At 63.0% G+C, this 56,764-nt stretch carries 52 protein-coding genes, 2 tRNA genes and 2 pseudogenes (1 of these 56 only partly in view); 41 read left to right on the top strand and 15 right to left on the bottom strand.

Annotation, left to right across the window (positions count from 1 at the left end):
- Positions 1-461, top strand: the 3' portion of a protein-coding gene (locus tag AB688_RS25340) for a trimeric intracellular cation channel family protein (RefSeq protein WP_063546411.1). The gene continues 151 nt to the left of window position 1, outside the view; the window shows 461 of its 612 coding nt (coding positions 152-612); the start codon falls outside the window, past its left edge; its stop codon occupies positions 459-461.
- A gap of 66 nt (positions 462-527) precedes the next feature.
- On the opposite strand, the gene queG is transcribed toward AB688_RS25340, so the two are convergent.
- Positions 528-1,595 (bottom strand): tRNA epoxyqueuosine(34) reductase QueG, encoded by a 1,068-nt coding sequence (gene queG, locus AB688_RS25335; RefSeq protein WP_063546409.1) that lies wholly within the window; start codon positions 1,593-1,595, stop codon positions 528-530.
- A gap of 65 nt (positions 1,596-1,660) precedes the next feature.
- Here queG and AB688_RS25330 point away from each other — a divergent pair, with 65 nt between their 5' ends.
- The 22 genes and pseudogenes from AB688_RS25330 to AB688_RS25230 all read left to right on the top strand — a co-directional run bounded on the left by AB688_RS25330 (position 1,661) and on the right by AB688_RS25230 (position 23,296).
- Positions 1,661-2,521, top strand: coding sequence for an NAD(P)H-hydrate dehydratase (locus AB688_RS25330; RefSeq protein ID WP_063546900.1), 861 nt, complete (start codon positions 1,661-1,663; stop codon positions 2,519-2,521).
- Positions 2,518-2,982: a tRNA (adenosine(37)-N6)-threonylcarbamoyltransferase complex ATPase subunit type 1 TsaE gene (gene tsaE / locus AB688_RS25325; RefSeq protein ID WP_371105594.1), complete on the top strand. Its 465-nt coding sequence runs from the start codon at positions 2,518-2,520 to the stop codon at positions 2,980-2,982. The genes AB688_RS25330 and tsaE overlap by 4 nt, the downstream gene beginning before the upstream one ends.
- Complete coding sequence (locus AB688_RS25320; protein WP_196759876.1) at positions 2,983-4,428, top strand: N-acetylmuramoyl-L-alanine amidase; 1,446 nt, start codon at positions 2,983-2,985, stop codon at positions 4,426-4,428.
- Positions 4,425-6,326, top strand: coding sequence for a DNA mismatch repair endonuclease MutL (mutL, locus tag AB688_RS25315; RefSeq protein ID WP_063546407.1), 1,902 nt, complete (start codon positions 4,425-4,427; stop codon positions 6,324-6,326). The genes AB688_RS25320 and mutL overlap by 4 nt, the downstream gene beginning before the upstream one ends.
- Before the next feature lies 1 nt (position 6,327).
- Entirely contained in the window at positions 6,328-7,299 is a 972-nt protein-coding gene (gene miaA / locus AB688_RS25310) for a tRNA (adenosine(37)-N6)-dimethylallyltransferase MiaA (RefSeq protein ID WP_054893183.1), read from the top strand.
- Between the two features lie 93 nt (positions 7,300-7,392).
- On the top strand, positions 7,393-7,653 hold the full coding sequence (gene hfq, locus AB688_RS25305; protein WP_029612777.1) for an RNA chaperone Hfq: 261 nt from the start codon (positions 7,393-7,395) through the stop codon (positions 7,651-7,653).
- 12 nt (positions 7,654-7,665) lie between these two features.
- Entirely contained in the window at positions 7,666-8,967 is a 1,302-nt protein-coding gene (hflX, locus tag AB688_RS25300) for a ribosome rescue GTPase HflX (protein ID WP_054893184.1), read from the top strand.
- A 96-nt stretch (positions 8,968-9,063) separates the two neighbouring features.
- Entirely contained in the window at positions 9,064-10,245 is a 1,182-nt protein-coding gene (gene hflK / locus AB688_RS25295; protein WP_063546405.1) for an FtsH protease activity modulator HflK, read from the top strand.
- Complete coding sequence (gene hflC / locus AB688_RS25290; RefSeq protein ID WP_054893186.1) at positions 10,245-11,114, top strand: protease modulator HflC; 870 nt, start codon at positions 10,245-10,247, stop codon at positions 11,112-11,114. The genes hflK and hflC overlap by 1 nt, the downstream gene beginning before the upstream one ends.
- 280 nt (positions 11,115-11,394) lie before the next feature.
- A complete protein-coding gene (locus tag AB688_RS25285; protein ID WP_063546403.1) occupies positions 11,395-12,582 on the top strand; it encodes an ATP phosphoribosyltransferase regulatory subunit in 1,188 nt (395 codons plus the stop codon).
- A 55-nt stretch (positions 12,583-12,637) separates the two neighbouring features.
- On the top strand, positions 12,638-13,930 hold the full coding sequence (locus AB688_RS25280) for an adenylosuccinate synthase (RefSeq protein WP_054893188.1): 1,293 nt from the start codon (positions 12,638-12,640) through the stop codon (positions 13,928-13,930).
- 552 nt (positions 13,931-14,482) lie between these two features.
- A pseudogene (locus AB688_RS27645) lies at positions 14,483-15,175 on the top strand (methyl-accepting chemotaxis protein); the annotation flags it as partial.
- 390 nt (positions 15,176-15,565) lie between these two features.
- A pseudogene (locus AB688_RS27640) lies at positions 15,566-16,081 on the top strand (methyl-accepting chemotaxis protein); the annotation flags it as partial.
- 256 nt (positions 16,082-16,337) lie between these two features.
- Entirely contained in the window at positions 16,338-17,048 is a 711-nt protein-coding gene (locus AB688_RS25270) for an autoinducer binding domain-containing protein (RefSeq protein ID WP_063546400.1), read from the top strand.
- Between the two features lie 112 nt (positions 17,049-17,160).
- Positions 17,161-17,781 (top strand): acyl-homoserine-lactone synthase, encoded by a 621-nt coding sequence (locus tag AB688_RS25265; RefSeq protein ID WP_063546399.1) that lies wholly within the window; start codon positions 17,161-17,163, stop codon positions 17,779-17,781.
- A 47-nt stretch (positions 17,782-17,828) separates the two neighbouring features.
- On the top strand, positions 17,829-18,425 hold the full coding sequence (locus tag AB688_RS25260) for an NAD(P)H-dependent oxidoreductase (protein WP_054893190.1): 597 nt from the start codon (positions 17,829-17,831) through the stop codon (positions 18,423-18,425).
- Positions 18,426-18,441: 16 nt separating this feature from the next.
- On the top strand, positions 18,442-18,960 hold the full coding sequence (locus tag AB688_RS25255; RefSeq protein ID WP_063546898.1) for a DUF2867 domain-containing protein: 519 nt from the start codon (positions 18,442-18,444) through the stop codon (positions 18,958-18,960).
- A gap of 12 nt (positions 18,961-18,972) precedes the next feature.
- Positions 18,973-20,187 (top strand): AfsA-related hotdog domain-containing protein, encoded by a 1,215-nt coding sequence (locus AB688_RS25250; RefSeq protein WP_063546397.1) that lies wholly within the window; start codon positions 18,973-18,975, stop codon positions 20,185-20,187.
- A gap of 5 nt (positions 20,188-20,192) precedes the next feature.
- Positions 20,193-21,332, top strand: coding sequence for an NADH:flavin oxidoreductase (locus tag AB688_RS25245; protein WP_063546395.1), 1,140 nt, complete (start codon positions 20,193-20,195; stop codon positions 21,330-21,332).
- Between the two features lie 11 nt (positions 21,333-21,343).
- On the top strand, positions 21,344-22,117 hold the full coding sequence (locus AB688_RS25240; protein WP_063546393.1) for an SDR family NAD(P)-dependent oxidoreductase: 774 nt from the start codon (positions 21,344-21,346) through the stop codon (positions 22,115-22,117).
- Between the two features lie 7 nt (positions 22,118-22,124).
- The gene (locus tag AB688_RS25235) at positions 22,125-22,868 is read left to right on the top strand and encodes an SDR family NAD(P)-dependent oxidoreductase (protein WP_172964809.1); all 744 of its coding nucleotides are present in this window, start codon (positions 22,125-22,127) and stop codon (positions 22,866-22,868) included.
- Entirely contained in the window at positions 22,865-23,296 is a 432-nt protein-coding gene (locus AB688_RS25230) for a hypothetical protein (protein ID WP_063546390.1), read from the top strand. Before AB688_RS25235 ends, AB688_RS25230 begins: the two co-directional genes overlap by 4 nt.
- Positions 23,297-23,334: 38 nt before the next feature.
- Here the strand turns inward: AB688_RS25230 and AB688_RS25225 are convergent, their stop codons facing one another.
- The 4 genes from AB688_RS25225 to AB688_RS25210 all read right to left on the bottom strand — a co-directional run bounded on the left by AB688_RS25225 (position 23,335) and on the right by AB688_RS25210 (position 26,337).
- Positions 23,335-24,900, bottom strand: coding sequence for an ABC transporter permease (locus AB688_RS25225; RefSeq protein ID WP_054893196.1), 1,566 nt, complete (start codon positions 24,898-24,900; stop codon positions 23,335-23,337).
- Positions 24,900-25,913: an extracellular solute-binding protein gene (locus AB688_RS25220; RefSeq protein WP_063546388.1), complete on the bottom strand. Its 1,014-nt coding sequence runs from the start codon at positions 25,911-25,913 to the stop codon at positions 24,900-24,902. Before AB688_RS25220 ends, AB688_RS25225 begins: the two co-directional genes overlap by 1 nt.
- A gap of 169 nt (positions 25,914-26,082) precedes the next feature.
- Positions 26,083-26,169: transfer RNA gene (locus tag AB688_RS25215), tRNA-Leu, on the bottom strand.
- An 81-nt stretch (positions 26,170-26,250) separates the two neighbouring features.
- Positions 26,251-26,337: transfer RNA gene (locus AB688_RS25210), tRNA-Leu, on the bottom strand.
- Between the two features lie 273 nt (positions 26,338-26,610).
- Here AB688_RS25210 and rnr point away from each other — a divergent pair.
- From rnr to AB688_RS25170, 8 genes are all read left to right on the top strand, one after another.
- Positions 26,611-29,211, top strand: a complete 2,601-nt coding sequence (gene rnr, locus AB688_RS25205; protein ID WP_063546386.1) for a ribonuclease R — start codon at positions 26,611-26,613, stop codon at positions 29,209-29,211.
- Positions 29,208-29,954 (top strand): 23S rRNA (guanosine(2251)-2'-O)-methyltransferase RlmB, encoded by a 747-nt coding sequence (gene rlmB, locus AB688_RS25200; RefSeq protein ID WP_063546384.1) that lies wholly within the window; start codon positions 29,208-29,210, stop codon positions 29,952-29,954. The genes rnr and rlmB overlap by 4 nt, the downstream gene beginning before the upstream one ends.
- Before the next feature lie 258 nt (positions 29,955-30,212).
- Positions 30,213-30,638, top strand: coding sequence for a 30S ribosomal protein S6 (gene rpsF, locus AB688_RS25195; protein WP_029612766.1), 426 nt, complete (start codon positions 30,213-30,215; stop codon positions 30,636-30,638).
- Between the two features lie 28 nt (positions 30,639-30,666).
- Positions 30,667-30,897, top strand: coding sequence for a 30S ribosomal protein S18 (gene rpsR / locus AB688_RS25190; RefSeq protein ID WP_003249563.1), 231 nt, complete (start codon positions 30,667-30,669; stop codon positions 30,895-30,897).
- A 33-nt stretch (positions 30,898-30,930) separates the two neighbouring features.
- The gene (locus AB688_RS25185; RefSeq protein WP_054894539.1) at positions 30,931-31,821 is read left to right on the top strand and encodes a hypothetical protein; all 891 of its coding nucleotides are present in this window, start codon (positions 30,931-30,933) and stop codon (positions 31,819-31,821) included.
- 20 nt (positions 31,822-31,841) lie between these two features.
- Positions 31,842-32,288 (top strand): 50S ribosomal protein L9, encoded by a 447-nt coding sequence (rplI, locus tag AB688_RS25180; protein WP_003249568.1) that lies wholly within the window; start codon positions 31,842-31,844, stop codon positions 32,286-32,288.
- 112 nt (positions 32,289-32,400) lie between these two features.
- Complete coding sequence (dnaB, locus tag AB688_RS25175; RefSeq protein ID WP_054894540.1) at positions 32,401-33,798, top strand: replicative DNA helicase; 1,398 nt, start codon at positions 32,401-32,403, stop codon at positions 33,796-33,798.
- A 216-nt stretch (positions 33,799-34,014) separates the two neighbouring features.
- Complete coding sequence (locus AB688_RS25170; protein WP_063546380.1) at positions 34,015-36,315, top strand: YgiQ family radical SAM protein; 2,301 nt, start codon at positions 34,015-34,017, stop codon at positions 36,313-36,315.
- A gap of 63 nt (positions 36,316-36,378) precedes the next feature.
- Here AB688_RS25170 and AB688_RS25165 read toward each other — a convergent pair whose 3' ends face one another.
- The gene (locus tag AB688_RS25165) at positions 36,379-36,966 is read right to left on the bottom strand and encodes a TIGR00730 family Rossman fold protein (RefSeq protein ID WP_054894542.1); all 588 of its coding nucleotides are present in this window, start codon (positions 36,964-36,966) and stop codon (positions 36,379-36,381) included.
- Between the two features lie 372 nt (positions 36,967-37,338).
- Here AB688_RS25165 and azu point away from each other — a divergent pair, with 372 nt between their 5' ends.
- On the top strand, positions 37,339-37,785 hold the full coding sequence (azu, locus tag AB688_RS25160; RefSeq protein WP_054894543.1) for an azurin: 447 nt from the start codon (positions 37,339-37,341) through the stop codon (positions 37,783-37,785).
- Between the two features lie 116 nt (positions 37,786-37,901).
- On the opposite strand, the gene nadE is transcribed toward azu, so the two are convergent.
- Together nadE and pncB are read right to left on the bottom strand one after the other, a co-directional pair.
- On the bottom strand, positions 37,902-38,729 hold the full coding sequence (gene nadE, locus AB688_RS25155; protein WP_063546378.1) for an ammonia-dependent NAD(+) synthetase: 828 nt from the start codon (positions 38,727-38,729) through the stop codon (positions 37,902-37,904).
- A gap of 3 nt (positions 38,730-38,732) precedes the next feature.
- The gene (gene pncB, locus AB688_RS25150; protein ID WP_063546375.1) at positions 38,733-39,938 is read right to left on the bottom strand and encodes a nicotinate phosphoribosyltransferase; all 1,206 of its coding nucleotides are present in this window, start codon (positions 39,936-39,938) and stop codon (positions 38,733-38,735) included.
- Positions 39,939-40,408: 470 nt separating this feature from the next.
- Here pncB and AB688_RS25145 point away from each other — a divergent pair, with 470 nt between their 5' ends.
- The 6 genes from AB688_RS25145 to AB688_RS25115 all read left to right on the top strand — a co-directional run bounded on the left by AB688_RS25145 (position 40,409) and on the right by AB688_RS25115 (position 46,870).
- The gene (locus AB688_RS25145; RefSeq protein WP_054894546.1) at positions 40,409-41,545 is read left to right on the top strand and encodes a branched-chain amino acid ABC transporter substrate-binding protein; all 1,137 of its coding nucleotides are present in this window, start codon (positions 40,409-40,411) and stop codon (positions 41,543-41,545) included.
- Positions 41,546-41,704: 159 nt separating this feature from the next.
- Positions 41,705-42,619, top strand: a complete 915-nt coding sequence (locus AB688_RS25140) for an ABC transporter permease subunit (RefSeq protein WP_054894547.1) — start codon at positions 41,705-41,707, stop codon at positions 42,617-42,619.
- 2 nt (positions 42,620-42,621) lie between these two features.
- Positions 42,622-43,923, top strand: coding sequence for a high-affinity branched-chain amino acid ABC transporter permease LivM (gene livM, locus AB688_RS25135; RefSeq protein WP_054894548.1), 1,302 nt, complete (start codon positions 42,622-42,624; stop codon positions 43,921-43,923).
- Positions 43,920-44,795, top strand: coding sequence for an ATP-binding cassette domain-containing protein (locus AB688_RS25130; protein WP_063546373.1), 876 nt, complete (start codon positions 43,920-43,922; stop codon positions 44,793-44,795). The genes livM and AB688_RS25130 overlap by 4 nt, the downstream gene beginning before the upstream one ends.
- Complete coding sequence (locus AB688_RS25125; RefSeq protein WP_054894550.1) at positions 44,792-45,508, top strand: ABC transporter ATP-binding protein; 717 nt, start codon at positions 44,792-44,794, stop codon at positions 45,506-45,508. The genes AB688_RS25130 and AB688_RS25125 overlap by 4 nt, the downstream gene beginning before the upstream one ends.
- A gap of 594 nt (positions 45,509-46,102) precedes the next feature.
- Positions 46,103-46,870, top strand: coding sequence for an SDR family oxidoreductase (locus tag AB688_RS25115; RefSeq protein ID WP_054894551.1), 768 nt, complete (start codon positions 46,103-46,105; stop codon positions 46,868-46,870).
- Positions 46,871-47,028: 158 nt separating this feature from the next.
- On the opposite strand, the gene AB688_RS25110 is transcribed toward AB688_RS25115, so the two are convergent.
- From AB688_RS25110 to AB688_RS25100, 3 genes are all read right to left on the bottom strand, one after another.
- Positions 47,029-48,138 (bottom strand): AGE family epimerase/isomerase, encoded by a 1,110-nt coding sequence (locus AB688_RS25110; protein ID WP_063546369.1) that lies wholly within the window; start codon positions 48,136-48,138, stop codon positions 47,029-47,031.
- An 82-nt stretch (positions 48,139-48,220) separates the two neighbouring features.
- Positions 48,221-48,853, bottom strand: coding sequence for a TetR family transcriptional regulator (locus tag AB688_RS25105; protein WP_054894553.1), 633 nt, complete (start codon positions 48,851-48,853; stop codon positions 48,221-48,223).
- Positions 48,854-48,978: 125 nt separating this feature from the next.
- On the bottom strand, positions 48,979-49,434 hold the full coding sequence (locus AB688_RS25100) for a hypothetical protein (protein ID WP_063546367.1): 456 nt from the start codon (positions 49,432-49,434) through the stop codon (positions 48,979-48,981).
- A 341-nt stretch (positions 49,435-49,775) separates the two neighbouring features.
- Here AB688_RS25100 and AB688_RS25090 point away from each other — a divergent pair, with 341 nt between their 5' ends.
- Positions 49,776-51,839 carry an AsmA family protein gene (locus AB688_RS25090; protein WP_063546363.1) on the top strand — a complete coding sequence of 688 codons (2,064 nt, stop codon included), beginning with the start codon at positions 49,776-49,778 and terminating at the stop codon, positions 51,837-51,839.
- 68 nt (positions 51,840-51,907) lie between these two features.
- Here AB688_RS25090 and AB688_RS25085 read toward each other — a convergent pair whose 3' ends face one another.
- On the bottom strand, positions 51,908-52,495 hold the full coding sequence (locus AB688_RS25085) for a TetR/AcrR family transcriptional regulator (protein WP_063546361.1): 588 nt from the start codon (positions 52,493-52,495) through the stop codon (positions 51,908-51,910).
- Between the two features lie 116 nt (positions 52,496-52,611).
- Here AB688_RS25085 and AB688_RS25080 point away from each other — a divergent pair, with 116 nt between their 5' ends.
- On the top strand, positions 52,612-53,793 hold the full coding sequence (locus AB688_RS25080; protein ID WP_063546359.1) for an epoxide hydrolase family protein: 1,182 nt from the start codon (positions 52,612-52,614) through the stop codon (positions 53,791-53,793).
- Positions 53,794-53,858: 65 nt separating this feature from the next.
- On the opposite strand, the gene AB688_RS25075 is transcribed toward AB688_RS25080, so the two are convergent.
- Positions 53,859-54,389: a ferritin-like domain-containing protein gene (locus AB688_RS25075; protein WP_063546357.1), complete on the bottom strand. Its 531-nt coding sequence runs from the start codon at positions 54,387-54,389 to the stop codon at positions 53,859-53,861.
- Positions 54,390-54,431: 42 nt separating this feature from the next.
- The gene (osmE, locus tag AB688_RS25070; protein ID WP_054925771.1) at positions 54,432-54,773 is read right to left on the bottom strand and encodes an osmotically-inducible lipoprotein OsmE; all 342 of its coding nucleotides are present in this window, start codon (positions 54,771-54,773) and stop codon (positions 54,432-54,434) included.
- Positions 54,774-54,908: 135 nt separating this feature from the next.
- Here osmE and AB688_RS25065 point away from each other — a divergent pair, with 135 nt between their 5' ends.
- Complete coding sequence (locus AB688_RS25065) at positions 54,909-55,799, top strand: esterase/lipase family protein (protein ID WP_063546355.1); 891 nt, start codon at positions 54,909-54,911, stop codon at positions 55,797-55,799.
- On the opposite strand, the gene AB688_RS25060 is transcribed toward AB688_RS25065, so the two are convergent.
- Complete coding sequence (locus AB688_RS25060) at positions 55,780-56,673, bottom strand: DMT family transporter (protein ID WP_063546353.1); 894 nt, start codon at positions 56,671-56,673, stop codon at positions 55,780-55,782. The genes AB688_RS25065 and AB688_RS25060 overlap by 20 nt on opposite strands.
- Between the last annotated feature and the right edge of the window lie 91 nt (positions 56,674-56,764).

Raw genomic sequence — 56,764 nt, 5'->3', positions numbered from 1 at the left:
GGCACTACCCGCTGACCTGGGTGAAGCACCCCGAATACCTGGTGCTGACCACTTTCGCCGCATTGCTGACGATCTTCATCGCGCCGCTGATGCGTCACCTGCGCTCGCTGTTCCTGGTCCTCGACGCCCTCGGATTGGTGGCCTTCACCTTGATTGGCTGCATGACTGCACTGGAAATGGGCCAGGGGATGCTGGTGGCGTCGATCAGCGGGGTGATCACCGGTGTGTTCGGCGGGATCTTGCGCGATATCTTCTGCAACGACATTCCGCTGGTGTTTCGTCGGGAGCTGTATGCCAGCGTGTCGTTCGCTGCGGCCTGGTTCTATCTGGGTTGCGTGTACTTCAAGGTGCCGGCCGAGCAGGCGATGCTGCTGACGCTGTTTGGCGGCTTCCTCTTGCGTTTGCTGGCCATCCGCTTTCACTGGGAAATGCCCAAGTTCCACTACAACGACGAGCATTGAGTCTTCGGGATCGAATGCGGCCTTTTCGCGGGCAAGTCGGAGCGCGAAAAGGTCGTACTGTTCCTGTCAGCCCGCCGCCTCGTGCCGCGCCAACGCCCACTCCACGTGGTCCCTGACCAATGCCGAAGGATGCTCGCGCCGCGCTTTCAGGGCCTCGAGCACGGCGATCGTCGAAGGTGCATTGCCCAGCCCGACCGCCAGGTTGCGCAGCCAGCGCTCGTAACCGGCGCGACGTAGCGGCGAGCCTTCGGTGCGGCTGAGAAAGGTCTTTTCGTCCCACAGGAACAGTGCCGCCAGCTCGGCGTTGTCCAGCCCGTGGCGCGGCTTGAAGTCGTCCTCGCCGGTCGATTTGGCGAAGCGGTTCCAGGGGCAGACGATCTGGCAGTCGTCGCAACCGAACACCCGGTTGCCGATCAGAGGTCGCAGCTCCAGCGGGATCGCGCCCTTGAGCTCGATGGTGAGGTACGAGATGCAGCGCCGCGCATCGAGCTGGTAGGGCCCGACGAAGGCCGCGGTGGGGCAGATGTCCAGGCACGCCTGGCAGCGCCCGCAATGCTCGCTGGTCTGGGCTTCGTCGGCGGGCAGTGGCAGATCGACAAACAGCTCGGCGAGGAAGAAGTAGCTGCCCGCCTTACGGTTGAGCAGCAGGGTGTTCTTGCCGATCCAGCCGAGCCCGGCCTGTTGGGCGATGGCCTTTTCCAGTACCGGAGCGCTGTCGACGAAAGCGCGGTAGCCGAAGGGGCCGATGGTTTCCTGGATGCGGTCGGCCAGGTGCTGCACGCGCTTGCGCACCAGCTTGTGGTAGTCGCGGCCCAGTGCGTAGCGAGAGATATAGGCTTTTTCCGGTTGAGCCAGGCGCTGGGCCATCTGCGTATCGCCGGGCAGATAGTCCATGCGCAGCGAAACCACCCGCAAGGTGCCGGGGATCAGTTCGGCAGGGCGCGAACGTTTCGTGCCGTGCGCTGCCATATAGTCCATCTCGCCGTGATGGCCGGCTTCAAGCCAGCGCTGCAAGTGCTGTTCATGCTCGCCAAGCTCGACATCGGCGATGCCCACGTGGGCAAAACCGAGTTCGCGGCCCCAATCCTTGATCGATTGGGCCAGTACTGGAAGGTCTAGAGAGGAGGCGGACATGGATGGACAAGGCATTGCAGGCTCAGGTGCGTATAATTCTGCCAGACATCGGAGCCTTTGACCCCATGCCTCAGACCAAACACCACGCCAATACCCCGCAAACGCTCAGCAGCGTGACCGTCGCGCACCTGCCTGCGCGGCCAGCAACTGCCCACAAGGGCGATTTTGGCCATGTGCTGGTGGTTGGCGGCGACTTGGGTACCGGCGGCGCCGTGCTGCTCAGTGCCGAGGCTGCGCTGCGCTGTGGTGCCGGGCTGGTCAGCGTGGCGACACGCCCCGAGCATGTGGGCGCGAGCCTCAGCCGTCTGCCGGAAACCATGTGCCTGGGGGTCAGTTCGGCCAACCAGTTGATGGCCGTGCTGGAGCGCGCTTCGGTGCTGGTGGTCGGGCCTGGTCTTGGCCAGGCGGCCTGGGGCCGCAGCCTGCTGTCGGCAGTCGCCAATGCGCACCTGCCGCAGGTCTGGGACGCCGATGCGCTCAACTTGCTGGCGCGTACGCCCCTGGCCTTGCCGGGCGGCAGCATCCTGACCCCGCATCCTGGGGAGGCCGCGCGCTTGCTGGGCGTTTCCACCGAGGCCGTGCAGGCCGACCGGCCCGGGGCTGCACGTAAACTGGCGCGTCGCTACGACAGTGTCTGCGTGCTCAAGGGCGCCGGAACCCTGGTCGCCGACCCGAGCGGCCAGTTGCGGCTGTGCGAACGAGGCCACCCGGCCATGGCCGGTGCCGGCCTGGGTGATGTGCTGACCGGCGTGCTGGCCGCGTTGCTCGCCCAGGGCCTGGACGCCTGGCAGGCGGCGGGCCTGGGCGTCTGGTTACACGCCTGCGCTGGCGAACGCCTGGGCGCGCAGGGCAGAGGTCTGGCGGCCAGCGATCTGGCTCCGGTCATTCGAGAATTGTTGGAGGAGCATTCAGCGTGTCAGGCATAACCCTGTTTCTGGCCGACGAGCCGGCTACCGTTGCGTTCGGCGCAGCGCTCGCCAAGGTCACCGGCGGCCATGGCGTGATCTTTCTGGAAGGCGATCTGGGCGCCGGCAAGACCACCTTGTCGCGAGGCCTGATCCGTGGATTGGGTCACACTGGCGCAGTAAAAAGCCCGACCTTCACCGTGGTCGAACCTTATGAAATAGGCGATATCCGCGCCTTCCATTTCGACCTTTACCGCCTGGTCGATCCAGAAGAGCTAGAGTTCATGGGAATTCGCGATTATTTCGAAGGCGATCCGCTGTGTCTTTTCGAATGGCCGCAGAAGGGCGCGGGCGTTTTGCCAAAGCCCGACCTGACCATTACCATAAGCCCCCAGGCGGGCGGCCGCTCGCTGAACCTGTCGCCGCAGGGGGCTCGCGGCGAAGCCTGGTGTGCCGCTCTGGCTGCCGAAAACAAATCGTAAGTGGGGAAAGGTATGCTGCGCATTCGCGCACTGGTCGCCGTCGTTGGACTGCTGCTGACAGCGGTGACCGTTGACGCTCTGGCCGTCACACAAGTCAAGAGCATGCGCCTGTGGCGCGCGCCGGACAATACTCGCCTGGTCTTCGATCTGTCGGGCCCGGTGCAGCACAGCGTCTTCACGCTCAGCGCGCCTGATCGCCTGGTCATCGACATCAATGGTGCGACGCTCGCCTCGCCATTGAACGTCTCCACCTCGAACACGCCTATCACCAGCGTGCGCTCGGCCCAGCGTACCGCGACCGACCTGCGCGTGGTGGTCGATCTGAAAAAGGCTGTCACGCCCAAAAGCTTCACCCTTGCACCCAACGCCCAGTACGGTAATCGCCTGGTGGTCGACCTGTACGACCAGGAAGCCGATGCGGTTGCCGCCAGCAACCCCACGCCGCCGCCGGTCACCCAGGCGCCAGCCACCACGCCCGCAGTACCGGTGACACCGGCGCAACCGGCGATCAAGCTGCCGCCGGTGCCCAACGGCAAGCGTGACATCGTGGTCGCCATCGACGCCGGCCATGGCGGGGAAGACCCTGGCGCCTCCGGCTCGCGTGGCCAGCACGAGAAAGACATCGTGCTCGATATCGCGCGCGAGCTTCAGCGCCAGATCAACACCGAGAAAGGTTATCGCGCCGAACTGACCCGGACCGGCGACTACTTCATTCCGTTGCGCAAGCGCACCGAGATTGCCCGCAAGAAGGGCGCTGACCTGTTTATCTCCATCCACGCCGACGCCGCGCCGTCGAAAGCGGCCTTCGGCGCCTCGGTATTTGCCCTGTCCGACCGTGGCGCTACCTCCGAGACCGCGCGCTGGCTGGCCGACAGCGAGAACCGCTCCGACCTCATCGGCGGTGCCGGTAACGTCAGCCTCGATGACAAGGACCGCATGCTTGCCGGTGTGCTGCTCGACCTCTCGATGACGGCCACGCTCAGTTCCAGCCTCAACGTGGGCCAGAAAGTGCTGGGCAACATGGGCCGCATCACGCCGCTGCACAAGCAGCGCGTGGAACAGGCGGGATTCATGGTGCTGAAGTCGCCGGACATTCCGTCGATCCTGGTCGAGACCGGTTTCATCTCCAACGCCAACGAAGCCAACAAGCTGGCAACCAAGAGTCACCAGCAGGCGCTGGCCCGCTCGATTCATAGCGGTGTGCGCCAGTTCTTCCAGCAGAACCCGCCGCCAGGCACCTACATCGCCTGGTTGCGCGATTCCGGCAAGATCGCCCAGGGCCCACGTGAACACAGCGTGCGTCCGGGCGAGACGCTGGCGATGATCGCCGTGCGTTATCAGGTCAGCGTTGCCAGCCTGCGTAGCACCAACAACCTCAAGAGCGATGAGCTCAAGGTCGGTCAGCACCTCGATATCCCGGCCACCACCCTGGCGTCCCAGCAATGAGTGGTGGTTCGCGAATCCAGCTGCTCAGCCCGCGGCTGGCCAACCAGATCGCCGCCGGTGAGGTGGTTGAACGCCCTGCGTCGGTGGCCAAGGAGCTGCTGGAGAACAGCCTGGATTCCGGTGCCCGGCGCATCGACGTTGATGTCGAACAGGGCGGCGTGAAGCTGCTGCGCGTGCGTGACGATGGCAGTGGCATCGCCCCGGACGACCTGCCTCTGGCGCTGGCGCGCCACGCGACCAGCAAGATCCGCGAGCTGGAAGACCTTGAGGGCGTGCTCAGCCTGGGCTTTCGTGGCGAGGCACTTGCGTCGATCAGTTCGGTAGCGCGCCTGACCCTGACCTCGCGTACCGCCAATGCCAGCGAAGCCTGGCAGGTCGAGACCGAGGGCCGAGACATGCTCCCGCGGGTTCAGCCGGCGGCGCACCCCATCGGTACGTCGGTCGAAGTACGCGACCTGTTCTTCAACACCCCGGCCCGGCGCAAGTTCCTCAAGGCCGAGAAAACCGAATTCGATCATCTGCAGGAAGTGATCCGGCGCCTGGCGCTGGCGCGCTTTGATGTGGGCTTTCACCTGCGCCACAACGGCAAGAGCATCCTCAGCCTGCATGAGGCGCCCGACGAGCTGTCGCGCGCGCGGCGGGTCGGGGCGATCTGCGGGCCTGGCTTCCTCGAGCAGGCGCTGCCGATCGAGGTCGAGCGCAATGGCCTGCGCCTGTGGGGCTGGGTCGGCTTGCCGACCTTCTCGCGCAGCCAGGCAGACCTGCAGTACTTCTTCGTCAATGGCCGCGCGGTGCGCGACAAACTGGTCGCCCACGCGGTGCGCCAGGCCTACCGCGACGTGCTGTTCAACGGCCGACATCCGACATTCGTGCTGTTCCTGGAGCTCGATCCCACCGGTGTCGATGTCAACGTGCACCCGACCAAGCACGAAGTGCGCTTTCGTGAAGGGCGGATGGTCCACGACTTCCTGTACGGCACCTTGCACCGTGCGCTGGCCGATGTGCGCCCCGAGGATCAGCTCGCGGCGCCGGCGGCAACCACTGAGATCGTGCGCCCCAGCGGCCTGCAGGCCGGTGAGTTCGGCCCCCAGGGCGAGATGCGCCTGGCCGCCTCGGTGCTCGAACAGCCCCAGGCGCAGCAGCAGCCGTCGTTCTCCAATGGTGGCGCGGGCGCAGGCTACCAGTACCAGTACACGCCGCGCCCGTCGCAGCCGGTGCCGGCAGCAGAGGCGCAAGCAGTCTACCGCGAGTACTTCGCCCCGCTGGAGACCAGCGCCCAGCCTCCCGTGGCGCTGCCGGAAAGCCAGGGTGACATTCCACCGCTGGGCTATGCCCTGGCTCAGCTCAAGGGCATCTACATCCTGGCCGAGAACGCCGTGGGCCTGGTGCTGGTAGACATGCACGCCGCCCACGAGCGGATCATGTACGAGCGCCTGAAGCTGGCGATGGCCAGCGAAGGCTTGAGTGGCCAGCCGCTGCTGGTGCCTGAATCACTGGCGGTGAGCCAGCGTGAGGCCGACTGCGCCGAGGAACATGCCCAGACCTTCCAGCGCCTGGGCTTCGAGCTGCAGCGCCTGGGCCCGGAAACCCTGGCGATCCGCCAGATCCCCGCGTTGCTCAAGCAGGCCGAGGCCAACCGCCTGGTGCAGGATGTACTCGCCGATCTCATGGAGTACGGCACCAGCGACCGCATTCAGGCGCACATCAACGAGCTGCTCGGCACCATGGCCTGCCACGGTGCGGTGCGTGCCAACCGACGCCTGGCGATCCCGGAGATGAACGCCTTGCTGCGTGACATGGAGAACACCGAGCGCAGCGGCCAGTGCAACCACGGCCGACCGACCTGGACCCAGATGGGCCTGGATGATCTGGACAAACTTTTCCTGCGCGGTCGATGACATGAGTGGCAAGCCCCCAGCGATTTTTCTCATGGGCCCGACGGCTGCCGGCAAGACCGACCTGGCCATTGCCCTTACACAGTCCCTGCCTTGCGAGCTGATCAGCGTCGACTCGGCCATGGTCTACCGCGGTATGGACATCGGCACCGCCAAGCCTTCGCCCGAGGTGTTGGCTGCCCATCCGCACCGGCTGGTAGACATCCGCGACCCGGCCGAGAGCTATTCGGCGGCGCAATTCTGTGGCGATGCGCTGCAGGCCATGGCCGAGATCACTGCGCGTGGCAAGATCCCGCTGCTGGTCGGCGGCACCATGCTGTACTACAAGGCGCTGGTGGACGGCCTGGCCGACATGCCGCCCGCTGATGCCGAGGTTCGCGCCGAACTCGAGGCCCAGGCCCGCGAGCTGGGCCTGGGGGAGCTGCACCGGCAGTTGGCCGAGATCGACCCGGTATCGGCGGCGCGCATTCATCCGAACGATCCGCAGCGGTTGATCCGTGCGCTGGAGGTATACCGGGTGAGCGGCGAGAGCATGACTGCCCACCGCGAGCGTCAATCAGCCGAAACCCGCGGTTCAGACGCAGGCGCGGGCGGACATTTGCCCTATACTGTCGCCAGTCTGGCGATTGCGCCTACAGATCGTCACATTTTGCATGAGCGAATTGCGCTACGATTTTCGCAGATGCTGGAACAGGGCTTCGTCGACGAGGTCCGAGAGCTGCGGGCCAGAAGTGACTTGCATGTCGGGCTGCCGTCTATACGGGCAGTGGGGTACAGGCAGGTATGGGACTATCTGGACAGCAAACTGACAGCCGAGCAGATGCGCGAACGCGGTATCATCGCCACCCGCCAGCTGGCCAAGCGGCAGTTCACCTGGTTGCGTAGCTGGTCCGACGTACACTGGCTGGACAGCCTGGCCTGCGACAATCTGTCCCGCACCTTGAAATACCTGGAATCGGTCTCCATATTGAGCTGAGTCCCTGCAATTGCCGTCTATTCTTGCGACTGACGGCCTTAATGAACGAATTTTTTCAGTTTTTTACTATTGATCCTTACAGGAGTGCGGCATATGTCAAAAGGGCATTCGCTACAAGACCCTTACTTGAACACCTTGAGAAAAGAAAAGGTCCCGGTCTCGATCTACCTGGTCAACGGCATCAAGCTGCAAGGCCAGATCGAATCTTTCGACCAGTTCGTCGTGCTGCTGAAGAACACCGTCAGCCAGATGGTCTACAAGCACGCGATTTCCACTGTCGTACCTGCCCGTCCGGTTCGTCTGCCAAGCCCGTCCGATTCCGAGCACGGCGACAGCGAGCCAGGCAACGCCTGATAGGAGCCTGCATTGTTCTTTGAGCGCCACGGTGGTGGTGAGCGGGCGTTGCTCGTTCACTTGGAAGGTCAGAACCCTGAGGCGCGCGAAGACCCGCAGGAGTTTCAGGAGCTGGCACTGTCGGCCGGAGCGGACATCGTCCACCTGGCCACGGTTGCCCGGCACCAGCCCACAGCCAAGTTTCTGATCGGCAGCGGCAAGGTCGAGGAACTGCGCGACCTGGTCAAGGCCGAAGAAGCCGACCTGGTGATTTTCAATCACACCCTCACCCCCAGTCAGGAGCGCAACCTCGAGCGCGTCTTCGAGTGCCGTGTGCTTGACCGTACCGGTTTGATTCTCGATATCTTCGCCCAACGGGCGCGGACTCACGAAGGCAAGCTGCAGGTCGAACTGGCCCAGCTCGAGCACATGAGCACGCGGCTGGTGCGCGGCTGGACCCACCTTGAGCGACAGAAAGGTGGTATCGGTCTGCGCGGCCCGGGTGAAACCCAGCTTGAAACCGACCGCCGCCTGCTGCGGGTGCGCCTGCGTCAGATCAAGGCGCGTCTGGAGAAGGTGCGCAGCCAACGCGAGCAGGCCCGGCGCGGACGCAAGCGCGCGGACATCCCCTCAGTGTCGCTGGTGGGCTATACCAACGCCGGCAAGTCCACGCTGTTCAACGCCCTGACGCAATCGGAGGTGTACGCGGCCGACCAGTTGTTCGCCACACTCGACCCGACATTGCGCAGGCTCGAGCTGGACGACCTGGGGCCGATCGTGCTGGCCGACACCGTGGGCTTCATTCGCCACCTGCCACACAAGCTGGTCGAGGCTTTTCGGGCTACGCTCGAAGAGTCGAGCAACTCCGACCTGCTGCTGCATGTGATCGATGCGCACGAGCCCGAGCGCATGGAGCAGATCGAACAGGTGCTCGCGGTGCTGGGCGAGATCGGTGCCGAAGGCTTGCCGATCCTCGAGGTCTATAACAAACTCGACCTGCTCGAAGATGTCGAGCCGCAGATCCAGCGCGATGCCGACGGCAAGCCGGAGCGGGTCTGGGTTTCGGCCCGCGACGGGCGCGGTCTTGAGCTTGTGGGGCAGGCGATAGCCGAATTGCTGGGGGATGATCTGTTTGTCGGAACCCTGCGCCTGGAACAGCGACTTGCACGCTTGCGCGCGCAATTCTTCGAACTGGGGGCAGTGCAAGGCGAAGAACACGATGAACAGGGCAGCAGCTTGCTGAGCGTGCGTCTGCCCCGGGTCGAGCTCAATCGCCTGATCAGCCGCGCAGGCCTTGAGCCTGAAGTGTTCATCGAGCAACACACTTTGCAATAAATGCCCGTCGAGGTCGCCGGGCAGCCGTGACAGGCATTCTGTAGCATTGGACGGCGCGCCGTGGGCGCGTCTTTGCTTTATCAGATGGAGAGCGCTATGGCTTGGAACGAGCCGGGTGGCAACTCGAACAATCAGGATCCCTGGGGCGGCCGCCGTGGTGGCGGTGGTGGTGGCGACAAGAAGGGACCACCGGATCTCGACGAGGCCTTCCGCAAGCTGCAGGACAGCCTGAACGGCATGTTCGGCGGCAGCAAGAAACGCGGTGGCGGTGGTGACCGCAACATCGGCAAGGGTGGCGGCTACGGCTTGCTGGGCATTGGCCTGGCAGTTCTGGCGGCAATCTGGCTGTACAGCGCCGTCTACGTGGTCGACGAGCAGGAGCAGGCCGTGGTGCTGCGCTTCGGCAAGTACTACGAGACCGTGGGGCCGGGCCTGAACATCTACTTCCCGCCGATCGACCGCAAGTACATGGAAAACGTCACGCGTGAGCGTGCGTACACCAAGCAGGGCCAGATGCTCACCGAGGACGAGAACATCGTCGAGGTGCCGCTGACCGTGCAGTACAAGATCAGCAACCTGCAGGACTTCGTTCTCAACGTCGACCAGCCGGAAGTAAGCTTGCAGCACGCAACCGACAGTGCCCTGCGCCATGTCGTGGGCTCCACCTCGATGGATCAGGTGCTGACCGAAGGTCGTGAGCAGATGGCCGTGGATATCCGCGAACGCCTGCAGCGCTTCCTCGACACCTACCGCACCGGTATCACCGTCACCCAGGTCAACGTACAGAGCGCGGCAGCCCCGCGTGAAGTGCAGGAAGCCTTCGACGACGTGATCCGCGCCCGTGAGGACGAGCAGCGTGCGCGCAACCAGGCCGAGTCCTACGCCAATGGCGTGGTGCCTGAGGCCCGTGGTCAGGCGCAGCGCATCATCGAGGACGCCAACGGTTACCGCGATGAAGTGATCGCCCGCGCCAAGGGTGAGGCCGATCGCTTTACCAAGCTGGTCGCCGAGTACCGCAAGGCGCCGGACGTCACCCGTCAGCGTCTGTACCTGGAGACCATGCAGGAGGTGTACAGCAACACCAGCAAGGTCATGGTGGCCACCAAGGACGGGCAGAACAACCTGCTCTACCTGCCACTGGACAAGATGGTCGAAGGCAGCCGCAACACTGCAGCGCCGTCCAGCAGCGTGTCGCCGTCGGTCAACGACGCCGCCACTCGCGCTGTACAGGACCTGCAACAGCAACAACAGCCGCTGCGCACTAGGGAGAGCCGCTGATGAGCAATAAATCGCTGTTCGCCCTGATTGCCGCCGTGGTGCTGGCGATCGTCGCCTGGAACTGCTTCTACATCGTGTCGCAGACCGAGCGGGCGGTATTGCTGCAGTTCGGCCGTGTGGTCCAGGCGGATGTCCAGCCGGGCCTGCATGTGAAGGTTCCGTACGTCAACCAGGTGCGCAAGTTCGACGCCCGTCTGATGACCCTCGACGCCCCGACCCAGCGTTTCCTGACGCTGGAGAAGAAAGCCGTGATGGTCGATGCCTACGCCAAGTGGCGGGTGAAGGACGCCGAGCGTTTCTACACTGCGACCTCGGGCATGAAGCAGATCGCCGACGAGCGCCTGTCGCGTCGTCTGGAAAGCGGCCTGCGTGACCAGTTCGGTAAGCGCACCCTGCATGAGGTGGTATCCGGTGAACGTGACGCGCTGATGGCCGACATCACCGCTTCGTTGAACCGCATGGCCAACAAGGAGCTGGGGATCGAGGTCATCGACGTCCGCGTCAAGGCCATCGACCTGCCGAAGGAAGTCAACCGCAGCGTGTTCGACCGTATGAGCACCGAGCGTGAGCGTGAAGCGCGCGAGCACCGCGCCAAAGGTAACGAGCTGGCTGAAGGTATTCGTGCAGATGCCGACCGTCAGCGCCGTGTGCTGCTGGCTGAAGCCTACCGTGAAGCTGAAGAAACCCGTGGTGATGGCGATGCCCAATCGGCTGCCATCTATGCCAAGGCCTACGGCCAGGACGCTGATTTCTACGTGTTCTACCGCAGCCTGCAGGCTTATCGCGAGAGCTTTGCCAGCAAGAGCGACGTGCTGGTCCTGGATCCGAAGAACGAGTTCTTCCGCTTCCTGGACAAGAGCAAGCCGTAACAGGAAAGACCCCCGCCGGGCAGCTAAAACGCCCGGTGGGGTGCATCCCGAATCAAAAGGGGTGTATGATGAGTCAGCCGGGAAATTCCCGGCTTTTTTGCGTCTGCAAGGTTGATTGGCCCCCGGCTTTTTGACGACTTGGACAGGACGCGCAGTTTTTCGAGGGTGTTGGCACGGCGGCGGCGCTGGGATCGGTGCTGCCTGCTGTTGTGCGCCAATGCCTGCTTCACAGACGGCTAACCTGTTGGGCGGCCGCCCGGACCAGAGGGGAAATGGCGTAATGGCAACGGTAGACCGCTGGCTTCTGCCAGATGGCATCGAGGAAGTACTGCCACCTGAAGCGGCGCGCATCGAGATTGCGCGTCGCCAGGTGTTGGACCTGTTCCAGAGTTGGGGTTATGAACTGGTCGTCACCCCACATATCGAGTACCTGGAGTCGCTGCTTACCGGCGCCGGCCAGGACCTGGATCAGCGTACCTTCAAGGTGGTCGACCCGCAGTCCGGTCGCCTGATGGGTTTCCGTGCCGACTTCACGCCGCAGGTGGCGCGCATCGATGCCCACACCCTGCGCCGCGAAGGCCCGAGCCGCCTGTGCTACGCCGGCAGTGTGCTGCACGCCGAGCCGCGTGCGTTGTCGACTTCGCGCAGCCCGATCCAGTTGGGTGCCGAGTTGTATGGCGACGCCAGTCCGACCAGCGACGTCGAAGTGATCAGCCTGATGCTGACCACCTTGCAACTGACCGACGTTGCCGATGTGCACATGGATCTGGGGCACGTCGGTATCTACCGTGGCCTGGCTCGTGCCGCCGGCCTGTCGGGCGCGGTCGAGCAGCAGTTGTTCGATGCGCTGCAGCGCAAGGCTGTCGATGAAGTTCACGAGCTGACCGCCGACCTGCCGAAAGACCTGGGCAACATGCTGCGTGCCCTGGTCGAACTGTGCGGTGGTCGTGAAGTGCTGGCCGACGCCCGCGTGCGTCTGGGCCGAGCTCCGGCCAGCGTGCTGGCGGCCCTGGACGACCTGCTGGCGATCGCCGATCGCCTGGCGGCGCGTTACCCGGACTTGCCGCTGTACTTCGACCTGGGCGAGCTGCGCGGCTACAACTATCACACCGGCGTGGTGTTCGCGGTGTTCGTACCCGGTGTCGGCCAGTCGATCGCCCAGGGTGGACGCTACGATGACATCGGCGCCGACTTCGGCCGGGCACGTCCGGCCACCGGTTTCTCCACGGATTTGAAGACCCTGGTCACACTGGGGCGAGCGGAGGTCGTATTGCCTTCTGGCGGCATCTGGATGCCGGACAGTGGCGACGCGGCCCTCTGGCAGCAGGTCTGCCAGTTGCGCAACGAGGGCCAGCGTGTGGTCCAGGCACTGCCTGGCCAGCCGCTGAGTGCTGCTCTCGAGGCGGATTGTGATCGGCAATTGATTCAGCAAGACGGGCGCTGGCAGGTTCTGCCGCTGACCCATTGAGATTCTTCGCCGGCAATGGGCCGGCAACCAAGTTGCGTGAATGAGGACAAGTGTTATGGGTAAGAATGTCGTCGTCCTGGGCACCCAGTGGGGTGATGAGGGCAAAGGCAAGATCGTCGATCTGCTGACCGAACATGCTGCCGCCGTCGTGCGTTACCAGGGCGGCCACAACGCGGGCCACACCCTGGTGATCAACGGTGAGAAGACCGTTCTGCACCTGATCCCGTCGGGTATCCTGCGAGAAGGCGTACAGTGCCTGATCGGCAACGGCGTCGTCGTCGCGCCGGACGCCCTGATGCGCGAAATCACCAAGCTCGAAGAGAAGGGCGTACCGGTTCGCGAGCGCCTGCGCATCAGCCCGGCTGCTCCGCTGATCCTGTCGTACCACGTGGCGCTGGACCAGGCCCGCGAAAAGGCCCGTGGCGAAGCCAAGATCGGCACCACCGGCCGTGGTATCGGCCCAGCCTACGAAGACAAGGTCGCCCGTCGCGGCCTGCGCGTGGGTGACCTGTTCCACCGCGAGCGTTTCGCCGCCAAGCTCGGTGAGCTGCTGGACTACCACAACTTCCAGCTGGTCAATTACTACAAAGAGCCGGCCATCGACTTCCAGCAGACCCTCGACGAGTGCATGGCCTATGCCGAGCAGCTCAAGCCGATGATGCTCGACGTCACCGCCGAACTGCACAACCTGCGCCGTGCCGGCAAGGACATCATGTTCGAAGGCGCCCAGGGCTCGCTGCTGGACATCGACCACGGCACCTACCCGTACGTCACCAGCTCGAACACCACCGCTGGCGGCATCTCCACCGGTTCCGGCGTTGGCCCGATGTACCTGGACTACATCCTCGGTATCACCAAGGCCTACACCACCCGCGTGGGTTCCGGTCCGTTCCCGACCGAACTGTTCGACGAAACCGGTGCTACCCTGGCCAAGCGTGGCCATGAGTTCGGCTCCACCACCGGTCGTGCCCGTCGCTGCGGCTGGTTCGATGCCGTGATCCTGCGTCGTGCCATCGACGTCAACAGCATCTCGGGTATCTGCCTGACCAAGCTGGACGTGCTGGACGGTCTGGAAACCATCAACATCTGCGTCGGCTACAAGAACGAGAACGGTGCGGTGATCGACGCGCCTTCCGATGCCGACAGCTACATCGGCCTGGAGCCGGTGTACGAAGAGATGCCAGGCTGGAGCGAGTCGACCCTGGGCGTGAAAGCCCTGGAAGAGCTGCCGCAGGCCGCGCGCAACTACATCAAGCGCATCGAGGAGCTGGTCGGTGCCCCGATCGACATCATCTCCACCGGCCCGGACCGCAACGAGACCATCGTGCTGCGTCATCCGTTCGCCTGATCTGCCTTCTGGCTGATCCTGCGCCGCAGCCCTGCAAGGGGTTGCGGCGTTTTTGTTCCTGGCTGCAGTGGTCTTTCGCGGGTAAGCCCGCTACCACGGTGCATCGGTCTGCTAGACCTTGGCGTATTTCCCTCCTGCTTCAGGCATGACCCTTGCTGTAAGAAGATTCTGTAGATGCCATCAAAGTAATGGCGCCAGAAACACGGGGGTTCAAACGTGTCTGCCATCCTCTCTCTGTTACGAAGCCGCCTCCTGCGGCCTGTTTTTGTTGCACTTGGTATCGCTCTTCTGGTGCAAGTCGTGGTCGCCGTCGTGCTGACCCGCAGCACCGTCACTGCGCTGGAGGCCGACCTGGGCGAACGCCTGGGCGCTGACAGTCGCAAGCTGGCAGGTGAGCTGGAGCAGGCCGGGCAAGATGTGCGCTCCGGTCTCGACAGCCTCTCGGCCAGTACCCGGCAACGCCTGAGCGCGGGGCTTTCCACGCGATTACAGAGCGAACAGCAACAGCTACGCACCACGCTGGAGCAAAGCCTCAAGGAGTCGGCCAACGATATGGCCGAGTTGCTGGCCTCGGTGGCACCGAGGGCGATCTGGGACAATGACGTCCCCACCCTATCTGACTTCGCTCGTCGCGCGCAGCGCAATCCCAACGTGTTGTTCGTGATCTACGACAACGCCGAGGGCGAGCACCTCACCCGTTACCTCAACCGCCAGAACCCGATCAATCAGGCGCTGATGGAAAAGGGTCAGGGCGAGCGGGCGCTGGACAAGGTGCTCGACGCTGCGCGCCGGGATCCATCGGTTTACTTCGTCGAGGCTTCGATCAGCCCCAATGGCGCCCAGATCGGCAAGGTACTCATGGGGGTCTCGACCGCTGCCGTCGATCAAGAGCTCAAGGCGCTCGACCAGCGCTTTGCCGCCCTGATCGCAAGTGGCGAGCAACTGGTCGGCGAGAGCCTCGGCGCTGCCGCGGCCGATAGCGGCAAGACCCTGCAGGCTCGTCTTGAGACCGCGCAGAACAGCGCCACTGCCATGCAGGCCAATACCGCGCAGACGGTTCGCGACGCGGCCGGCGAGCTGCGTTGGCGCATCGGCGTCGGCCTGGTGCTGGTCGGGCTTGGCGTGCTGTTGGTGGTTGCCGTGGTGCTGGGGCGACGAGTGGTCAGCAAGCTGCGCCTGCTCATTGCTGCCCTCGACGACCTGGCCGCCGGGGAGGGCGACCTGACCAAGCGTGTGGCGCTCGACAGCCGTGACGAGATCGGCGACATGGCGTCGGCGGTCAACCGCTTCGTCGACAAGCTTCAGCCGATCGTTCGCGAAGCCGGTGAAGTGGCCCAGCGTACCGGGGTGGAAATCGGCACCATGGCCCAGCGCAATGCGGGGGCCGATGCAGCGGCAGCGTTGCAGCGCGACGAGGTGGCGGCGAGTCTGCGCGACCTGTCGAGCATGGCCGACGAGGCTCAGGCCGAGAGCCACGCCATGCAGGCGGCGTTGCAGCAGGTCGTGGATATCCGCCAGGCTACCGACGAGAACAGTCGCGCTTCGACCCAGCTGGCCAAGCTGATCGAGAAGCTGGCGGGGGAAGTGGAAAGCGGCTCGCAGGTCATCGAGCGCCTCGCCAAGCAGAGCGAGCAGATCGAAGTGGTGCTGACCGTGATCCACGGCATCGCCGAGCAGACCAACCTGCTTGCGCTCAATGCGGCGATCGAGGCGGCGCGTGCCGGTGAGACAGGGCGCGGTTTTGCAGTGGTAGCCGATGAAGTGCGGGCTCTGGCAAGCAAGACGCAAAGCTCCACCGGCGATATCCAGGCGCATATCGTTGCCTTGCAACAGGGGGCGAAAGAGGCTGTGGCCACCATCGGCCAGGCGGGGCGCCAGGCCAGCGAAGGGCTGCTGGTGTTGCGTGATAACGAACGCCGCCAGCAGTCGGTGCAGGCGGCGGTGGAGCAGGTGCATGCCGCCATCGGCCTGGCGACTCGCGCCGCCGAGCAGCAAGCCAACGGCGCCCAGGCGGTGCGGGGGCGGGTCGAGAATATCCACGCGCAGGCAGAGCGCTCGGCCGAAGTGGTGATGCAGACCACGGCCAGTAGCAAGGTGCTGGATGATCTGGCGGCGCAGTTGAGGGCGAGTCTGGGGCAGTTCAGGGCTTGAGCAGGCGTCAATCCAGATAGGCAGGAGATATCGGTGAATCGCCCGGGGGCGCCAGCATTTTTGTAACGCTGTGCTTGTATCGTCAGCGCCAAGGTGCCGAACCGACCAGGCCGGCCACGGGATAAATACCGCGCGGTAGTATTCGTTAACGTTGTGGCGAATTGATATCGCTCAATGTCCGGCTGTTGCAGCTCCGCTAGGCTCGCACCTTCAGGGGGCGGCTGCAGCAGCTTCACATTCATGGAGAGAATAATAAATGCAATGGATGGGCGACATGCTGGCGGCGGTTTATGACGCGCGCGATACGCAAACGTTGTTGGAAGAGGTCAAGGCAGCCGCGCGCCGTCTGGGTTTCGATTACTGTGCTTATGGCCTGCGCACGCCGCTGCCTGTCACCAAGCCGCGGATCGTCATGCTCAGCAACTACAGCCGGTCATGGTGTGATCATTACCATGCCAATGGGTACCTGCTCCTTGACCCGACGGTCCGCCACTGTCAGCGCTCGATGCAGCCAGTGGTCTGGGGCGACGAAATATTCGCCGACGCTCCGCAGTTGTGGGATGAGGCACGGCAGGCCGGTCTTCGCCACGGTTGGGCGCAATCGTGTCTGGAGGGGAGCAAGGGCGGGGGGATGCTGACCTTGGCGCGCTCTGGCGAAGGGATCGGCGCATGTGAGTTGCGTGCCCATGAGACGCGGATGCGCTGGCTGGCGAATGTCGCCCACCAAGGCTTCTCGCGGCTGCTCTCGGACTCCTGGCAACCGCAGCCGCAGTCCCCGCTCTCCGAACGTGAGCGCGAAGTGCTGCGTTGGGCTGCCGATGGCAAGACGCTCAACGAGGTTGCCGACATCCTCACCTTGTCGATTGAAACGGTGAAATTCCACACCCGCAATGCCGGCGCCAAACTGGGCGCTGCAAATCGTACGGCAGCGGTAGCGCGGGCGGCGCTTCTGGGGTTGCTGGCCTAGCGCGAACGCCCTGCGCTTATGTGCAGAAGTACCCTGCCAAATAGTGCAGTTTTGCTATCACCCTACTTCGAGTCGAATACGCGTCCTTTCCACATTGGCCGGAGGACGCGAGATGGAAATCGTCGTTGGAACACAGCAGGAGCTGGGGCAGGCGCGCTTGCTGCAGATGGACCGTTACCGTTATCGGGTATTCGTCGACACCCTGGGGTGGGAGTTAGCGTGTGATCCAGGTCGCGAGCGTGATCAGTTCGACCATGACGAGACGCTCTATGTGCTTGCCTGCAATGATCAGGAGCAGGTCATAGGCACGGCGCGTGTGCTGCCTACCAACCAACGCTACCTGCTTGCAGAAGTATTCCCGCAGTTGATGGGCGATCAGACACTGCCGTGTGATTCGCGGATCTGGGAGCTGTCGCGTTTCTCCGCCATGGATTTTGGTCTGGCCGGGCGGACCTCTGGCGGCCAATTTTCTTCCGTCGTCGCCACGCAGTTGCTGGATGCCGTGTTGCGCTGTGCGGCCGCTCGGGGCGTGCGGCAGTTGATCACCGTGTCGCCACTAGGCATCGAGCGATTGCTGCGCCGTGCAGGCTATCGCGCCCGTCGAGCTGCGGCGCCGGTGCGCGTGGGCGACCATTGGCTATTCGCTTGCTGGATCGACGTCCCGACCCAGGCCTGCACAATTGGGGAGGTTACAGATGCCGCGGACTATCGTTCAATCCACCGCGCCGCATGAACCCCCCTGGCTGCGGCCTGGACACCATCACTTGAAAGGACTTCTCCATGGATAACATTCTGGTCGTAATCGGTCATCCTGACTTGAGCAGCTCGCGGGCCAATGCCGCCATCGTCGAAGCCCTGCAAGGTAGCAATGTCACGCTGCACCCCCTGTCGGCCGCACTGGGCAGCAATGGCTTCGACATCGCCGCCGAGCAGAAGCTGCTGTGTGCCCACGAACGCATCGTGCTGCTGTTCCCGCTGTACTGGTACTCGTGCCCGGCGTTGATGAAGCGCTGGATCGACGATGTCTTCACGCCCGGTTTTGCCTATGCGCGCGGTGGTGACAAGCTGCAGGACAAGGAGTTTCTGATCGTCACCACCGTCGGGGCGCCAGCGTCCGGCTACCGTGCGGGCGGGTTCAACCGTTTTACCCTGGATGAGCTTCTGCGACCGCTGCAGCAGACCGTTGCCTACGTGAAAGGTCATTACCTGCCGCCGATTCCGTTGTTCGAGTCGGTGTTCATCGCCGATGAGCCGCTGGACGAGTCGGCGCGTGAAATCGCGGGCTTGATCACCAGCCGCCAGGAGTCACCCGACGAGGCCTACGAGAAGCTCCTGCTCAAGGCCGAATTGGCTGCCATCGCCCTGCTCCAGCAATGACAGGGGCATGCAGATGATGCCCGCGGCCCTGATTTGCGCCCCCAAGGATGTTCGCCTGGTCGCCGAGCTTGCGCAGCTGGATTTCCTGCACTGCGCTGCGGTGCGCATCGGCGGGCGCGTCACGGCCCTGCAGGCATACTGCGCGATGACTGCGCATATCCCGGCGTGGCTCTCTGCGGCTTTTCGCCTTCGTGACTTCGTTTCCCGCCGGTTCCGTGTGGCCGACATCCATGGTTTCACACCCCGAACGGCCGAGCGGGAACCTGCGGTGGGCGAGCGCCTCGACTTCTTCACGGTGGAGGCGATCGATGCGCATCGGCTGGTGCTCACTTCGCGCGATACGCACTTGGCGGTCATGGTCTGCCTCGATCTCACGCCCGCAGGCGAGGGAGTGCAGCGCTTGAGCGTGACGACCTCCGTCCAGCGGTACAACGCCTTCGGAAGGCTTTACATGATCCCGGTCGGCCCTGCTCACGGCCCCATCGTCAAGCGCATGCTGAAGAACGCTGTGCTCGCCTTCCCCGTCGAACCCTAATAGGTAATCAACATGGAACGTCAGTTACCCCTGACTCCACAGGTCTTGCACAAAGGGACTGTGGACGACGTACTGCTCTGCGGATTTCAGGATCTTCTGCCGGCTCGTCTGACCGTCGAAGAGACCAACTTCCTGCTCGAACATCTCGATGAGCGCGGGTGTGCTGCGTTGGGCGTCCTGTATCGCGACGACGCTCAAGGTGGCCGGGTGCTTGCCAGCATTCCCACCACACTCGGGCAGGAAGATTTCGACTCCCTCGACAGTTTCGAAATGAATGCCCAGGCCTACTATGCCTTGCACGAGGGGGGCTACCGACTGTCCGCTGCGTGGCTACCGCGTCAGGTCGAGTGCTACCTGCAGAGGCGTTTCGGGTTGCCGGCAGCAGATCCGGCGTTGGTCACTCAATTGGCCGACACGCTGCACGCGCTGCCGGGTTGGACACGTGCCAACCTGTCGTCGTACGGCCTGATGAACGACACCAACAACTACTTTTTCTACAACAAGCCCCATGAGCACGTGCCTGGCCTGATGCTGATCGAAGTGGCTCGTCAGGCGATGTACCATTATTTCTATAGCCATTCGGGTTACCGGCGCGGTGAAATCTCGATCTCGATCGAAGACTTGTCCGTCTCCTTCAATAACTACACCGAGTCCACCTATGCGGTGGAGGTTGTAGTCCAGCACAGCGCTGGCGAGAAGCGCGCCCTGCCCCGGACGGTGGACAAGACCGCGATGTTCTTCCAGAACGGTAATCTGGTCACCACGCTGCGCCTGCGTGGCAGTGCGATCAAGATGCCGCTTTTCAAGCGCATGCGCACGGTCAACTTTCCGGAGAGCCACTGGTTCGCCCCCTCCAACCGCGTGTTGCCGCAGGTTTTGTTGCACACGGCGCGCGGCACGGCAGTCGAGGGGTTGCTCGAGCATGTTTCACTGCGGGCGGTGAGGTTTCGCGTGGAGGAAAACGCGCAGGCCCATGAGGTGGTGCAACTGTCCATCTATGTGCGGGACATGGGTTTTCTGAGCTTTCCGATCGTCGAGTGCCGACCTTCACAACAGCCCGCGGTGCAACTGGCCGTATTCGCCAAGCTTGATCGCGCCACGCTGTCGACGCTCAAGGAAGTCATCAAGTGCCACTGCTTCCACGAGCCCTTGCAGGAACTGTCGGTGGCTGCCCTGGCAAGCAATGATGCCCAGGGCGCGCCTTGCAATGATCGGCAGAGCGGGTAACCGGCGTGGCCTCGGGATACCCGCTGACGCGCCAGTCCATCACCCTCGGACGACACCTGAACCTGAAGAACCGTGTGTACTTCGCACCCATGGGTATCGATCTGGGTCGTGAAGGTTGCCTGACGCCGCAGATGCTGACCTTCTACAAGGGCATCATCGATGGAGGCTGCGCCATGGTGGTATTGGCCAACTCCGCAGTCGATGCATCCACACGGCTGCACGAGGGAGGGTTGTGCCTGTACGAGCAGCGTCACGTCCACCACTTGGCGCCGCTGATCGACTACGGGCGGGAAAATGCCTGCCCCGTGGTCGTGCAATTGCAGCACTACGGCAGCCAGGGCGATCTGGCTCGCAGTGGCGGAGTTCTACTGGCGCCCAGCCGGGCAGTGGGTAGTCGAAGTCGTCGCGGCACGAGGGTCATGACTCACGAGGATGCCCGCAGCGTCTGTGCCCAGTTCGCCCATGCAGCACGTCTGGCGCAGCAAGCCGGCGCCCGCATGGTGCAATTGCAGGCCTCCAATGGCTACCTGTTGAGCAGCTTTCTCTCGCCCTACAGCAACCGGCGAACGGATCGCTACGGCGGCTCGCCATTGCGCCGGGCCCGCCTGCTGCTGGAGGTCATGGACGCGATCGTGGAGGCAACCCAGGGCGGCATCGACATCTCCGTACGTCTGGGTATCGATGATTGCCTGGGTGACAAGGGGCAGCAACCGGCCCTGCTCGAGCAGGTGGTGCCTGCGCTGGAGCGTGCAGGCGTGGCGGCCTTGATGTGCTCGGCGGCAATCAAGGAAACGTTCCATTACATGCTGCGCGCCGATCCGCGTGTGCACGCCATGCTGGTGCATGGCGTGAAGCACATCCGCGAACTGACGTCGCTCCCGGTCGGCTTTGCCGGCTTCACTGGCTCGCTGGCCCAGGCCGAAGCCTTGCTCGAGCTGGGCGTGACTGACCTGGTGGGCATGAGTCGTGCCCTGTTCGCTGACAACGACCTGGTGAACAAGTCGTTGCAGGGCAAGCCGGGAAGTGTTCATGCCTGTCGATTCGAGGGCAACTGTTTCCGTGACAAGAGCAATCCCCAGCTGGATCGCGTGTACTGCTGCGTCAATGACCGGTACAAGCGGCCAGCCTCTATTCGATATGACTAAGGAGAGTCCAGATGCAGTTTCAGGGAAAGACCATCGTTGTCACCGGTGGCAGCAGTGGTATCGGCCTGAGCATTGCCCGGCGGCTGAGCGAGGAGGGGGCGCGCGTCGTTGTGCTCGGCCGCAGCCTGGAGAAGGGGCGTTCGGCGCTTGAGCAACTGGGCGCGCAGGCCAGTTTCATCCCGTGCGATGTAGCTGAGCCTGGCGCGGTGCGCGATGCCTTCGCCGAGATAGAGGCGCGTTTCGGCGGACTCGACCATGCCGTCAATGCCGCGGGTATCACTGCACCATATGCGCAGGTCGCCGACCTTCAGGTACAGGACTGGGAGCGGGTCGTGCGTATCAATCTGAGCGGCCCGTTGTATTGCCTGCAACATGAGTTGCGGTTGATCGCCAGGAAGGCAGGCGGCTCGATCGTCAATCTGTCCTCCTGCGCGGGGGTGATGGCCATGCCCAACCAGGCTGCTTATGTGGCGAGCAAGGCAGGGCTCAACGCCCTGACCCAAGTGGTGGCGATGGAGAATGCCTGCGACCGCGATGGGCGCCATGCAGTGCGTGTCAATGCGGTAGCGCCAGGGCCGATTCTTGGCGGGATGAACTCTCCGGAGCGGCTGGCGGCCAATCCTGGGGGCACCGAGCGCAAGATCAACGCTACGGTCATGAAGCGCTTCGGCGAGGCAGGCGAGGTGGCTGCTGCAGTGTTGTTCCTGCTTGGCGACGGCGCCAGCTACATGACTGGCAGCGTGTTGAGCGTCGATGGCGGCTATCACATCGGCAAGTTCGAGTGAGGCACTGATGGCTCACATATTCATTACGGGCGTCAGTTCGGGCATCGGGCTGGCACTGGCCAGGTTACACTTGGAGCGGGGCGATGAGGTCTGGGGTATTTCGCGACGGGTACCAACGGCGCTGCTGGAGCATCCACGCATGCATTTCCGGGCGCTGGATCTTTGTGCGGGCGAGGCTGTCCAGCCTGTTCTGCAGGCCTTCATCGGTGAGACGACATTCGAAACGGCCTACCTTAATGCCGGAACATTCGGCAGCGCGCCGGAGCTTGCGAGCAATACGCCAGTGGAGTCCTTCCGCTCGGTGCTGGAGCTCAATCTGGTAGCGGTGAAATGGGTGCTTGACCTGCTGCTGTGCCGACAGGCCAAGGTTAGCCAGGTGGTGTTCTCGGCCTCGGTTTCAGGCATTCGTCAGCGCGCAGGCATGCTTTCCTACAGTGTCTCCAAGGCCGCCCTCAACGCCCTGGCCAAGGTCTACCAGCTGGAGAATCCGCAGGTGTTCTTTGCGGTGCTCGGGTTATGCAATGTCGCCACCACCGTGGCGCAAACCATCCTGCAGGCCGACGAGCGCTTTCCCGAACTGGTGGCTTTGCGAGAGCGCTCGACGCAGCCGGGGTACATCGTCAGTGCGCAACAACGCGCCGCGCAAATCGTCGAACTGCTTGGTCGACGTCACGCGATCGCGCTGCAATCAGGACAATTCTACGAAGTCAGAGCGCTTCTCGAACGCATGCACATGGAGGTTTGCCAATGAATCAATCCCGTTACGCCAACATCGTCCGCATCGGCGCGATCTATGACATCGTCGCCACCCTGCCATTTGCCGTTCCACTGCTGAGTGCCTGGGCATTCCAGCTTTTTGCCGGGCTCGATGCCTGGCTTGGCCTGGGTACGTCCTTCAGTGTGCTCGACCCAACCTCGATGTTCTTCATCAATCTAGGCGCCCTGGCTTATGTCATCTGGGGTGTGGCGCGCCTGCGCGAACCTTCGGTGGCCAATGGTCGGCTCGATGCGCTGTTGCGTCTGTTGGTCGTCGGTCTGCAGATGGTGGCTCTGAGCCAGGGAGCGACGCCGATCCTTTGGGGGCTGGCGGTGGTTCTTTCGGTTTTCGCGGTATTGCAGTTGCGCAGACCGGACCATGCCGTCAGTGCCGGACCGGAAAAACGCGCGCTGGGCTATTGAATGGCTGGGCCCGGGCTGCCTGCGCCCGGGCCTCGATGCTACGCCTTGTTCAGGTACATCCGTGTCGTCAGCAGGTATACCGGCAATCCCGATACCAGGATCAGCAGCGCCGCGTAGGGCGCGGCGGCCGCGAACTCGACATTGGCAGTATGCGCCCAGACTTCCGTGGCCAGGGTAGTCATGCCAGTCGGGCTGAGCAGCAAGGTCGCGGTCAGCTCCTTCATGGCATCCAGGAACACCAGGGCGAAGGCCGCAGCCAGGGCCGGGAAGATGATCGGTAGCGTGACCCGGCAGAATGCCGCGAAGCTGCTGGCGCCCAGGGTGCGGGCGGCTTCCTCGAGCGTTGGCGAGGCCTTGTTCAGCGCTGTGCGCACTGGCGCCTGGGCCAGCGGCAGGAAGAGCAGGGCGTAGGCCAGGATCAGCAGCGCAGTGGTCTGGTAGAGCGCTGGCACGTAGTGCAGGGCGAAGAACACCAGGGTCAGAGCGATCACCAGGCCGGGAAGCGCATGCAGCAGGTAGGGCAGGCGTTCGGCCCAGATCGCCAGGCGGCCTTTATAGCGCACCACCAGGAAGCTGATCGGCAATGCCAGCACTACGCAGAAGCCAGCACCGCCCAGCGATACCGACAGGGAGGTCAGCAAGGCCTTGCCGATTGCCGCCGCCGGGAAGGCTGCCGACGAGCCGACACTCAGCCAATAGCCAAGCATGGCCAGCGGAATGCCGCTGCCCAGCACCGCCAGCCCGAGACAGAACAGCTGTGCTGGCAGGCTCCAGCCTTTGAGCCGCAAGGGCTGTGCCCGACGCGCCACGCCCTGGCCGATGCGCACGTGGCGGGCCTTGCCGCGCACGCGCAGCTCCAGCCAGAGCATCACCAGGCACAGTGCGAGCAGCACAGCCGAGAGCATTGCGGCGTTGGCGTTGCTGAACTCCAGTTCGAACTGCTGGTAGATCGCCGTGGTGAAGGTCTGCAGGCCGAGGATCGACAGTGCGCCGAACTCCACCAGCATGTGCAGGGCGATCAGCAGCGCGCCGCCGAGCATGGCGGGCCACAGCAATGGCAGGGTGACCTTGAGGAACACGCCCCAGCGGCTGCAACCGAGGGTGCGCGCCGACTCCTCCAGCGAGGTGTCGAGGTTGCGCAAGGTTGCCGCCACCGGCAGGAACACCAGCGGATACTTCGACAGCGCCATGACCAGGATCGCCCCGCCGAGCCCTTCGAAGTCCGAGCTCAGCGACACCCAGGTAAAGCTGCTGACGAACGAAGGTACGGCAAACGGCAGGCACAGCACCACGCCCCACAGGCGGCGCCCGCGCAGGTCGCTGCGTTCGAGCAGCCAGGCCAGCGCCAGGCCGACCACCATGCACACCAGGGTAACCCCCACCATCAGCAGCAAGGTGTTGCGCAGCAACCCCCACACGAATGGGCGCCAGAGCAGGCGCAGGGCTTCATGCAAGCCGGCTTCCCAGGCCTTGATGGCGACATACAGCAGTGGCAGCAGGCTCATCGCCACCAGGAACAGCACAGGCAGCACCACCCACACGGAGGGGCGCTTGCGGCGTGGCACGAAGCGTACCAGGGCCGGATCGGGCGCGGCGGCAGTCATCAGAGCAGACCGACCTCACGTTCGAGCTCGATGGCTTCTTCGGCATTGCCAAGGTCGGCCGGGCTGATCTTCGGTGGACGCAGCTCTTCGAACGGCTTCAGGCCGCGGTCGGAGACCATGCCTTTGTGCAGGGGATATTCGGCGGTGGTCTGGGTGATCACGCGCTGGCCTTCTTCGCTGGCCATCCAGTTGAGCAGTGCCTGGGCTTCCTTGGGATGCTTGCTGGCCTTGACGGCCGCAGCGCCGGAGATGGTCACCAGGTTGCCGGCGTCACCGTCGGCCAGGTAGTAGAGCTTGGAGTCGAGCTTGCCGCGCTCGCGCTCCAGGGCGTACCAGTAATAGTTATTCACCAGCACGGCAGCGACTTCGCCTTTTTCCACTGCTTTCAGTGCAACCATGTTGTTGGTGTAGGTCTTGCCGAACGCCTTCAGGCCGGTCAGCCATTCTTCAGTGGCTTCGCGGCCGTGCATCTTGAGGATGGCGACGGCCTGCTCCTGGAAGGCGCCACTGGTCGGCACGTAACCGACGCGGCCATCCCACTCGGGATCGGCAAAGTCCATCACGGTGGTGGGGAGGTCTTTCTCGTCGATCTTCTTCGGGTTGTAGACCACCACGCGGGTGCGCGCGGTCACGCCCATCCAGGTGCCGTTGGCGCCCACGTATTCCTTGGGCAGCATGTCCAGCGTGGCGTCGTCGATCTTCGCCAGCAGGCCCAGTTCGCCCAGGTTGTTCAGTGGCGGGGATTCTTCGGTGTAGATGATGTCGGCAGGCGAGCGCGCGCCTTCCTCGATGATCTGGCTGGCCAGCTGATTGCTGCTGCCCTTGCGGATATTGATGTGGATACCGGTCTTGGCCTCGTAGGCCTTGGCGATGGCTTCGCCGATTTCCTTGTGCTGGCCGTTGTACATGGTCAGCGTGACCGGTTCGTCTGCCAGGGCGGCCGGCGCGCCAATCACCAGGCCCAGGACAGCGGCGGCCAGGGTGCGCATCAGCGGTTTCGGGCGGATCGTCATGCGGGTACTTCCTCGCTTACGGCTACATATTTCGAAACAATGGTAAACGAAATCGTTTCTCATGTGGCCGTATGAAGGCAAATAGTCGAGGGGAGGCGGATGCGGGGGCAGTGGGGGGCAAAAATCGCAGGCAAGAAAAAACCCACTAGCAAGCTAGTGGGTTTTTATATGGTGCCCAGGAGAAGACTCGAACTTCCACGACCGTTAAGTCACTGATACCTGAAACCAGCGCGTCTACCAATTCCGCCACCTGGGCAAAGCTTTTACATCTACTGCATGAAACTTGAATCGTGTTGCTGAATGACAGAAAAATCTGCTATCTATCACTCGAAATATTTGGTGCCCAGGAGAAGACTCGAACTTCCACGACCGTTAAGTCACTGATACCTGAAACCAGCGCGTCTACCAATTCCGCCACCTGGGCACACATTTTGTCGAGGTCACATGATGCTTTACATCAGGTTTCATCTCAACTACAACGTCGGCTGTCCGTCGTTGTGGTGCGCACTATACGGATGCCCCTGAGGGCTGTAAAGCCCCGGATCGAAAAAAATTTCAAAAAATTCAAGTTGTTGATTCCAGTGACCTAATGCCGCTGCCGGGGTGCCCCGCAGGGGCTGTCCAAGGCAAAGATTTCCGGTTTCAATACGCCTATGCCAGAATTCCTATCTATATACCCCAAGGTGAACCCCTTCTGATGGCCGATTGGCAATCCCTCGATCCCGAGGCCGCTCGCGAAGCGGAAAAATACGAGAATCCCATCCCCAGCCGTGAGCTGATCCTGCAGCGCCTTGCCGACCGTGGCGAACCCGCCGCGCGCGAGGAGCTGGCGGCAGAGTTCGGTCTGTACGAAGAAGACCAGATCGAGGCCCTGCGCCGCCGTCTGCGCGCGATGGAGCGTGATGGTCAGCTTATCTATACCCGGCGCGGCACCTATGCCCCGGTAGACAAGCTCGACCTGATCTGCGGCCGCGTCTCCGGCCACCGCGATGGCTTCGGCTTCCTGATCCCCGACGACGGCAGCGAAGACCTGTTCCTCAGCCCTGCGCAGATGCGCCTGGTGTTCGACGGCGACCGCGGCCTTGCCCGCGTGTCCGGTGTCGATCGCCGTGGCCGCCGCGAAGGCGTGCTGGTCGAGATCATCTCCCGCGCCCATGAAAGCGTGGTTGGCCGCTACTTCGAAGAAGGCGGCATCGGCTATGTGACCCCCGACAACCCGAAGATCCAGCAGGAAGTGCTGGTGACTGCGGGGCGCAACGGCGGCGCCAAGATCGGCCAGTTCGTCGAGATCAAGATCACCCACTGGCCGACCCCGCGGTTCCAGCCGCAAGGTGATGTGGTCGAGGTGATCGGTAACTACATGGCGCCGGGCATGGAGATCGATGTCGCCCTGCGCAGCTACGACATCCCCCACGTCTGGCCCAAGGACGTGATCAAGGAAGCGCGCAAGTTCCGCTCCGAAGTCGAAGAGAAGGACAAGGAAAAGCGCATCGACCTGCGCCACCTGCCGTTCGTCACCATCGACGGCGAGGACGCCCGCGACTTCGACGACGCCGTCTATTGCGAGCCGCTGGGCAAGCTGCGCCTGTTCTCCGGCGGCTGGCGCCTGTACGTGGCGATCGCCGACGTTTCCAGCTACGTGCGCCTGGGCTCGGCCCTGGACGTCGAGGCCCAGCAGCGTGGCAACTCGGTGTACTTCCCCGAGCGTGTGATTCCGATGCTGCCCGAGGAACTCTCCAACGGTCTGTGCTCGCTGAATCCGCATGTCGATCGCCTGGCCATGGTCTGCGAGATGACCATCAACAAGGCCGGCCAGATGGTCGACTACCAGTTCTACGAAGGCGTGATCCACTCCCATGCGCGTCTGACCTACAACAAGGTCAGCAGCATGCTCGAGCACTCCCGCACCCGCGAGGGCAAGGCCCTGCGCGAGGAGTACAGCGCGGTACTACCGGACCTCAAGCACCTCTACGCGCTGTACAAGGTGCTGGTCGATGCCCGTCATACCCGTGGTGCGATCGACTTCGAAACCCAGGAAACCCGGATCATCTTCGGCGAAGACCGCAAGATCGACGAAATTCGTCCGACCGTGCGCAACGACGCCCACAAGTTGATCGAGGAATGCATGCTGGCGGCCAACGTCGCCACTGCCGAGTTCCTGCAGAAGCACAACGTGCCGTCTCTGTACCGCGTGCACGATGGGCCGCCACCGGAGCGCCTGGAAAAACTGCGCGCCTTCCTCGGTGAGCTGGGTCTGTCGCTGCACAAGGGCAAGGACCCCTCGCCGAAGGACTACCAGGCCCTGCTGGCGAGCATCGCCGGGCGCCCGGACTTCCACCTGATCCAGACCGTCATGCTGCGCTCGCTGAGTCAGGCGGTGTACAGCACCGAGAACAATGGCCACTTCGGCCTGAACTACGAGGCGTACACCCACTTCACCTCACCGATCCGCCGTTACCCGGACCTGTTGGTGCACCGCGCCATCCGTAGCGTGATCCGCTCGAAGATCGACACCCCGCACGTCAAGCGCGCCGGTGCGATGAGCATTCCCAAGGCGCGGATCTACCCGTACGACGAGAACAGCCTCGAGCAGATGGGCGAGCAGTGCTCGATGACCGAGCGCCGTGCCGATGAAGCCACCCGCGACGTGGTCAACTGGCTCAAGTGCGAATACATGCGTGATCGCGTGGGCGAAACCTTCCCAGGCGTGATCACCGCGGTGACCGGTTTCGGCCTGTTCATCGAGCTGACCGACATCTATGTCGAGGGTCTGGTGCACGTCAGTGCGCTGCCGGGCGACTACTACCACTTCGATCCTGTGCATCACCGCCTCGCCGGTGAGCGCACCGGTCGCAGCTTCCGCCTGGGCGACACCATCGAAGTGAAGGTGATGCGCGTCGACCTCGAGCAGCGCAAGATCGACTTCGAACTTTCCGAAGCCGCGATCAAGGCGCCGGGCGGCCGCAAGCCGCGTAGCGAATCGGCTGACGCCGGCAAGCCTGCGACCATCAAGGGTGCGGCCAAGTCTGAACCGGCACCGGCCACCGAGGCGAGGATCTCGCCCAAGCCGCGCAGCCGCAAGAGCGAAGCTTCTGAAGCCTACTTCCCGAAAGACGCCGTGCAGCGTAACGCCGAAGTGCGCAAGAGCCGCGAGATGAAGAAGGCGCTGATGGGGGATGCGCGGCAGCACACCAGCAGCAAGGCCGAGAAGGGCAGCAAGGCTGCGGGCAAGACCAAGCATCGCAAAGGCCCGTCGAAGTCCGGCGCGCCGCGTAAGGGCAAGAGCGGCAAGTCATGAGTCAGCTGGAAAAAATCTACGGCGTACATGCCGTGCAGGCGTTGCTGCAGCACCATCCCAAGCGGGTCAAGCAGATCTGGTTGTCGGAAGGGCGTAGCGAGCCGCGTCTTCAGGCGCTGCTGGCACTGGCTGCAGAAAACCGCGTTGCGGTCGGCCAGGCCGAGCGCCGTGAGCTGGACGCCTGGGTCGAGGGCGTGCACCAGGGTGTGGTCGCCGAGGTGAGCCCAAGCCAGGTGTGGGGCGAAGCGATGCTCGAGGAGTTGCTCGAGCGCACCGAGACGCCGCCGCTGATCCTGGTGCTCGACGGTGTCACCGACCCGCACAACCTCGGCGCCTGCCTGCGCACCGCCGATGCTGCGGGCGCAACTGCCGTGGTGATTCCCAAGGACAAGTCGGCCACACTCACAGGCGTGGTGCGCAAGGTCGCCTGTGGCGCTGCCGAGGTAATCCCGCTGGTGGCCGTGACCAACCTGGCGCGCACCCTGGAGAAACTCCAGCAGCGCGGCCTGTGGGTGGTCGGCACTGCTGGCGAAGCGGAGCAGGAGATCTACCAGCAGGACCTCACCGGTCCGCTGGTGATGATCATGGGCGCAGAAGGCAAGGGCATGCGCCGCCTGACCCGTGAGCATTGCGACTTCCTGGTGAAGCTGCCGATGGCTGGTAGTGTCAGCAGTCTGAACGTCTCGGTGGCGACCGGGGTGTGTCTGTTCGAGGCGGTGAGGCAGCGTCAGGCCAAGCGTTGAGGGTCTGAAGCGGCGGTGATGCTTTCGCGGGCAAGCCCGCGAAAGCATCACCGCCGTGTTCACATATGCCGCCAATATGTTTCCGACTGTTCAAATAATCGCCAATCACCTTGCTTGTCCAACCCGCCTTCTCTACAATTGCGCCCCTTGCCGAGCTGGCGGGTGCGCATGTGCCTCCTCTCAAGCAAGACATACAGTGTCATTCACTCCTTGTCTGACCAGATTCGCTGGCAGACTACTAACCCGTAAGGAGCATTCATGCGTCATTACGAAATCATCTTCCTGGTTCACCCGGACCAGAGCGAGCAAGTCGGCGGCATGGTCGAGCGTTACACCAAGCTGATCGAAGAAGATGGTGGCAAGATCCACCGCCTGGAAGACTGGGGCCGTCGTCAACTGGCCTACGCAATCAACAATGTTCACAAGGCTCACTACGTGATGCTGAACGTTGAGTGCACCGGCAAGGCCCTGGCCGAGCTGGAAGACAACTTCCGCTACAACGATGCCGTTATCCGTAACCTGGTCATCCGTCGCGACGAAGCCGTTACCGGTCAGTCCGAGATGCTGAAGGCTGAAGAGAACCGCAGCGAGCGCCGTGAGCGTCGCGAGCGTCCTGAGCATGCTGACTCCGCCGATGGCGACGACAGCAATGACAGCGACTCCAGCGATAACGCTGACGAGTAATCCACGGACCTTTAGAGGAGCCTATTAAATGGCACGTTTCTTCCGTCGTCGTAAATTCTGCCGCTTCACTGCTGAAGACGTGAAAGAGATCGACTTCAAAGATCTCAACACCCTGAAAGCTTACGTATCCGAAACCGGCAAGATCGTTCCAAGCCGTATCACTGGTACCAAAGCTCGTTATCAGCGTCAGCTGGCTACCGCTATCAAGCGCGCCCGCTTCCTGGCCCTGCTGCCCTACACCGACAGCCACGGCCGCTGAGACCGGGTCGTCGACAAGTAGTAAGGGATAGGCATGCGAGCGTTGGCTGATTTCATCATGCGCGGTCGTGTGCAGGCCACTGTCGTGGTGGCTGGTTGTGCGGCATTGCCGCTGTTGTTCTGGTTGAGTGCCGCCGCCGGGAGCCTGGTGTTCCTGCGGCGTGGTTTCAAGGACGCATCCTCGGTCATCGTGTGGGGCATCTTGCCCGCGCTGGCCTGGTGGATCTTCGGTGAGCCGCGCACCTTGATGGTGCTGCTGGGGACGCTGGGGCTGGCTGCGCTGTTGCGCGCCGGGCACTCCTGGAACCGGGTGCTGTTGTCCAGCATCGCCTTGGGCCTGTTGTACGGTGTCATCCTCGGTTCAGTGTTCCGCGAACCGATCGAAGCTCTGGCGCGAGCGCTTGAAAAAGCCCTGCCGCAGATGCTCGACGGTCTCTACCAGCAGTTGTCGGTAGAGGAGCAGGCACACCTGGGGGCACTCATCGTACCGGTGCTCAACGGCCTGATTGCAGCTTTGCTGCAGGTCGTCAGCGTTCTGGCCCTGATGTTGGGCCGGTACTGGCAGGCCGCGTTGTACAACCCGGGAGGTTTCGGCCGCGAGTTTCAAGCGGTGCGGATTCCCCTGGTGCCGGCACTGGTGCTGCTGGCGTGCATGGTGTTCGGGCCGAACTTCGGTTCCGCCGTCGCCTTGCTTACGCCGCTGTGCAGTGTGCCGCTCATGTTCGCGGGCATTGCCCTGCTGCATGGGCTGGTGGCCCAGAAACGCTTGGCCAGGTTCTGGCTGGTGGGGTTGTACGTGACGCTGGTGCTGTTCATGCAGCTGACCTATCCGTTGCTCGTGGTCTTGGCCATTGTCGACAGCCTGATTGATTTTCGCGGTCGCCACTCCCCCAAGGGGAATGATTCCGCGAACGGTGAAGGTTAAAAGTTAAGAGGTTTTACCAAATGGAACTGATCCTGCTGGAAAAAGTCGCCAACCTGGGCAACCTGGGCGACAAAGTAAAAGTTAAGGCTGGTTACGGCCGTAACTTCCTGCTGCCATTCGGCAAGGCCACCGTTGCCAACGCCGCTAACCTGGCTGCATTCGAAGAGCGTCGTGCAGAGCTGGAAAAAGCCGCTGCCGACAAGAAAGCTTCGGCTGAAAGCCGCGCTGCCCAACTGGCCGAGCTGGAAGTGACCATCACTGCCACCGCTGGCGACGAAGGCAAGCTGTTCGGTTCGATCGGCACCCACGACATCGCTGATGCTCTGACCGCCTCCGGCGTTGAAGTGGCCAAGGCTGAAGTTCGTCTGCCGAACGGCACCATCCGTCAGGTTGGCGAATACGACGTAGCTGTGCACCTGCACAGCGACGTTGAAGCCACCGTACGCGTGGTCGTCGTAGCTGCCTAAGCTGCGCTGACTGACTGGCCCCTTGCGGGCCAGCCGGTTAACATCGGGCACGGTCCTGTTTTTCAGGCCGTGCCCTTTGTCTTTTTGAACCCCCCAGAATTCTTGCGTGGCCATGAACGAGATTACCAATCCCGAACAGCTCGACCTGCAAACCGCTGCCCTGAAAGTGCCGCCGCATTCCATCGAGGCCGAACAGGCTGTGCTCGGTGGCTTGATGCTGGATAACAACGCCTGGGAGCGAGTGCTGGACCAGGTGTCCGATGGCGATTTCTACCGGCATGACCACCGTCTGATTTTCCGTGCTGTGCACAAGCTGGCCGATGCCAACCAGCCGTTCGACGTGGTCACCCTGCACGAGCAGTTGGACAAGGAAGGCCTATCGACCCAGGTCGGTGGCCTGGCGTACCTGGCCGAGCTGGCCAAGAACACTCCGTCGGTGGCCAACATCAAGGCCTACGCCGCGATCATCCGCGAGCGGGCGACGCTGCGCCAATTGATCAGCATCAGTACCGACATCGCCGACAACGCCTTCAACCCGCAAGGGCGCAACGCCGAAGAGATTCTCGACGACGCCGAGCGGCAGATCTTCCAGATCGCCGAGGCGCGGCCCAAGACCGGTGGACCGGTGGGGGTCAACGAGCTGTTGACCATGGCTATCGACCGTATCGACACCTTGTTCAACTCCGACAGCGACATCACCGGTGTTTCCACCGGCTTTACCGACCTGGACGAGAAGACCAGCGGCCTGCAGCCCGCCGACCTGGTCATCGTCGCCGGCCGTCCGTCGATGGGCAAGACCACCTTCGCCATGAACCTGGTCGAGAACGCCGTGCTGCGCAGCGACAAGGCTGTGCTGGTGTTCTCCCTCGAGATGCCTGGCGAATCGCTGATCATGCGTATGCTCTCGTCGCTGGGTCGCATCGACCAGACCAAGGTCCGCTCCGGCCAGCTCGACGACGATGACTGGCCGCGCCTGACCTCGGCGGTCAATCTGCTCAATGACCGCAAGCTGTTCATCGACGACACCGCCGGTATCAGCCCCTCGGAGATGCGTGCACGTACCCGCCGCCTGGCGCGTGAGCATGGCGAGATCGCGCTGATCATGGTCGACTACCTGCAGCTGATGCAGATTCCGGGCTCGGCCGGCGACAACCGGACCAACGAGATTTCCGAGATCTCGCGCTCGCTCAAGGCCCTGGCCAAGGAGTTCAACTGCCCGGTCATCGCGCTGTCGCAGCTCAACCGCTCCCTGGAGCAGCGCCCGAACAAGCGCCCGGTCAACTCCGACCTTCGTGAATCCGGAGCGATCGAGCAGGACGCCGACGTGATCATGTTCGTCTACCGTGACGAGGTGTATCACCCCGAGACCGAGCACAAGGGCGTGGCGGAAATCATCATCGGCAAGCAGCGTAACGGTCCGATCGGTTTTGTACGCCTGGCGTTCATTGGCAAGTACACCCGCTTCGAGAACCTGGCGCCGGGCATGTACAACTTCGACGACGACGAATAACCCCCCAGAACTGAATCGGCCCCCCTGTGGTAGCGGGTTTACCCGCGAATGCGATGTTGAACCCGCCATCGCATTCGCGGGTAAACCCGCTACCACAGGGGGGCGATGTTTTTCTGGGCGATCACTATGATTCCGACCACCACCGTCGGATTTGGTCAAAATTTGTGCTATATTCCGCGCCCGCGATTTCCCTGCACACCAGAACCGGTCACTGACATGCAAGCAGCCAAACCACTCTACGACTATCCCAAGTACTGGGCCGAATGCTTCGGGCCAGCGCCTTTCCTGCCGATGAGCAGGGAGGAGATGGATCAGCTCGGCTGGGATTCCTGCGACATCATCATCGTGACCGGTGACGCCTACGTCGACCACCCATCGTTCGGCATGGCCATCATCGGCCGCCTGCTGGAAGCCCAGGGCTTTCGCGTCGGTATCATTGCCCAGCCGAACTGGCAGTCCAAAGACGACTTCATGAAGCTCGGCGAGCCGAACCTGTTCTTCGGTGTCGCGGCCGGCAACATGGATTCGATGATCAACCGTTACACCGCCGACAAGAAGGTGCGTTCCGACGACGCCTACACGCCTGGTGGCCTGGCCGGCAGCCGTCCGGACCGCGCCAGCCTGGTGTACAGCCAGCGCTGCAAGGAAGCCTACAAGCACGTGCCGATCGTGCTCGGTGGCATCGAGGCCTCGCTGCGCCGCATCGCCCACTACGACTACTGGCAGGACAAGGTCCGCCACTCGATCCTGGTCGATGCCAGCGCCGATATCCTGCTGTTCGGCAACGCCGAGCGGGCGGTGGTCGAGGTTGCCCAGCGCTTGTCCAACGGCGAGAAGATCGAGTCGATCACCGACGTGCGCGGCACCGCGTTCATCCGCCGGGACACCCCCGAGGGCTGGTACGAGATCGACTCCACCCGCATCGACCGTCCGGGCCGTGTCGACAAGATCATCAACCCCTACGTCAACACCCAGGACACCCAGGCCTGCGCCATCGAGCAGGCCAAGGGCGAGGTGGAAGACCCGAACGAAGCCAAGGTCGTACAGATTCTCGACAGCCCGCGCATGACCCGCGAGAAGTCGGTGATCCGTCTGCCATCGTTCGAGAAGGTACGCAACGACCCGGTGCTCTATGCCCACGCCAACCGCGTGCTGCACCTGGAAACCAACCCAGGCAACGCCCGCGCCCTGGTGCAGAAGCACGGTGAAGTGGACGTGTGGTTCAACCCACCACCCATTCCGATGAGCACCGAGGAAATGGACTACGTGTTCGGCATGCCCTACGCGCGCGTCCCGCACCCGGCCTATGGCAAGGAGCGCATCCCGGCCTACGAGATGATCCGCTTCTCGGTGAACATCATGCGCGGCTGCTTCGGCGGGTGTACCTTCTGCTCGATCACCGAGCACGAAGGCCGGATCATCCAGAACCGCTCCCACGAATCGATCCTGCACGAGATCGAGGAGATGCGCGACAAGGTACCGGGCTTCACCGGCGTGGTCTCCGACCTGGGCGGCCCGACCGCCAACATGTATCGCATCGCCTGCAAGAGCCACGAGATCGAGAAGCACTGCCGCAAGCCGTCATGTGTGTTCCCGGGCATCTGCGAGAACCTCAATACCGACCACAGCTCGCTGATCTCGCTGTATCGCAAGGCGCGTGCGCTGCCGGGGGTGAAAAAGATCCTCATCGCCTCGGGCCTGCGTTACGACCTGGCGGTCGAGTCGCCGGAGTACGTGAAGGAGCTGGTCACCCACCACGTCGGTGGCTACCTCAAGATCGCCCCGGAGCACACCGAGCGTGGTCCGCTGGACAAGATGATGAAGCCGGGTATCGGCAGCTACGACCGCTTCAAGCGCATGTTCGAGAAGTACTCGAAGGAAGCGGGCAAGGAGCAGTACCTGATCCCGTACTTCATCGCTGCGCATCCTGGTACCACCGACGAAGACATGATGAACCTGGCCCTCTGGCTCAAGGGCAACGGTTTCCGCGCCGACCAGGTGCAGGCGTTCTACCCTTCGCCCATGGCGTCCGCCACGGCCATGTACCACTCGGGCAAGAACCCGCTGCGCAAGGTTACCTACAAGAGTGAGGGTGTGGAGATCGTCAAGAGCGACGAGCAGCGCCGCCTGCACAAGGCGTTCCTGCGCTACCACGACCCGAAGGGCTGGCCGATGCTGCGTGAAGCGCTGACCCGCATGGGGCGCGCCGACCTGATCGGCCCGGGCAAGCACCAGTTGATCCCGCTGCACCAGCCGCAGACCGACAGCTACCAGAGCGCCCGTCGCAAGAACTCGACGCCGGCTGGCAGCCACAAGGTGGCCAAGGAGCAGAAGATCCTCACCCAGCACAACGGCCTGCCGCCGCGTGCCAGCGATGGCAGCAAGCCGTGGGACAAGCGCGAGAAGGCCAAGGCCGAGGCATTCGCCCGCAACCAGCAGGCGGCCAAGGAGCGCAAGGAAGCGGCCAAAGGCGGCAAGGGCAACAAGAAGCCGCGCCAGCCAGTGATTCCGCGCTGACCTCCAGGCCCGCAAGGAACATGGTGGGGGCGAAGCGCCGTCCCCACAGGTTCTGTAAAACGATCAATCAGGCTTGTGATCGACCCACTTCGGCGCCACCGGGGCGATGAAGCTGTCCATGCCATCGAGCAGCTCATCCGCCTGCTGACCGAGCAACAGCATCGCCCGGTGCTGCGGCCGCACGAAACCTTCCTCGACGATATGGTCGAGGAAGCCGCCAAGCTTTTCATAGAAGCCATTCACATCCAGCAGCCCCAGCGGCTTGGCGTGATAGCCCAGTTGGCCCCAGGTCCAGACCTCGAACAACTCTTCCAGCGTACCCAGCCCACCCGGTAGGGCGATGAAGGCATCGCTGAGCTCGGCCATGCGCGCCTTGCGGGCATGCATGCCGTCGACCACCTCCAGGCGCGTCAGCCCTTTGTGGCCGACTTCGGCGTCCATCAGGCTCTGCGGGATGATGCCGATGACTTCGCCACCAGCGGCCATGGCAGCATCGGCGACGATGCCCATGAGGCCGACGGCGCCACCGCCGTAGACCAGAGTCAGGCCGCGGTGGGCGATGGCCTGGCCGAGGGCGATGGCGGCCTCACGATAGGCCGGGTTGGCGCCGATGCTGGCGCCGCAGAAGACACAGACGGAACGTACGGGCATTGCTTATCTCCAGTGCAGTTCACCCGCTGCGCAGGCAGCGGGGCACACAGGGTAAGACGCAATGCAGCGTGCTCCAAGCGTCGAGTTCACTCCGGTCGGGCGAACTCGCAGACCGCAGCACCGGTTGCGCCGCACGCATAGGCAGCCAACAGGCCGCGCATGAAATTTCCGAGATTCATGGCACTTGCTCCTAAATGAGAGGTTGTCCCATCGTCTATCAAGCAGGCATGATGTGCTCTTAGATTGTTTGTATACAATCCATTGAACAATACTACTGGCTGGCTCATTGATGGCCCTTGATTCAAATCAGCAAGGGCCTGGCCGGTTTCAGGCAGTCTCGCAATTGATAAAACCCTGCCAAGGAGATTCACGATGTTTGCGAAAGCTGTAGCGGTATCCCTGCTGACCCTCGCCAGCGCTTCTGTCTTTGCCGCCGACTGCAAGGTGACTGTCGACTCTACCGACCAGATGTCGTTCAACACCAAGGAGTTCACCGTCGACAAGAGCTGCAAGACCGTCGAGATCGAACTGACTCATGGTGGCAGCCTGCCGAAGAACGTCATGGGCCATAACCTGGTGATCAGCAAGACGGCCGACATGCAGGCCATTGCCACCGAGGGCATGACCCAGGGTCTGGACAAGGACTACATCAAGGCTGACAACGCTGCGATCATCGCCCACACCAAGATGATCGGCGCTGGCGAGAAAGACACCATCAAGCTGGACACCTCCAAGCTCGAAGCCGGTGGCGACTACAGCTTCTTCTGCACCTTCCCGGGCCACATCTCGATGATGAAGGGCAAGGTTGTCGTCAAGTAATGGCTGTTGTGTAGGGCCTTAAGGCCCAACTCGCGGGCAAGCCCGCTCCCACAAGTTGTTCACTGCCCTTGAGAACAGTGAACAACTTGTGGGAGCGCGCTTGCCCGCGAAGCTTTTCAAGGGGCGAACGGCAGTTCGCGCTTGTGCTGGGTCTTGCGGTAGGTGGCGACGATAATGTCGAAGGCTTCCTGGCGCACCGACTCACCGTGCAGGAAGGCGTCGATCTCCTTGTAGGTCACCCCGTGCGATGCCTCGTCCGGCTTGCCTGGTTCCAGGTCTTCCAGATCTGCAGTCGGCACCTTCTCCACCAGCGATTCCGGCGCACCGAAGCTGCGCGCGATCGCCCGCACCTGGTTCTTCACCAGCCCGCTCAGCGGCGCCAGGTCACAGGCACCATCACCGAACTTGGTAAAGAAGCCCATCACCGCCTCGGCGGCGTGGTCGGTGCCGATCACCAGGCCTGCGCGCGCGCCAGCGATGGTGTACTGGGCGACCATGCGGGTGCGCGCCTTGACGTTGCCGACGACGAAGTCGACCAGGGTCGGCGAACCGTTCTTCAGTTCCACCACTTCGGCGGCCAGGGCCCTGACAGCCGGGGCGATATCGACGGTGTGCACTTCGTCTGCCTTGATCACCTCCAGGCAGGCCTGAGCGTCGTGCTCGTCGTGCTGTACCTGGTAGGGCAGGCGTACGGCGATGAAGGTATAGGCCTGGTCGCCGGTCTCGGCGCGCAGTTCATTGACAGCGCGTTGGGCGAGCAGGGCAGCGGTCAGCGAATCGACGCCGCCGCTGATGCCTAGCACCAGGGTCTTGAGCCGGGCGTTGGCCAGGCAGTCCTTGATGAAGGCCACGCGCCGGGCCACTTCCTTCTCGAGCGCGGCGGCGTCGGCGAAGGGCGGCTGTACCTTGAGCGCCTGGGCAATCTCTTGCTGAACGGCTTGCATGGGTTACTCCTTGCTAGGGACTTTGAATACGTGACGCAGGTAGGCGACGAAGTTCTCGTCGCGGCATTGGGTCTTGGCGGCTTCGTCGGAAATCTTCGCCACTGGCGAGCCGTTGCAGTCGGTCATTTTAAGCACGATGCTCATCGGCGCCACACCCGGAATGTCACAGGTCAGGTTGGTGCCGATGCCGAAGCTGACATTGATGCGACCGCGCAGTGCGCGGAAGATCTGCAGGGTGCGCGGCAGGTCCAGGCCATCGGAGAACACCAGGGTCTTGGTCATCGGATCGATCCCCAGCTTGCGGTAGTGCGCGATGGCCTTTTCCGCCCAGGCCACCGGCTCGCCCGAATCGTGGCGCAGGCCGTCGAAGAGCTTGGCGAAGTACAGGTCGAAGTCGCCGAGGAATGCATCCATGGTGATGCAGTCGGTCAAGGCGATGCCGAGCAGCCCGCGGTACTCGCGCACCCAGCAGTCCAGTGCGGCGATCTGGCTGTCGATCAACCGTGGGCCGAGTTGCTGGTGGGCCATGATCCATTCGTGGGCCATGGTGCCAAGTGGCTTGATATCCAGTTTCCATGCCAGGTCGACGTTACTGGTGCCGACGAAGCGTGCCGGGAAGTCATCGCGCATCACCCGCACCACTTCTTCCTGCACGCGGCTCGAGAAGCGTCGGCGGGTGCCGAAGTCGGCGACCTGCAGGGCGCGCAGCTCCTCTTCGCTGGCATTGGCGCGCAACCAGTCGAACTTGCGATGGAGCTGGTCGCGCGCAGCGTTCAGGCGCATCTGCGGATGCAGGTGGCGGTTGCGCACTTCACTGATGATCGCCAGCAGCGGCACCTCGAACAGGATTACGTGCAGCCACGGGCCGCGCAGGCGCAGGAACAGCTGGTCGTGCTCGATGCCGATGCGCAGGTAGCGCAGGTTGAAGCGGAACAGGCCGAGAAAGCGCAGGAAGTCGGGCTTGAGGAAGCTGATACGCTCGAGGAAGGTCAGTTGGCCGTCGTCGAGGGTGAGGTCGGCCAGCCGTTCGATCTGCCGGCGGATTTCGCCCAGATAGGGGCGCAGGTCTTCGCCATTGCGGCAGCGGAATTCCCATTCCACGTCGGCGTCCGGGTAGTTGTGCAGGACGCCCTGCATCATGGTGAGCTTGTAGAAGTCGGTGTCGAGCAGGTTATGCACGATGCGCTCGGCGAATGCGCTCTCGCTCATTGAATGGCTCCAGGGCGGCGATTGGTGCCTATTGTGCCAGCTTCGAGAGGGGGGCAGGGATTTGTGGTGGCCCCTTTGCGGGGAAACGCCGCCTGACTGCGAAAGGCCATCATCGATAAACCACCATTCCCCGTCACAGCGTCTAGCCTTGAAACAGTGCCTGCCTGTAGCAGTCGCGCACCAGCGGTGTGCACTTCGGTGACGTCATGCTGTTACAGGATGGTTGCACGTAAACACTTGCGAGGGTTGCAATGATGGCACCTTGCGGTTGCTCCTTTGTTTTGCGTTCAGTGGCGCCTGCCCTGTGGCAGACGGTTGCACGCTCAATAAAGAAACGACCGCCGGAGGTCTGCAGTGGCCCAGCGGAGTGTGTTTTCCCGGAAGACAAAACCGATGGCACGGCCCTTGCTCAGAGCACAGGGTTGATGAAGTTGTAGTGCCAACTAAAAAAACTCTAGGAGCACCACCTCATGTCGCAGACGTTTTACAAGAAAGGTTTCCTGGCACTGGCCGTGGCTACGGCACTGGGTGTTTCTTCGTATGTACAGGCCGACGTAAAGATCGGCGTAGCGGGCCCGATGACCGGCGCCAACGCAGCGTTTGGCGAGCAATACATGAAGGGCGCCCAGGCGGCAGCCGATGTGGTCAACAAGGCCGGCGGCATCAACGGCGAGAAGATCGTCCTGGTCAAGGGCGATGACGCCTGCGAGCCGAAGCAGGCCGTGGCCGTTGCCAACCGCCTGGTCGATCAGGACAAGGTGATCGGCGTGGTCGGACACTTCTGCTCCTCCAACACCATTCCCGCCTCCGAGGTGTACGACGAAGCGGGCGTCATCGCGATCACCCCCGGGTCGACCAACCCGCAGGTCACCGAGCGTGGCCTGTCGGCCATGTTCCGCATGTGCGGACGTGACGACCAGCAGGGCATCGTTGCCGGCGACTACATCGTCGATGTGCTCAAGGGCAAGAAGGTCGCGGTCCTGCACGACAAGGACACCTATGGCCAGGGCCTGGCCGATGCGACCAAGGCGCAGCTCGAGAAGCGCGGCGTCAAGCCTGTGCTGTACGAAGGCCTGACCCGTGGCGAGAAGGACTTCAGCGCCGTGGTCACCAAGATCCGCTCCACCGGTGCCGACGTCGTCTACTTCGGCGGCCTGCACCCGGAAGCCGGTCCGCTGGTGCGCCAACTGCGCGAGCAGGGCCTGAAGGACGTCAAGTTCATGTCCGACGACGGTATCGTCACCGACGAACTGGTGGCCACCGCAGGCGGTGCGCAATACACCGACGGCGTGTACATGACCTTTGGTGCCGACCCGCGCTTGCTGCCGGACAGCAAGGCGGTGGTCGAGGAGTTCCGCAAGGCCGGCACCGAGCCTGAGGGCTATACCCTGTATGCCTACGCCTCGATCCAGGCGCTGGCCGCCGCGTTCAACGGCGCCAAGTCGAACAAGGGCGAAGACGCCGCCAAGTGGCTCAAGGCCAATCCGGTCAAGACCGTCATGGGCGAGAAGAAGTGGGACAGCAAGGGCGACCTGACCGTCTCCGACTACGTGGTCTACCAGTGGGATGCCAACGGCAAGTACCACCAGCTGGAAAAACAAAAATAACAATGGCTTGAAGCCCGGTCGCCTTGGCGCACCGGGCCGCGGCCCCGCGGTATTTGTACTTTATCCGTAGATCTGCACAGTCCTGCGCGGCGAGGGACGCTCTGCCCTTGCCCTCGCCGTGGTCGGCGCTCGTGCAATCTCAACAGGTGAGATTGCGTTATGGATGGTATTTTCCTGCAGCAACTGATCAATGGGCTGACCCTCGGGTCTGTCTATGGTCTGATCGCCATCGGCTACACAATGGTCTATGGCATCATCGGCATGATCAACTTCGCGCACGGCGAGGTGTATATGATCTCCGCGTATCTCGCGGCGATCAGCCTGGCATTGCTGGCCTACTTCGGTATCGAATCCTTCCCGCTGCTGATGCTTGGCACGCTGTTGTTCACCATTGTCGTCACCGGTGTCTATGGCTTCACCATCGAGCGCATCGCCTACAAGCCACTGCGCAACTCCACCCGCCTGGCGCCGCTGATCAGCGCCATCGGTATCTCGCTGATCCTGCAGAACTACGCGCAACTCAGCCAGGGGGCGCGCCAGCAAGGCGTACCGACCCTGCTCGAAGGTGCCTGGCGCGTCGATATCGGCACCGGCTTCGTCCAGCTCACCTACACCAAGATCTTCATCCTGGTGGCCGCCTTCGTCGGCATGGGCCTGCTCACCTATGTCATCAAGTACACCAAGCTCGGGCGCATGTGCCGCGCCACCCAGCAGGACCGCAAGATGGCGTCGATCCTCGGGATCAACACCGACCGGGTGATCTCCTATGTGTTCGTCATCGGTGCGGTGATGGCAGCGCTGGCGGGTGTGCTGATCACCATGAACTACGGCACCTTCGACTTCTATGCGGGCTTCATCATCGGCATCAAGGCGTTCACTGCCGCGGTACTCGGGGGCATCGGCTCGCTACCGGGCGCCATGCTCGGCGGGATCATCCTGGGCATTTCCGAGTCGCTGTTCTCTGGGCTGGTCAACTCCGACTACAAGGACGTATTCAGCTTCTCGCTGTTGGTGATAATCCTCATCTTCCGTCCACAAGGCCTGCTCGGTCGCCCGCTCGTGGCTAAGGTGTGATCATGTCCGTTGCCAATACTGCCTCCACTTCCCCAAGCAAGGGTTTCGACATCAAGCGCAGCCTGATCGAGACCCTCGTCGCCGGCCTGCTGGCGCTCATCGTTTTCGGACCTGTCGTCGGCGTGGTGCTCGACGGCTACAGCTTCAATGCAGAACCCCGGCGCGTGGCCTGGCTGGTCGGCGGGGTGATGATCGGTCGCTTCGTGCTCAGCCTGTTCCTGCAGACAACCACCGGCCAACGCCTGCTGCAAGGTTTCGACAGCGGCGGCTCAGGCGTGCACGTGCTGGCACCCGACTACAAGTCGCGCCTGCGCTACATCATCCCGGCGCTGATCGTCATCGCCATCGTCTTCCCGATCTTTGCCAACAAGTACTTGCTGACCGTGGTCATCCTCGGGCTGATCTATGTGCTGCTGGGCCTGGGCCTGAACATCGTGGTCGGCCTGGCCGGGTTGCTCGACCTGGGTTACGTGGCGTTCTACGCCATTGGCGCCTATGGCCTGGCGCTGGGCTACCAGTACCTGGGGCTGGGCTTCTGGAGCGTGCTACCGCTGGCGGCCATCGCTGCGGCACTGGCCGGATGCATACTGGGCTTCCCGGTGTTGCGCATGCATGGCGACTACTTGGCGATCGTGACCCTGGGCTTCGGTGAGATCATCCGCCTGGTGCTGAACAACTGGCTGTCGTTCACTGGTGGCCCGAACGGCATGCCGGCGCCGTCGCCGACCTTCTTCGGGCTGGAGTTCGGCCGTCGGGCGAAGGATGGTGGGGTGCCGTTCCACGAGTTCTTCGGTATCGAATACAACGCCAACTACAAGTTCCTGTTCATCTACATCGTGCTGTTCCTGGTGGTATTGGCGGTGCTCTACATCAAGCACCGGCTGACGCGCATGCCGGTCGGCCGCGCTTGGGAGGCGCTGCGCGAAGACGAGATCGCCTGCCGTTCGATGGGCCTGAACCACGTGCTGGTCAAGCTTTCGGCCTTCACCCTTGGCGCGTCTACTGCCGGTCTTGCCGGTGTGTTCTTCGCCACTTACCAAGGCTTCGTCAACCCGTCCTCGTTCACCTTCTTCGAATCGGCGTTGATCCTGGCCATCGTCGTGCTGGGCGGGATGGGCTCGACCGTGGGCGTGGTGATCGCCGCCTTCGTGCTGACCGTGGCGCCGGAGCTGCTACGCAGCTTCTCCGAGTACCGCGTGCTGCTGTTCGGTGTGCTGATGGTGCTGATGATGATCTGGCGACCGCGAGGGCTGATTCGCATCAGCCGCACTGGCGTGGTCCCACGTAAAGGAGTGGCGCCATGAGCGACGAAATCATTCTCTCGGTCGACAACCTGATGATGCAGTTCGGCGGCATCAAGGCGCTCAGCGACGTCAGCCTGAAGGTCAAGCGCAACCAGATCTTCGCCCTGATCGGCCCCAACGGCGCCGGCAAGACCACGGTGTTCAACTGCCTGACCGGCTTCTACAAGGCCAGCGGTGGGCGTATCGAGCTGAACGTGCGTGGCAGCCACACCAACGTCATCCAACTGCTGGGCGAACGCTTCGAGGCGACGGATTTCGTTTCGCCGGCCCGCTTCGCCAATCGTCTGTACTACAAGATGTTCGGCGGTACCCATCTGGTGAACCGCGCGGGCCTTGCGCGCACCTTCCAGAACATTCGTCTGTTCAAGGAAATGTCGGTGGTGGAAAACCTGCTGGTGGCCCAGCACATGTGGGTCAACCGCAACCTGTTGGCCGGGGTGCTCAACACCAAGGGGTATCGCCAGGCCGAAAGCGACGCGCTGGACCACGCGTTCTACTGGTTGGAGGTGGTCGATCTGGTCGATTGCGCCAACCGCCTGGCTGGCGAGTTGTCGTACGGTCAGCAGCGTCGGCTGGAGATCGCCCGGGCCATGTGCACGCGGCCGAAGATCATCTGCCTGGACGAGCCGGCCGCCGGTCTCAACCCGCAGGAGACCGAGGCGCTGAGCCGCATGATCCGTGTGCTGCGCGACGAACACGACATCACCGTGGTGCTGATCGAGCACGACATGGGCATGGTCATGAGCATTTCCGATCACATCGTCGTGCTCGACCACGGCAATGTGATCGCCGAAGGCGCCCCGCAGGACATCCGCAACAACCCGACGGTGATCGCCGCCTACCTGGGTGCCGACGAAGAGGAACTGATATGAGTGCACCCATTCTCGAGCTCAAGGACCTGGATGTGTTCTATGGGCCGATCCAGGCGCTGAAGAAGGTCTCGATGCACATCGAGGAGGGCGAGACGGTCAGCCTGATCGGTGCCAACGGTGCGGGCAAGTCCACGCTGCTGATGTCGATCTTCGGCCAACCGCGGGCAGCTTCCGGGCAGATCCTCTACCGTGGCACTGACATTACCCGCAAGTCGTCGCACTACATCGCCTCCAACGGCATCGCCCAGTCACCGGAAGGGCGGCGGGTGTTCCCCGACATGACCGTCGAGGAGAACCTGATGATGGGCACCATCCCCATCGGCGACAAGCATGCCGACGAAGACATGCAGCGCATGTACGAGCTGTTCCCGCGACTCAAGGAGCGACGCAACCAGCGGGCCATGACCATGTCTGGCGGCGAGCAGCAGATGCTGGCCATCGCCCGCGCCTTGATGAGCCGGCCCAAGCTGCTGTTGCTGGACGAGCCGTCGCTGGGGTTGGCGCCGATCGTGGTCAAGCAGATCTTCTCGACCCTGCGCGAGCTGGCCAAGACCGGCATGACCATTTTCCTGGTCGAGCAGAACGCCAACCATGCGCTGAAACTGTCGGACCGGGCCTATGTGATGGTCAACGGGCAGATCCGCATGACCGGGACCGGGCAGGAGTTGCTGGTCAACGAAGAGGTGCGTAGCGCATATCTGGGTGGGCATTAAGGTGTGGCAGGGGCTGCTTTGCGGCCCCGGTCGCCAATGTGGACAACTTGTCGCACATCCCGCTTGAACCACCGTAGATTCCCAGCATAACCCCTTGTTTCCACAGGCACGATGTTTTCCACGATTAATGTGGAACCGCCTGTGGAAAACATGGTGGCATGTCGCTGAAACCCACGTATCCAAAGGCCTGCATGGCGTTGGTCAATATTTGATCAGTCACGCTTTGTGCACTATTGCGTCGCGCTTTTGCCCATGAATCGCGGCTCGAAATCGCTGTTGCCTTTCTGTGGATAAGTCTGTGCGCAACCCTTGGACAGACTGCTGGACACGGCATGGTTGAAAGCGTTGCGCCATCACCTGAGCGTTCTGAATGAGTTTATCCAGGTCAAAGGGTTCCCTTTGACCGACGAGTTGCCCCCAATCCATGGGGAAAGCCTTGTGGATAAGATGCGTATAGCCTGCACCAGCCCTTGTGCTGCAAGGCTTTCGAGGCGTTGCCTGTTTTTTGACCAGTACCGAAAACGGCTTGCTGCCAGCGTGCGCCGAGGGCATGCTGCAAGGCCTGCGACGACCCCTACAGCGAAGGAGAACAGCATGACGTCCACCGTATTCATCACAGGTGCCACTTCCGGTTTCGGTGAAGCCACTGCCCGTCGTTTCGCCGACGCTGGCTGGAAGCTGGTGCTTACTGGTCGCCGCAAGGAGCGCCTGGATGCCCTGTGCGCCGAGCTGTCGGCCAAGACCGAGGTGCTCGGCCTGGTGGTCGATGTGCGCGACCGCAAGGCGATGGAGGCGGCCATTGCCAGCCTGCCGCCGGCCTTCGACAAGCTGCAGGGCCTGGTCAACAACGCAGGGCTTGCCCTGGGGGCAGACCCGGCACCGCAGTGCGACCTGGACGACTGGGAAACCATGGTCGACACCAACATCAAGGGCCTGATGTACACCACCCGCCTGCTGTTGCCGCGCCTGATCGCCCATGGCCGTGGCGCAAGCATCCTCAATGTGGGTTCGGTGGCGGGTAACTATCCCTATCCGGGCAGCCATGTGTATGGCGGCACCAAGGCCTTTGTCGGGCAGTTCTCCCTGAGCCTGCGCTGCGACCTGCGCGGCACCGGCGTACGGGTGACCAACATCGAGCCGGGCCTGTGCGAAAGCGAGTTCTCGCTGGTGCGCTTCGGTGGCGACCAGTCGCGCTACGACGCTACTTACGCGGGCGCCGAGCCGATCCAGCCGCAGGACATCGCTGACACTATCTTCTGGGTGCTCAACCAGCCGGCGCACATCAACATCAACAACCTTGAGCTGATGCCGGTAAGTCAGGACTGGGCTGGGTTCTCGATCGACCGTTCGGCCAAGGGCTGAGAACGGTTCCACGCCAGCCCTTGTAGGAGCGGGCTTGCCCGCGAAAGAGACACCGCGCTGCCTGGCACGGGCTACGCCCGTGTTCGCGGGACCAGCCCGCTCCCACAGGGATTGGGCTGGTCTTTAGATTTTGAGCAGGACAGTTGCTCCTACATCAATCAGAGCAGGCGTTGCAGGCCTTCGAGGCAGGTGGCCAGGTGGTAGGGCGTGGTGGACGGCATGTCGTGTCGGCTGACTGCGCCCTGGCCGTCGCGGCATTCGTGCCAGCCGCCGGCATGCAGGAAGTTGTCTTCGAGGGCTTTGAGCTGGGTCATCAGCTTCGCCTCGTTGCCTGGCTTCAATGCCAGCGCCCGCAGATATTCGGCCTGGGCCCAGATCCGCTGGGTCGCATCGATCACCTTGCCTTCGACATCCAGCGAAGCGAGCACCGCCGCGTCCTTCACGCCGCAGCGCTCGGCGTACTCGAATGCCCGGCTGATCGATGCATGCAGCGGTGTGCCGCGCAGCAGTGGCGAGGTGTCGAGCAGGTAGAACCATTCGAACTGATGCCCAGGCTCGAACCAGTTATCCACAGCACCGCGGGGTTTCTCCAGCATCACGCCGTGGGCCGGATCGATGAACTGCGCCTGCAGGGCTGTGCATAACTGCACCAGGGCCGCTTGCGCGGCATCGTCCTCGCGTACGGCCAGGGTCTGCAGGAAGGCTTCGGCCAGGTGCATCTGCGGGTTCTGCAGCGGGCCGCTGCCAAGATCGGACCAGTCTTCGCCGAGTACGGCTTCGTACAGGCCATCATCCCGGGCGAACTGTTCCTCGATGATTTCCAGGGCGGCGTTCAGCGCCGACTCGACCAGCCCTTCGCGGACCTTGCCCCAGTAGTGGGCGCAGGCGAAGACGATGAAGGCGTGGGTGTAGAGGTCCTTGCGTCGGTCCAGTGGCTTGCCGTCGGCATCGATGCTGTAGAACCAGCCGCCGTGCTCGGCATCGTGAAAATGCCGTTGCAGCGAGCGGAACAGGGCGGCGGCGCGCTCGGCGGCACCGGGTTGCTCGATGCGGCTGCTGAACAGGTACAGCTGGCGTGCGCAGGCCATGGCGCGGTAGCGCTGCACCGGCAGGGGGTGGTGTTCGGCGTCGAGGGCTTCGAAGGGCAGGGCCATGTCGGCGTTCCAACCGGGACCTTGCCACAAGGGCACGATGCGCTTGGCGAAATGTTCGCGCACAGAAGCCAGGCAGGTACTCAGCTCGGACGGGGTAGGGCGGGGGTTGGACATGAAGGCGCTCGTCGCAATCGGGCAGGGCGCCATGGTAGCAGAACTGGGGGAGGGGTTGATTGTGCCGGCCGCTTCGCAGGCTTCAGCCCGGATTCCCCAACCCCTGCCAATGCCGCGCCCCGACGAAAATGAAGCGCAGTTGCTGGGTGATCTTGTCCTGCGCGGTCAGCGCCTGCGGGCAAGCCGGATCAGGGCTGTCGATCAGCTCTGGCAGGGTGGCGAACACGGTCTTGACCACCAGGTCGGCCATCACCCCGAGGGCGGCGCTGTCCAGATGCTGCCAGCGGGTCATGCGTGCAAGGTCGGTAGCCAGGTCAGAGCTGATATCCCGGCGCAGTCGGGCGATGGCCTGGCGCACGGGCTGCGAGCCGCCGTACTGTTCACGGGCGAGGAACAGGAACTGGGCGCGGTGAGCCGCTACCACATCGAGGAAGATACGTACCGAGGCGTCGGTGATGCCACCGAGTTCGAATTCGTTGTGGCGCACCAGGCGAATGGTCTGGCGGAAGGTGGCATCGACCTCGGCGACCAGCGCCAGGCCCAGGGCATCCATATCGGGGAAATGCCGGTAGAAACCGGTGGGGACGATACCGGCCGCCTTGGCCACTTCGCGCAGACTGATGCTGCCGAAGCCCCGGCCACTCTCCATGAGCTGGCAGGCGGCGTCGAGCAAGGCCTGGCGGGTCTGTTGCTTCTGTTCGGCACGCGGCAGCATGGGGCTCTGGATTCTGTGACTGTACGGCTTGGCACTCTAGATAAAAAAACGAAGCCCGGTCAATGGACCGGGCTTTGGAGGGGAGCAAGCGCTGTATGTCGAGTTGTCGTTATCAGCCATGGGCATCAGCTCACGCGGCGGATTTCGACCAGACGATCAGAGCCACCTTCGGCTACGCGGTTGTTGCGTTCGATCAGGCGATCCGAGCCACCTTCGGCAACGCGGTTGCTACGTTCGATCAGACGATCAGAGCCACCTTCGGCTACGCGGTTGTTGCGTTCGATCAGACGGTCCGAGCCACCTTCGGCAACGCGGTTGTTACGTTCGATCAGACGGTCCGAGCCACCTTCGGCAACGCGGTTGTTGCGTTCGATCAGGCGATCCGAGCCACCTTCGGCAACGCGGTTGTTGCGTTCGATCAGACGATCCGAGCCACCTTCGGCAACTGTCTTCAGGGGCTGGGAAATCACTGCCGAGCTGGAACGGGCTTCGGCACTCAGGTGTTGGTCGGCAGCCGGCAAGGCGAAGGCGTTGGCGGCCAGGATGGAAAGACTCAGACTCAGCAGCAGTTGGCGTTTCATGATTCGGTGCTCCTCGTGGGACGCTGGAAAGTGGGTACGGGGGCAATGCTACGCTTGGTAACTCAAGAAAAAAGTTCATATGGCTAATGGTAACAATCGACGCAAATGATGGTTGGTCGGGAAGGCTCTGGATCAGTGATTTCGGGGTGGTTGGTGGCTACGTGCTACCGCGTTTTACCGGTAACATCCAGGTCGATTCCACCCACAAAGCTGAGAAATGGGTCAGAAAAAACTTCGCTATCATTGCCGTCGTCGATAAAACCCCTCGGGCTTTCATCAGTCCGAAGTAATGAATGCCTTTGCCGCACCGCTTCAAGTCTTGCAGTCAGGAGAGCCCCGCAATGACGCGCCCCGCCAGAATCTTCACCTGGATCCTCGCCAGCCTCGCGGCCTTGCTGGTGATACTGGTGGTGGTGATTGCCACCTTCGACTGGAACCGTATCAAGCCGCTGCTCAACGAGAAGGTCTCCGAAGCGCTGCACCGCCCGTTCGCCATCAATGGCAACCTCGCCGTGCACTGGCAACGCGAGCCCGATGAGGGCGGCTGGCGCGCCTGGGTGCCTTGGCCGCGCTTCGTGGCCGAAGACCTGACCCTGGGCAATCCCGACTGGCTCAAGGAGCCGCAGATGGTCGGCCTGGAACGTGTCGAGTTTCGCCTGTCGCCGCTGCCGCTGTTGTTCCAGCAGATCTCGATCCCCCGAATCGACCTTACTCATCCCACCGCCAGCCTCACGCGCCTGGCTGACGGCCGCGCTAACTGGACTTTCGATTTCGGGCCCAAGGACGAGAACGCCGAACCTTCCAGGTGGGTGCTCGATATCGGGGCGATCGGATTCGACCAGGGTAATGTGCGCTTCGACGACCAGACCCTGAAAACCGACATGAAGGTGCAGATCGACCCGCTGGGCAAGCCGATCCCGTTCAGCGAGATCGTCGGCAAGGCCAGCGCGGAAAAAGCCGGTGGCGCGCAGGATTACGCGTTCGGGCTCAAGGCCGAAGGCCGCTACAAGGGCCAGCCAGTGTCCGCGACCGGCAAGATCGGCGGCTTGCTGGCGCTGCAGGACGCCAGGCAGCCATTCCCGCTGCAGGTCGATGCGCGCGTAGGCGACACCCGCGCAGCCGTCGCCGGCACCCTGACCGACCCACGCAATCTCGGCGCTCTGGACCTGCGCTTGAAGCTTTCCGGCAGCAGCCTGGGCAACCTCTACCCGCTGACCGGTGTGACCCTGCCCGATACCCCTGCGTATTCCACCGACGGCCACCTCAGCGCCAACCTGCATGATCCGCAGGGCGCGCGTTTCCGCTACGAAGGCTTCAACGGCAAGATCGGTGACAGCGACATCCATGGCGACCTGGCCTTCGTCGCCAGCCAGCCACGCCCCAAGCTCTCCGGCAACCTGGTCTCCAATCAGTTGCTGTTCAAGGACCTGGCGCCACTGATCGGCGCCGATTCCAATGCCGAGCAAAAAGCCCGTGGTGGCGCCAGCAAGCAGCCGACCGGCAAGGTGCTGCCGGTAGAGGAGTTCCGCACCGACCGCTGGCGGGCGATGGATGCCGACGTGACGTTCGCTGGCAAGCGCATCGTGCATAGCGAGCAGTTGCCGTTCAAGGATCTGTCTGCCCATGTGGTGCTCGAGGACGGTCTGCTGCGTATGGTCCCGCTGCGCTTTGGCGTGGCCGGCGGCAACCTCGATGCCAATATTCGCCTCGATGGCCGCTCGGTGCCGATGCAGGGCCGGGCCCGCCTGACTGCCCGCGGCTTCAAGCTCAAGGAGCTGTTCCCGACCTTTGCCCCGATGCAGACCAGCTTCGGCGAGCTGAACGGCGACGCCGACCTGAGCGGTCGCGGCAACTCTGTGGCGGCGTTGCTGGGCACCTCCAACGGCGACCTGCGCCTGCTGATCAATGATGGTGCGATCAGCCGCAGCCTGATGGAGATCGCCGGGCTCAACGTCGGCAACTACGTGGTCGACAAGCTGTTTGGCGACGAGGATGTGAAGATCAACTGCGCGGCGGCCGACGTCGGTGTCAAGGATGGCCTGGCGACCACGCGGCTGTTCGTGTTCGACACCGAGAACGCGATCATCTACATCGATGGCACGGCGAATTTCGCCAGCGAGCAACTGGACCTGAAGGTCACTCCGGAATCCAAGGGGCTGCGCCTGTTCTCGCTGCGCTCACCGCTGTATGTGCGTGGGCCGTTCGCCAAGCCCAGTGCTGGCGTGCAAGCGGTGCCGCTGGCCTTGCGTGGCGCAGGGATGGTAGCGCTGGGTGTGGCGATCGGGCCGGCCGCCGGGTTGCTGGCGCTGATCGCTCCGAGTGGTGATGTGCCCAACCAGTGCACGCCGCTGCTGGAGCGGATGAAGGCCGGCAAGGCGCCTGCGGCGGTGAAGCCGAAGAAGTAGAGGGCGCGGCACGGCGGTTCGGCGCCCCGACTGGTCCCGCGGTAGGGCCGGCCCAGCCAAATAATCGGCTACAGCCCGAGCGCCGTCAGGAAGGCATCGATCTGCCGCTCGAACGCCGGCCGCTCATACTCCACCAACGCCATGCGCCACAGCCCTTTGAGGTAGGTGGCGATGATCGCTGCATTCAATTGCGGGTCCAGGCTCGCCGGCAACTCCCCACGCTCGCGGTCCTCGGCCAGGCGCAAGGCGAACATGGCTTTCAAGTCCGCCAGCGCCTGCTCGGCGCGTAACCTCAGCTCGTCGTCGACCAACACTTCCTCGGTCTCCATCGCCGCGAGCAGGCACAGGCGCGAGGGCGTTTGTGGGTTGTCGAGGCTGTCGAGCACATCGGCGAAGAACGCACGGATGCCCAGGGCCGCAGTCGGTGCGGCCAACAGAGCCTGTTCGCGCTTGCCGACCACCTCTTCGTTGTAGCGCTCGACGCAGGCCAGGTAGAGCTGCTTCTTGCTCTTGAGGGTGTTGTAGAACGAGCCCTCGCCGATGCCCATGACCTTGAGCAGATCGCGCAGGCCGGTGGCGGCGTAGCCGTTTTTCCAGAACAAGTCCGTGGCGCTGGCCAGGGCTTGCTGATAGTCGAATGAGATTTTTCGTGTCATGGGCGGCACTCTATCGCATTTGTAGCAGTCGTTAAAGTTTTTCGTTGACAGTGTTCGGAGGCGCGGCTTAGGGTTTGTAGTGACCGCTACAGGTTCGTTTTCATCCGGAGTTGAACATGTCCACGCTTTCCACCCTCGAGCCATTCAAGGTCGATATCCCGCAGGCTGCAATCGACGACCTGCACCAGCGCCTGCGCGCCATCCGCTGGCCCGATCCGGAACTGGTCGCCGACTGGTCCCAGGGCGTGCCCCTGGAGGCTGCCAAGGGCTTGATCGACCATTGGCTCAACCGCTACGACTGGCGCCAGTTCGAGGCTCGCATCAACCGCTTCGAGCAGTTCCACACACAGATCGACGGCGTCGCTGTTCACTTCATCCATGCGCGCTCGCCGCATCCCCAGGCGATGCCGATACTGCTCACCCATGGCTGGCCGGGTTCGGTGGTGGAGTTTCTCGACGTCATCGAGCGCCTTACCGACCCGACCCGCTTCGGCGGCCGTGCCGAAGACGCCTTCCACGTCGTGGTGCCGTCGATTCCCGGCTATGGCTTCTCGGAAAAGCCCACCGAGCAGGGCTGGAATCCACAGCGGATTGCCCGTGCCTGGGCCGTGCTGATGACCGAGAGGCTCGGGTACCCGCGCTGGGTCGCCCAAGGCGGTGATTGGGGTTCGGCGATCACCCACGCACTGGCCAGTCAGCAGCCGGCGGGCTTGCTCGCCGCCCATGTGAACCTGTTGCTGGTGGTGCCCGAGCACGCACCGAAGCATCCCACCGAGGCCGAGCTGCGGGCGCTGAGTGACGTGGATCATTACCTGGACCAGATGTCCGGCTATGCCGACCAGATGAACACCCGGCCGCAGACCATCGGCTATGCACTGAACGACTCGCCGCTGGCGCTGGCCATGTGGATGTACGAGAAATTCTGGGAGTGGACCGATAACAAGGGGCGCCCGGAAGATGCCCTGAGCCGCGACCAGATGCTCGATGACATCTCGCTGTACTGGTTCACCGGCACCGGTACGTCCAGCGCCCGCTTGTACTGGGAGGGTGTGGGCAGCACCATTCGCGACCGCAGTTTCTTCTCGGCGGTGCGTGCGTCTTCAGAGCGCATCCAGTTGCCGATGGGGGCCACGGTGTTTCCCGCCGAGACCTTCCAGCCGCCGCGCAAGTGGGCCGAGCAAGCCTACGCTGAACTGTTCTACTGGAATGAAGCCGAGCACGGCGGGCACTTCGCGGCGTTCGAGCAGCCGCAGATCTTTGCCCGGGAGATGTGGCGGGCCTTTGCGCGGTTCCGCTGAGAGGGGTGAGCGGGCTTGTCGCGGTGCCGGGCACCGCGACGGCCTCTTCGCGGGCAAGCCCGCTCCTACAGCCCTTGCAGCAGGTCCGACATATCGTCTGCGTGCTCTTCCTCCTGGGCCAGGATGTCTTCGAAGATGCGACGGGTGGTCGGGTCCTTGTCACCGATGTACTGGATGATCTCGCGGTAGCTGTCGATGGCGATACGCTCGGCAACCAGGTCTTCGAGCACCATCTCCTTGAGATTGCTGCCGGCCACGTACTGCGCGTGGGAGTTCTTGCTCAGGTTGTCCGGGTTGAAGTCCGGCTCGCCGCCCAGCTGGACGATACGCTCGGCCAGCTTGTCGGCGTGTTCGGACTCCTGGTTCGCGTGCTCAAGGAACTCCTCGGCAGCGACGCTGGCCTTGATACCACTGGCCATGAAGTAGTGGCGCTTGTAGCGCAGGGTGCAGACCAGCTCGGTGGCCAGCGACTCGTTGAGCAGGCGGATGATGGTCTCGCGGTCGGCGTTGTAGCCTTCGGTGACGGCGCCTTGCTCTACATGCTGGCGTGCGCGTTGGCGCAAAGTGTTGATATCGGTCAGTTTAACGTTGCTCATGATTCTCTCCATACAGATCAGGGGGTAAGTGGGCGGGAGGGCTTACTGGCCGGGTAAGGCCTTGCGGTCCTCTTCTCGCTGTTTGCAGGTCTTGAATCCCTTGGCGTCGACATGCCCGCTGGCGTCGAAGCGCACGTAGTAGGGCTGTTGCTTGCCATCCTTGTAGAGGATGTAGTCGTTGCAGATCCCGCCGTTGGGCAGGTCGCTCATGTTCGATGGGCTGCCGCCGATGGCGATGACCTTTTGCGTGGTCATGCCGTGCTCGACCTGCTTGACCAGCGGCTCGTCGCGGTAGGTGACGTAGTCCGCCGGGTTTTCCGGACGGCTGCCGCAGGCCGCGAGGGTCGTGCTTGCGACAAGAATGGCCAGGATCGCTTTGTTCATGGTTCCGCTCCTTGCAGAAAGGTCCGTTGCGGGTGGCTGTCAAGGTTGGAACCGCACGGCGCGTCAAGAGTTCGATTCATCAGGCGAAGCGGCGACTACCCTGAGAAGGGCAGGGTTCAGGGAGAGGAACGGCAGATGACAAACGAACTGGCCACACGCTACCCACTGGTGCTGGTACCGGGCATGCTCGGCTTCGTGCGCTTGCTGCTCTACCCCTACTGGTTTGGCATCGTGCCGGCGTTGCGCCGGGGTGGGGCACAGGTGTTCGCGGTGCAGGTCTCGCCGCTGCATTCCAGTGAGGTGCGTGGCGAGCAGTTACTGGTGATCATCGAAGACATCTGCCAGCGCACCGGGGCAGACAAGGTCAACCTCATCGGCCACAGCCAGGGCGCTTTGAGCGCGCGTTATGCCGCAGCGCGCAGGCCTGGGCGAGTGGCGTCGGTCACTTCTGTTGCCGGTCCCAACCACGGCTCGGAACTGGCTGATCATCTTGAACGCAGCGCCCCCGGCGATTCGCCACCGGGGCGCCTGCTCAAGGCTGCACTGCATGGCCTGGCGCTGCTGCTGGTGTGGCTGGAAACCGGCTGGCGTCGTGATCCGTTGCCGATCGATGTGCACGCCTCGCACCAGTCGCTGACCTGTTCGGGCGTGGCGCTGTTCAACCAGGCTTATCCACAGGGCTTGCCGCAGCACTGGGGCGGCGAGGGCGCTGCCGAGGTCGACGGCGTGCGCTACTACTCCTGGTCCGGCATCCTGCAGCCTGGGCGAACCGACAAGGGTTGGAATCGCTTCGATGGCAGCAACCGCTTCTGCCGACTGTTCGCCCGCAGTTTCATTCGGGAAAAAGGCCAATGCGATGGCATGGTCGGGCGTTACAGCTCGCACCTGGGCCAGGTGATCGGCGATGATTACCCGCTCGATCACCTGGACATCGTCAACCAGCAGTTCGGTGCCGTGGGCAAGGGCGCCGACCCGGTGCGCCTGTTCACCGAGCACGCTGCCCGGCTCAAGGCTGCCGGGCTGTAAGCGCGCGGCGCACGGGAGTGGTCCAGCGTTCGGCGAGGATGACCCCGGCCAGGGTCAGCAGGCCGCCATACAAGTGATAGCTGGCCAACTGTTCGTTCAGGACGCCAGCAGCGATCACGGCAGTCACCACCGGCAACAGGTTGAAGAACAGGGTCGTGCGGGCCGGCCCGAGCCTGTGCACGGCCTGCATCCAGAACTGCGGCGCGATCATCGACGCCAGCACACAGGCATACAGCACCAGGCCGATGTTGTTCGCGGTCAGCCCGGTCTTCTCCGACAGCAGGTACATCGGCAGCAGTACCAGGATCGCCATCCAGATCTGCAGATACAGCAGTTGCATCTGTGGCAGGCGCAATTGCCATTTCTTCAACAGCACGCTGTACAGGGCATACGCGAAGGTGGCGACCAGCATCAGCAGGTCACCGCCATTGAGCCCTTGGTGCAGCAGCGCGCCGGGATTGCCGGCGGACACCACCTCCAGCACGCCGAAGAACGACACCAGGGCGCCGAGGGAGGCGCCGTAGGTCAGGCGCTGGCCGAGCCAGGCGATCGACAGGGCCAGCGACATCAGTGGCATCAGCGAAAGGATGATGCCCATGTTGGTGGCGCTGGTGATGCCGGCGGCGAAGTACGCCATGCTCTGGTACATGACCATGCCCAGTACCCCCAGGACGAACAGCTTGCCCAAGAGCGGGCGGATCGCTGTGCGATTGCGCCACACCTGCGGCAGCAGGAACGGGGTGAACAGCAGGCCTGCGAGCAGCCAGCGGTAGAAGCCGATCTCGGCGGGAAAGATCGCCCCGGCGGACATCTTGGTGACGACGGTGTTGCCGGCCCAGATAAGAATCGCCAGGACGGGGAAGCTGTAGTTCATGAGGCTTTGACTCGTGGGAATTGCTGTTTCGGTGTGACGCTTCTGGGGGGCGGTTCGGCGCTCCGACTTGCCCGCGAAAAGAACACCGCAG

It is taken from the genome of Pseudomonas putida (assembly GCF_001636055.1).
In the GTDB taxonomy this organism is placed as follows: domain Bacteria; phylum Pseudomonadota; class Gammaproteobacteria; order Pseudomonadales; family Pseudomonadaceae; genus Aquipseudomonas; species Aquipseudomonas machongensis.
This window is presented reverse-complemented; position numbering and strand designations above follow the sequence as displayed.

Bases quoted from the DNA above. Each gene is read 5' to 3' on its own strand.
- AB688_RS25130 (WP_063546373.1), top strand. From the start codon at position 43,920: ATGAGCGACGAAATCATTCTCTCGGTCGACAACCTGATGATGCAGTTC.
- pncB (WP_063546375.1), bottom strand. From the start codon at position 39,938: ATGAGCGAGAGCGCATTCGCCGAGCGCATCGTGCATAACCTGCTCGAC.
- AB688_RS25185 (WP_054894539.1), top strand. From the start codon at position 30,931: ATGCGAGCGTTGGCTGATTTCATCATGCGCGGTCGTGTGCAGGCCACT.
- dnaB (WP_054894540.1), top strand. From the start codon at position 32,401: ATGAACGAGATTACCAATCCCGAACAGCTCGACCTGCAAACCGCTGCC.
- AB688_RS25255 (WP_063546898.1), top strand. From the start codon at position 18,442: ATGCCCGCGGCCCTGATTTGCGCCCCCAAGGATGTTCGCCTGGTCGCC.
- AB688_RS25230 (WP_063546390.1), top strand. From the start codon at position 22,865: ATGAATCAATCCCGTTACGCCAACATCGTCCGCATCGGCGCGATCTAT.
- hflK (WP_063546405.1), top strand. From the start codon at position 9,064: ATGGCTTGGAACGAGCCGGGTGGCAACTCGAACAATCAGGATCCCTGG.
- AB688_RS25170 (WP_063546380.1), top strand. From the start codon at position 34,015: ATGCAAGCAGCCAAACCACTCTACGACTATCCCAAGTACTGGGCCGAA.
- AB688_RS25260 (WP_054893190.1), top strand. From the start codon at position 17,829: ATGGATAACATTCTGGTCGTAATCGGTCATCCTGACTTGAGCAGCTCG.
- AB688_RS25280 (WP_054893188.1), top strand. From the start codon at position 12,638: ATGGGTAAGAATGTCGTCGTCCTGGGCACCCAGTGGGGTGATGAGGGC.
- AB688_RS25270 (WP_063546400.1), top strand. From the start codon at position 16,338: ATGCAATGGATGGGCGACATGCTGGCGGCGGTTTATGACGCGCGCGAT.
- AB688_RS25220 (WP_063546388.1), bottom strand. From the start codon at position 25,913: ATGACGATCCGCCCGAAACCGCTGATGCGCACCCTGGCCGCCGCTGTC.
- AB688_RS25250 (WP_063546397.1), top strand. From the start codon at position 18,973: ATGGAACGTCAGTTACCCCTGACTCCACAGGTCTTGCACAAAGGGACT.
- rpsR (WP_003249563.1), top strand. From the start codon at position 30,667: ATGGCACGTTTCTTCCGTCGTCGTAAATTCTGCCGCTTCACTGCTGAA.
- AB688_RS25115 (WP_054894551.1), top strand. From the start codon at position 46,103: ATGACGTCCACCGTATTCATCACAGGTGCCACTTCCGGTTTCGGTGAA.
- AB688_RS25090 (WP_063546363.1), top strand. From the start codon at position 49,776: ATGACGCGCCCCGCCAGAATCTTCACCTGGATCCTCGCCAGCCTCGCG.
- rpsF (WP_029612766.1), top strand. From the start codon at position 30,213: ATGCGTCATTACGAAATCATCTTCCTGGTTCACCCGGACCAGAGCGAG.
- AB688_RS25100 (WP_063546367.1), bottom strand. From the start codon at position 49,434: ATGAAACGCCAACTGCTGCTGAGTCTGAGTCTTTCCATCCTGGCCGCC.
- AB688_RS25080 (WP_063546359.1), top strand. From the start codon at position 52,612: ATGTCCACGCTTTCCACCCTCGAGCCATTCAAGGTCGATATCCCGCAG.
- AB688_RS25145 (WP_054894546.1), top strand. From the start codon at position 40,409: ATGTCGCAGACGTTTTACAAGAAAGGTTTCCTGGCACTGGCCGTGGCT.
- rnr (WP_063546386.1), top strand. From the start codon at position 26,611: ATGGCCGATTGGCAATCCCTCGATCCCGAGGCCGCTCGCGAAGCGGAA.
- AB688_RS25285 (WP_063546403.1), top strand. From the start codon at position 11,395: ATGGCAACGGTAGACCGCTGGCTTCTGCCAGATGGCATCGAGGAAGTA.
- mutL (WP_063546407.1), top strand. From the start codon at position 4,425: ATGAGTGGTGGTTCGCGAATCCAGCTGCTCAGCCCGCGGCTGGCCAAC.
- AB688_RS25235 (WP_172964809.1), top strand. From the start codon at position 22,125: ATGGCTCACATATTCATTACGGGCGTCAGTTCGGGCATCGGGCTGGCA.
- AB688_RS25140 (WP_054894547.1), top strand. From the start codon at position 41,705: ATGGATGGTATTTTCCTGCAGCAACTGATCAATGGGCTGACCCTCGGG.
- AB688_RS25075 (WP_063546357.1), bottom strand. From the start codon at position 54,389: ATGAGCAACGTTAAACTGACCGATATCAACACTTTGCGCCAACGCGCA.
- livM (WP_054894548.1), top strand. From the start codon at position 42,622: ATGTCCGTTGCCAATACTGCCTCCACTTCCCCAAGCAAGGGTTTCGAC.
- hflC (WP_054893186.1), top strand. From the start codon at position 10,245: ATGAGCAATAAATCGCTGTTCGCCCTGATTGCCGCCGTGGTGCTGGCG.
- nadE (WP_063546378.1), bottom strand. From the start codon at position 38,729: ATGCAAGCCGTTCAGCAAGAGATTGCCCAGGCGCTCAAGGTACAGCCG.
- rplI (WP_003249568.1), top strand. From the start codon at position 31,842: ATGGAACTGATCCTGCTGGAAAAAGTCGCCAACCTGGGCAACCTGGGC.
- AB688_RS25165 (WP_054894542.1), bottom strand. From the start codon at position 36,966: ATGCCCGTACGTTCCGTCTGTGTCTTCTGCGGCGCCAGCATCGGCGCC.
- AB688_RS25330 (WP_063546900.1), top strand. From the start codon at position 1,661: ATGCCTCAGACCAAACACCACGCCAATACCCCGCAAACGCTCAGCAGC.
- hfq (WP_029612777.1), top strand. From the start codon at position 7,393: ATGTCAAAAGGGCATTCGCTACAAGACCCTTACTTGAACACCTTGAGA.
- AB688_RS25065 (WP_063546355.1), top strand. From the start codon at position 54,909: ATGACAAACGAACTGGCCACACGCTACCCACTGGTGCTGGTACCGGGC.
- AB688_RS25125 (WP_054894550.1), top strand. From the start codon at position 44,792: ATGAGTGCACCCATTCTCGAGCTCAAGGACCTGGATGTGTTCTATGGG.
- AB688_RS25240 (WP_063546393.1), top strand. From the start codon at position 21,344: ATGCAGTTTCAGGGAAAGACCATCGTTGTCACCGGTGGCAGCAGTGGT.
- azu (WP_054894543.1), top strand. From the start codon at position 37,339: ATGTTTGCGAAAGCTGTAGCGGTATCCCTGCTGACCCTCGCCAGCGCT.
- rlmB (WP_063546384.1), top strand. From the start codon at position 29,208: ATGAGTCAGCTGGAAAAAATCTACGGCGTACATGCCGTGCAGGCGTTG.
- AB688_RS25225 (WP_054893196.1), bottom strand. From the start codon at position 24,900: ATGACTGCCGCCGCGCCCGATCCGGCCCTGGTACGCTTCGTGCCACGC.
- osmE (WP_054925771.1), bottom strand. From the start codon at position 54,773: ATGAACAAAGCGATCCTGGCCATTCTTGTCGCAAGCACGACCCTCGCG.
- AB688_RS25265 (WP_063546399.1), top strand. From the start codon at position 17,161: ATGGAAATCGTCGTTGGAACACAGCAGGAGCTGGGGCAGGCGCGCTTG.
- AB688_RS25105 (WP_054894553.1), bottom strand. From the start codon at position 48,853: ATGCTGCCGCGTGCCGAACAGAAGCAACAGACCCGCCAGGCCTTGCTC.
- AB688_RS25060 (WP_063546353.1), bottom strand. From the start codon at position 56,673: ATGAACTACAGCTTCCCCGTCCTGGCGATTCTTATCTGGGCCGGCAAC.
- queG (WP_063546409.1), bottom strand. From the start codon at position 1,595: ATGTCCGCCTCCTCTCTAGACCTTCCAGTACTGGCCCAATCGATCAAG.
- AB688_RS25110 (WP_063546369.1), bottom strand. From the start codon at position 48,138: ATGTCCAACCCCCGCCCTACCCCGTCCGAGCTGAGTACCTGCCTGGCT.
- miaA (WP_054893183.1), top strand. From the start codon at position 6,328: ATGAGTGGCAAGCCCCCAGCGATTTTTCTCATGGGCCCGACGGCTGCC.
- AB688_RS25085 (WP_063546361.1), bottom strand. From the start codon at position 52,495: ATGACACGAAAAATCTCATTCGACTATCAGCAAGCCCTGGCCAGCGCC.